Raw genomic sequence first — 56765 nt, forward strand, 5'->3', positions numbered from 1 at the left:
AATTTCTGTCGGAAGACCCGGTCAAGGCCTTTGAGCTGTTCGAAAAGTCTGCGAACCAGGGCCATGAGGCCGCCCAGCTCCACGCGGCAAGGATGAAAATCTTCGGGATAGGAACCCCGTCGCAGCCCGTTTCGGGCTTGCTGAAGGCAGGTGCACTCGCGGCTTCCGGTTCGATGGACGCATTGTTGCTGATCGCCGAGACCTATGCGCGCGGGGTGCCTGGCTCTCTGGAACCCAACCCTAAAGGCGCGCTTGAAGCATTTCGGGCGGCAGCCGAGCAGGGGTCAGCAACCGGTCAGGTCCGGGCAGGAGAAATGTTGATTCTGGGCCTGGGGGTCGAGCGCAATGTTGAACAGGGTCTTGACCTATTGAGGCAGGCGGCAAATGCCGGGAACACTGAAGCGTTGTACAAGCTTGGCGCCCACTACGACCCCGAAAGCAAGGATTCGCCGCAGCAGGATCTTGCGACGGCCTATCATTATTACCGTCAGGCTGCCGAAGGTGGCGACGTCTGGGCCAAATTGAAGGCAGCATGGATGCTGTTGGAAGGCAGGGGAGTCCCGGCTGATATTACAGCCGCAACGCGTGAGCTCGACGAATTGACCAATTCAGGGAATGCGTTTGCGGCTGAAATTCTGGCGGCACACTACGAGACCCAATCCGACGCGGTTGCCGCAAAGACGTATCTGGAAAAGGCCGCGCGCGCGGGAAGCCTTGATGCGCAGGTGCAGATCGGTGAATTGAGCATTCAGACCGAGAGTACCGAAAGCAATGTCCTCGCGGCGCTGGAACACTGGCAGGAAGCCGCGCGGTTGGGTAGTACCGACGCGATGTATGCATTGGGTGAATTTCATGCCGCCCCGACGCATCCGGCTGTTTCGTCGAGCACCCAGGCGGCCTACCAACATTTTCAAAGTGCGGCAGACGCGGGACATGTTTGGGCAAGTCTAAAGGCCGCAACCATGCTTTTGGAAGGTCAGGGCACTGATCCGGATGAAGAGGCAGGGCTGCGCCAGTTAAAAGGTCTTGCGATGGGCGGACTTCCGGATGCCTCAGTGGTTCTTGCCGACTATTATTCGGGACGAATTGGTCGCATCGACGGCACCGATTTGGCCCGAGCCTTTGGATATCTGGATCATGCGGCGAAGTTGGGACACGCGCGCGCGCAAATCCGGGTGGGTGAAATGCTGGTTCATGGCAGCGGCGTTATGCGGGATGTTTCTGAAGGGTTGCGCATTCTGGAGACCTCTGCGGGTGCGGGCAACGCGGAAGCCATGCTCAAGCTGGCCGACATGCTTGCGCGCGGTCACGCCGATAAGCTCGATATTGAGGCCGCCTTGGCATTTTACAACGCTGCCGGGGACGCGGGAAATATCGATGCACTGGTCCGGCTGGCAGAGGTTTATCGTTGGGGATTGTTTGGCACGACGGATCGCAGGCGTGCGCACGAATATCTGGAAAGAGCTGCTGCGCTGGGCAGCAAATATGCGGGGTTCATGATCGGGCAGGGGCTCGCAGAGCGCAATTTCGGCAAGCCTGAGTCTGTGGAAGAAGGCATTGAATTGTTGCAGCATGCGGCGCAAAGCGGGGTTTCTGAAGCCACAGCTGTGTTGGCGTCACTGGTTGACGGAAAGCAACCGGCAAAATGTCGACCAAAGATCATGCTGGACCAACTGTCAGACGTTGCTGCGGCCGGAAGTATTGAGGCCAGTTTACGTTTGGTGGCGGCATACCGCGACGGCCAGGATGACAGGGGATGTGAAATTGCGCGGAAGGATCTGAACAAAGCGAGAGAAGCGCTTGCAGATGTTGCAGATGATCTCACGCCCGAAACTCTCGAAATTCAGAATATCCTGATCTCATTGAAGACGGCGCAACGCAGTTCCTTCCCCGAGTTCCATTCCCGAATAAAGGCCCTTGCGCCCGATACCCGCCCTCGCGTGATGCAACAGGTTATCCGGGCAAACCCGAATGCTTTCGTGTACTTGCTTCAGTTGGAATTACAGGAGCGAGGATTTTACAACGGCAATCCTAATGGCCTGCTGACTTCGAGTACGATCCGGTCCGTGAATGCCCTTTGTCGGTCGCTTGGCGCGGCGCGTTTTTGTCGTAATGGACCGTTTTCGACCGAAGTCACCACAATTCTGTTCTATTTGTTTTAATGGCCGTCAGACGAAACTGCGTGGCGGCAGGCTGTGCAATTTTTGGTGTACGGCATGGCCAAAGGAGAGTCTTCTTAGTCAAAATTGCAAAGCGCAATTCCCTCAGAATGCTGTGGCATTCAATGAAAAGTTCGAAAACGACGCGCCTTTGGTCGGAATTCCCTATCCTCAGCCCGCCCTTTTCTGGCAGGCTTTGCCGAAGTCATCAGCCATCAAAGGACGCGCCATGCCGCACTGCATAATTAACCCTTTTCGCGGGCAGGGCTTGGCCGGAGCAGAGCAGTTCCCCAGTCAGAACGCCGATGCCGTGGCCAAACTGTTGGCTTTTTGCCCCGCGCATGGCGAAACCCCGCTGATCTGTGTGCCGGATCTGGCGCAACAGGCCGGTGTCGCGGGGCTGTGGATCAAGGATGAGCGCGCGCGCATGGGGCTGGGCAGTTTCAAGGCGCTGGGCGCGGCCTATTGCATCGCCCATGATGCGGCCGAAACAGTGCCCGAAGACTGGTCCAAAGCGCTCATAGGGCGCACGTACGCGACCGCCAGCGCAGGCAATCATGGTATGTCAGTGGCCGCTGGCGCGCGCGTGTTTGGCGCCAGAGCTGTGATTTATCTGGCTCAAACCGTGCCCGAAGCCTTCGCTGAACGGTTGCGGGTTCAGGGGGCCGAAGTGGTGCGCGCCGGGGACGACTACGAAGCCAGTATGGACGCGGCGCGTCAGGACGCCGATACCAACGATTGGAACCTGTTGTCCGACAGCACATGGCTCGGAACCACCGGACCCGGCTATCGGGTAATGGAGGGCTACTTGCAAATGGTCGCAGAAGCGGCGGCACAGATCCCGGAACCTCCGACCCACATTCTGTTGCAGGCCGGTGTCGGCGGGCTGGCCGCCGCCGTTGCCACCTATGCACGCAAAGTCTGGGGGGATGCGCCGCAAATCATTGTCGTTGAACCTGAATTTGCCCCCGCCCTGATCGAGAGCATTCGCGCAGGTGCGCTGGTCGATACAACCGGACCAGTGTCTGAGATGGGGCGTCTGGATTGCAAAACCGCGTCTCTTGTGGCGCTGAATGGGCTGGCGCGCGACGCCGACTTGTTTGTCACGATCTCCGAAGAAGAGGCCGGCCAGGCCGTCTCGACGCTGGCTGATGTCGGGCTGCACAGCACACCGTCAGGCGCGGCGGGGGTTGCTGCTCTTTTGGCCGGGATCGACGGTATTGGCTCGGATGCACGCGTGTTGTGTTTCCTAAGCGAAGGCCCCGAAGATGGCTGAAACAGGGCGTGGCTTTCCGACGGCAGAATACCGGACCCGCCTGACGCGGTTGCAAACTGCGATGCATGCCGTTGGTCAGGACGCGTTGTTGCTAACCACGGCGGCGGATATATTTTACGTAACCGGCTTTTTGACCCGGTTCTGGGAAAGCCCGGCGCGCCCATGGTTTGTCATCGTTCCGGCCAATGGCGATCCGGTCGCCGTGATCCCGGCCATCGGCGCCGATCTGATGGGGCAAAGCTGGATTTCAGACATCCGTACATGGGACGCACCGTTTCCGGGTGACGACGGCGTCAGCCTGTTGATCGACACGCTGACCGGATTGGTCCCCGCGACAGGCAGCATTGGCCTGCCGATGGGGCTGGAAACTCAGCTGCGCATGCCGGTTGGGGATTACATCCGTGTCTGCGACGGGCTTGCGCCACGCCGCTTCGCAGATGCCACCGTCGTTGTACAGCGCGTGCGCGAGGTCAAGTCCGAGGCAGAGATCACCAAAATTCGCGCCGCCTGTGCAGTGGCAGATACAGCCTTTGCACAGGTTCCTGATTTTGCCGGACCGGGGCACGCGCTGGACCAGGTTTTTCGCCAGTTTCAGATTGCGTTGCTGGCCGGCGGGGCCGATTGGGTCAGCTACACAGCCGGGGGCGCAGGGCAGGGGGGATATGGCGATGTCATCTCACCCGCAGGCCCGGTGCCTTTGGCCGATGGGGACGTTCTGATGCTGGACACTGGCGCGGTTCTGGACGGCTATTTTTGCGATTTCGACCGCAATTTTGCCATTGGCCATGCAAATGATGCGGTGTCACGCGCGCATGAGGCCCTTTTTGCGGCCACGGATGCGGCAATGGCTGCGATGCGTCCGGGCATGTTGGCCAGCGATGTGCATCACTTGTTGGTCCAGAGTTTACGCGGCCACGGTCAGACCCCCGGCGGCGGGCGTCTGGGGCATGGGTTGGGCATCACGCTGACCGAATGGCCGTCTTTCACACCCCATGATCAAACCGAACTGCGCGCCGGTATGGTGCTGACGCTCGAACCGGGGGTCGAGATCGCACCCGGAAAAATCATGGTTCACGAAGAAAACATCGTCTTGCGCGACAAAGGCGTCGAACTACTCTCGACGCGCGCGCCCCGCGACCTGCCGATCCTGAGGTGATACATGACGCATTTCCCGTTTGAACTAACCGACCCGATTGGCACCGCGGCCACGCTTGGTCTGATCGTGTTGAAATTTGACGAAACGTTGGAACAGGATTTTCGTCGCCTGTTCCCCGCACGCGATGTCGCACTTTACGTCAGCCGCCTGCCCAGCGACCCGGATGTCACCCCCGACACGCTCAGAGCGATGGAAACAGATTTGCCCGCCGCGGCGGCGCTATTTCCACCCGCTGCGCCGTTTGACGCTGTTGGGTATGGCTGCACCTCGGGCACCACAATGATCGGTGCGGGGCAAGTGGCCGATCTGGTGCGCAAGGGCGCTGGCGACACAGCTGTGACTGACCCGCTGACGGCCTCTCTGGCCGCGTGCAAGGCGTTGGATCTCAGCACTTTGGGCATGGTCACACCCTATATCGACAGCGTCTCAGAACCTGTGCGCAACGCCTTTCAATCAGCGGGCATCGCGGTGCCCTATATCGTATCTTTCGGTGAGGCCGGAGAGGAGCGGGTCGCCCGGATCGACGCCGCCTCGATCCGCGCCGCGGCTCTCGACGTGGGTCGCTCGGATCAGGTGCAGGGCGTATTTTTGTCCTGTACAAACCTGCGCACATTGGACGTGATTGACGACATCGAACAAACCCTCGGAAAACCTGTGCTCAGCAGCAATCTCTCACTGGTGTGGCACATGGCACAGCTTTCCGGCGCACCCATGGCACCCGACGCGCCCGGTGCGATCAATCGGCCCTGATCCGGCCTCGAAAATTGTGATCCCCATGTCGCGGATGAACATGACAGGACGCTTTTATGTCCTGCACCCTCTCTGAAAACAACAGAGAGAATTGACCATGAAAATCGGGTTCATCGGGCTTGGAAATGTCGGCAGTAAACTCAGCGGTAGCCTGCTGCGCAATGGCACGGACCTGAGCGTCTATGATCTGAACGCTGATCTGGTCGCAGCCAAAGTCGCCCAGGGCGCCAAGGCGGCAGACAACCCGGCCCATCTGATGCGCGATTGCGACGCCGTGATCACCTGCCTGCCGTCGCCTGCAGCCTCAGACACGGTGATGCAACAGATGTTGCCTAAGGTCACGCCGGGCAAAATCTGGATGGAAATGTCCACCACAGATGAGGCCGAGGTCAAACGGCTGGGTGCTCTTTTGATCGACCGTGGCGGCGCGGCCGTCGATTGTCCGGTTTCGGGCGGTTGTCACCGGGCTGATACCGGCAATATCTCGATTTTCGCTGGCTGTGATCGGGCAACGTTTGATGCCATCCTGCCGCTTCTGACAAAAATGGGCCGCCGTATCTTGCATACCGGCGAATTGGGCACGGCGTCTGTCTTGAAGGTGATCACCAATTACCTCGCCACCGCCAACCTGATCACCTGCGCCGAAGCGCTGGTCACCGCCAGGGCCGCAGGCATGGACCTCAACACCACGTATGAGGCGATCAAAATAAGCTCGGGCACGTCATTTGTGCATGAAACTGAAAGCCAGGTGATCCTGAACGGCTCGCGCGACATCAGCTTCACCATGGATCTGGTCAAAAAGGACATCGGCCTGTTTCAGGACGTGGCGGATCGCGCGGGCGTGCCGCTGGAAATGAACCCGCTGATGATCAAAATTTTCGACGACGCCATCGCACGGTTTGGCGAACGCGAGCTCAGCCCCAACATCATCCGCCGCCTTGAAGAGGCCACAGACCTCAACATCACGGCTCCCGGGTTTCCGGCTGAAATGACCGATGATGAACCCGAAGAACCGGGATACGAAGTGATCCCACAGGGACAAGCCCGCTTTTAAACACAAAGAGCCAGTTTTTCATCTTCCCAAAATACTCCGGGGGAGTCGCGCAGCGCGCGAGCGGGGGCAGCGCCCCCCAGGCTCAGCTCTGCTGAGCCATGCCCAATGATATGTGGTGCAGCTTGCTGCGCCTCAAATTGGCGGGAGCTTTGGTTCAGGCTTTGGGATGTGTGCGGTTGTAAACTTCCATCAGGCGCGCTGCATCCACCTCGGTATAGGTCTGGGTGGTCGATAATGAGGCATGCCCAAGCAACTCCTGGATCGCGCGCAGATCACCGCCCGCCGCCAACAGATGCGTGGCAAAGCTGTGGCGCATGGCGTGCGGCGTGGCCGTCGCGGGCAGACCCAACTGCATGCGGGTTCTTTCCATCGTCTTTTGAATCTGGCGCGCACTCAGCGCACCTCCACGCGCACCACGAAACAACGGGCTGTCCGGGTCCGCAGCATAGGGGCATAGCCGCAAATAGCTCTGCACAGCGTCGCGGGCCGCATCGATCACCGGGATCAGCCGCTCTTTGCCGCCTTTCCCGACAATCCTCAGTGACACAGGCAACGGCGCGTCTTTGACCTTCAGCCCAAGCGCTTCGGAAATCCGCAAGCCACATCCATAAAGCAATGTCATCACCGCCGTGTCGCGCGCGCCGATCCAGCTCTTGTCAGATTGCAGCTCGACAGTTTCCAACACCGCCCGCGCGGCATCTTCGGGCAAGGGGCGCGGCAGCTTGCGTTGATACTTCGGGGCGCGCGCAGACAAAACGGCCGTTGGATCGAAATCTTCACGTTCCGCGAGCCAGCGATAAAAGCTTTTGACCGCTGACAGCTTGCGTGACAATGACCGTGCACCTAATCCCCCGGCGCGCGCATGCGCCATCCATGATCGCATGTCTGACACCGACAGATCGGTCAACGGTGCTATGCCCTGCGGTCCACCTTTGTGGCCGGTCATGAATACCAGAAATTCCACCACGTCCCCGCGATAGGCTGTCAGCGTGTTTTCGGATGCTTCGGCCAAAGCGGCGCGTTGGGCCAGAAATGTTTCTAGAGCATCGCTGGCCGCCGGGCTGATCACGATAGCCAGCGGCGCATGGCGCGTTCAAACACACCGGCGAAAAACGCCAGCAAATCCGTGCCTTGCTGTGGGGTGAACTGATGTGGGTCTTCGGCCCCCATCACCAGAAGACCGGGCAAACGGCCGGGGCCGAAATCCAGCTTCAGGCAGGCCTCAGAGCGAATCCAATCCGCCTCTTCACCGTAAATATTCTCAGCGCCGGTCTGAAGCTGGCGCAACGTTACCTGTCGCAGCGGTACATTACGACCGCCAGTCAGATAGGCCTCGATATACCCCGGGTCTGCCACACACAGAACGTCCCCGAGACTTTGCAATGCGCGGTCCTGAGTTGTGTCCTGTTCCGTTTCCAGAACCAGCCGCACCGCGTCGACCCGCAGAATGCCGGCAACATCGCCGCCCAGATCCTTGAGAAACGAGTCAAATTCAACAGGGTCCAGCATACGCAGGATGGCGCGATGCACCTGATTGGTGCCTGCCAGATTTTCATAAGCCGCAGCGATCACTGACCGGTGGGTGTCCTCCAACCGGTCAAGCCGGGCTTCCAGCCGCTCCATAGCGATGCCACGCAGGTCGACAATATTGCCGCCCATGGTTTTTTCATTGGCTGCGATCAGGGCCCGCATCAGGTCGCGGTCTTCCAGAATCACATCCGGCTGCGAGATAATTTTTTCCCGCAAACTGTCGTCGATCTTGAGATTACTGCTCATTTTTGTGCCAAGTTATTGGTCGTTTCCGAGACAATAGCAGAGCCGGGCCGCGAATGCCGCAACTTTTTTGCAACGATTTTAAAATGCAGCGCAGGCGGTCAGGTCTTGGCGGCAGGGGCGTCCATAATAATACAGGTGGTCGAGCCGATGGCATAGAGCCGATCATCCTCGACACCGCGTACTTCTCCGTCTGCAATCCCGGTTGATCGTCCGGCGTGATGCACCACCCCGGTGGCGCGTACCGTGACCCCAACGGGGATCGCGCGGATCAGGTTGATCTTGTATTCCAGCGTTGTGTAAATCTGCCCGGATTTCAGCTTGCTGTGCACCGCGCAGCCCATGCAGCTGTCCAGAATGGCACCATACCAACCGCCATGCACTGTGTTAGATGGATTGATCACCGAAGAGTCCGGTGTGCCCTCAAAGATCACTTTGCCGTCCTCGGCATGTACCATGTAAAACCCAAGCGTTTTTCCCATGGCTGGCGGCGCGACGCGCCCGGAAATGATGTCTTGCATCATCGCCAGCCCAGATCCGTTCGGTGCAGGATCAACTGCGTGTTGGGTGGGATTATTGGGCATAGCGCGACCTCCTGAACTCCTCCCGTTCAGGAGGCCGCAATTTGCATCCGGGCGCAAGCAAGAGCGCTCATCAGACGCGAAGTGTTACGCAACGTTTTCCAGACGCAGGTCCGGAACAACCCCCAGCGCGTGACAGACATCACGTGTCAGCTCGGGGCGGTTGAGCGTGTAGAAATGCAATGCATCAACGCCTTCGTCAAGCAATTCCGAACACAGCTCAGTGCACACCGCTGTGGCCAGCAGATCTTCACGCCCGTCGCGCACAGCTTTTGTAAAGGCATCGTCCAGCCATGCGGGCACATCCGTGCCACAACGGCGGGCGAAATTGCGCGTGCCCTTCCAGTTTTCAATCGGCAGAATTCCCGGCACGATTGGCGCGTCGATACCGGCCCTGGCACAGGCATCGCGGAACCGCAGGAACGTGTCCGCCTCAAAAAAGAACTGCGTGATCGCCTCAGCTGCGCCTGCGTCGATCTTGCGTTTCAGCCATTCAACATCCGCATCAAGCGACGCCGCCTCGGGGTGTTTTTCCGGGTAGGCACCGACGCGAATGGTGAATTTATCCGTCGCGGCCAGCGCTTCGATCAGTTCGATGGAATTGGCAAACCCGTCCGGGTGCGCTTCGAACGTGTCGCTGCCTTTGGGGGGATCGCCGCGCAGGGCAACAATTTCGTTTACACCCGCCGCCGCAAAATCATCGGCAATTTTCAAGGTCTCTTCGCGTGTGGCATTCACGCATGTCAGATGCGCCGCCACGTTCAACCCGCTGGATTTGTGCAATGTTGCCACCGCGTCGCGGGTCAGATCGCGGGTGGTGCCGCCGGCACCATATGTGACAGATACAAATTTTGGATTAAGCGGCGCCAGGGCTTGAACCGTATCCCACAGCCGAAAAGACGCCTCCAGATTCTGAGGCGGAAAGAATTCGAAAGAAATATGAGGTACAGTCATTTTATCACGTCCATAACTTGCGGTTGCCCTCATGTCTCACACATGGCATCTTTACGCAAATTCATAATTCTCAAGAACGTCATGAGTTTCACATGAAGATGCATATCGAATTCCGTCATCTGCGCACTGTGCGGGCCGTTCATGAATTTGGCGGGCTAGCCCGGGCAGCGGAACAGTTGAACATCACTCAGTCTGCGCTCAGCCATCAGATCAAAGGGCTTGAAGAACAGGCCGGGGTTGAGCTGTTTGTACGCCGCTCCAAACCGATGAAACTGTCGGCAGCGGGCCTGCGTCTGTTGCGACTGGCCAATCAGGTTTTGCCCGAAGTCGAGGCACTGGAAGCCGAGTTTAATGGCCTGCGCGATGGCAGCTCTGGGCGTTTGCATATCGCAATCGAATGCCATGCTTGTTTTGAATGGCTGTTCCCGGTTCTCGAAGCGTTTCGCAAGAAATGGCCTGATGTCGATGTCGACATTCGCCCCGGACTGGCCTTTGACGCCATGCCCGCATTGCAAAAAGAAGAGGTGGACCTCGTTGTGTCCTCTGATCCGGAAAAACTGCCGGGCATCTCTTTCTCGCATCTGTTTGATTATGATGCCGTTTTTGTCGCCTCATCCCATCATCCTCTGGCCCAGAAAGACTGGATCGACGCGGCTGATTTTCGCGGGCAAACATTGATCACGTATCCGGTGGATCGGGCGCGGCTGGACATATTCTCTCAGCTTTTGACCCCGGCCAAGGTGGAACCGGCGGCGATCCGGCAGGCCGAACTGACGGCTGTGATCCTGTTGTTGGTGGCGTCCAATCGTGGTGTGTCGGTTTTACCGGACTGGGTTGTGCGCGAGGTCAAATACAGCAGCGATTATATAACCCGACCTCTGACCGAAAACGGGGTCACCCGTCAGCTATATGCCGCCACCCGCGACGGCGATCTGAAAAAACCGTTTATGCAGGACCTGATCGCGCTGGCTGGCAAAGAAGCGCGTCGTTTGCAAGCCGCCTGATCGGGGCAGGTTGACTTAAGGTCAGTGACGATTTCGCTCATTTTCTCCCCCTGACGTACGGGTCCTGCACCCGGCATGTTGCCCCCATCTGCTGATTAGGGGGAGGGCCATCGCGGCCCTATGACGAATATGCCAACAACGTTCAACGCGATCTCGCTTGGTGTGCTTGCCGATATTGATACGACCGAAGGGAACAACTTTGCCGAAAATGCCAGCGCTCTGGTCGGGCAGAGCTTCGGATCGTCCGGTGACGCGCTGGTCAATGACTTTGTCGAACTGACGGCTGTTGGCAGTCCCGGCGGTACCTATGACATGGACAACAACCCGGCAGACCAGTTTTCCATCGATGGCGGGGCCGCGCAAACCTTTGACGGGACATCCATCTACAACGCGACAATCACTTTTACTGACGGCACAACCGCAACCATCACAGCCGTGTTGTTTCAGGACACAGACGGCAACGCCTACATAGCACCGGAATTTTCGGACAACGGCGATCAGGCCGCGCTTGAGGCGGGGGCAATCCGGTCCTTGTCGCTGGACAGCCTTGTGGGCAATCGCTTCACCGGAATGACGTCAAGCCGACAGGAATGGGATTTTGTTGTCTGCTTTACAACGGGCACCCAGATCATCACCCAACAGGGGCAGCGCCCGGTCGAAGAGTTGCAGCCCGGTGACATGGTTCTAACGATGGATCACGGGTTTCAGCCTTTGCGCTGGACCGGGCGGCGCACTGTGCCTGCGCGCGGAAATATGGCCCCGGTGCTGTTTCAAAAGGGTGCATTGGGCAATGAAGAGACGCTGACGGTGTCTCCGCAGCATCGTATGTTGGTGGCCGGGTGGCGTGTGCAGATGCATTTCGGTGAACGCGAGGTTCTGGTGCCTGCCATCAGTCTGGTGAATGGCGGCTCGGTCCGGCAGGTCGAAAGCGCCGAGGTCACCTATGTGCACATCATGTTTGACTGTCACGAGATCGTCTATGCCGAAGGCATCCCCAGCGAAAGCTTTTTGCCCGGCGAACACGGGCTTTCGGCGATGGGCAAGGCCAGCCGAGACGAGATTTATTCCCTGTTCCCGGAACTCCGCAATGTTGGGCTCACCGCCTACGGCGCCGATGCGCGCCCCAGCATAAGACCGCGAGAAGCGCAGCTGCTGGTGCATTGACGGAGCCCGCAGGGGGGGGAGGGGCGGCGCATAGGGGGCTGCACGCAACCGTGTTGCGTAACGCAGCGCCGCCCCGGTCCCTGTGTATGAATCGCTACGGGACTATGACGCAAATCCTGTCGATGTTCGCGATCAGATATTCACTTGAATGCGCACCTGATGTTCGCACCGCCTACCGCTCGCAAACACAAGGCATCTTTCGGAAGGTGCATAAGTTAAGAGTTGCGCTCCATACCGAATGTCGGGTCGGCGGACGAAGCCGCCACTCGCTTGTTAGGGATGGATGACCGCAGGCAGTCCAAAGCGGACGTAACCAATTTGTACGTCGGGCGGGAAGTGTGAATTCTCTGCGGATTGCGTTAAGATCGGATATGCGCTGGTTGAGGCTATTCGAAAGGGGCGCAGCCAATGTCCTCAGGCAGTCAGGGGTAACTCTTTTGCTGACGATGTGCTGGGAAAATGAGTGGCTCTACAGACCCAGAAAACGCTGAAAGTGTTGGGAAACGCCTTAGTCCGTCGCCTTCGTCGCCAGTACCAATTCACTTGAACCAATCTTAGGTAGCTAGGTCACAGATACGCTCCTAGCATCTTCAGATAGAACAACACCGTTGCAAGGATACCTATCGCTCCGGCATCAGGTCCGATCGCGGTCGCCGAACCAACCGATCCGGCAGCAATAGCGGACGTATTGATTTCGTCGGGCCAGGACAGCAGAACAAGCACTTCAGAGGAAGAACCGATATCAATCGCGCTCAGCAGTGCAGACCCTCCCTCGACTTGGCCTGATGCCGTTCCTGCGGAAATGCTCTTGACCGTGGCCGTGAAGATTTTCCCGGGTTTTCGATCGAAGGTAATCTTTACAGGCGTTCCCTCGGGCATTGCGTCAACGCCATTCTGAGAAAACACACCGCTAAGCAGGACACTGTCCGTGCGAATGAACGGCATTACGGGGTCCATCGCGCGCGCCAGATCTCCGGCCGATATTCGGATTGAACCTACAATTCCGTCTGCCGGCGCAATGACACGTGTTTGATCCAGATTGTATTGCGCCAGATCCTTACGCGCCTGTGCGCCATCCAGATTTGCTCGGGCTTCATCGACATCCTGTTGGGACGTGGCGCCACTGTTACGGTCAAACAGAGCCTTTCGCCTGTCGTAACTGAGACCTGCCAGCTTCAGGTCTGCTTCGGCCTGATCGAGTTTTGCCCGGTATGGGGTTGGATCGACCTCAAAAAGAACTGTGCCCGCAGTGATCTTTTCATTTGCTGACACCGTGACCGATTGAATTGTTCCCGCCACGGGCGAAGCAATCTCAACGACATGCGCGATGACCGAGATACGACCAGAGGGCGTTTTTGTGTTCAACAAGCCGACTACAACGAGGACGATTATCAAGCCGACAAGGCTGACGAGGATCTTGGTGAGGCGATTCCACGGAAGAAGGTTGAACTTGAAGAAGATCAGCCAGACGGGAATGGCATAAAGCGCAATAATCAGTGCCATCGGTACTACCTCTCTCAGTATGTCGTTGTGGCGAGGAAGCATCCATCCATGCAAATACTTCCCGTGTTGTTAGAACCTGTCGCCGCGCGACCGGCGACAGGACAGAAAAGGCTGGAAAGCCTGCTAGTGACCGTCTTGTGACATGAGGTCGAGAACACCGTTTTCGGTGCTGTACTGCTCCCACAGGTCGACAAGCTCGGCGAGCATCTCAGGGTACTTTTTGCCCAGATCATTCAATTCGCCTGGGTCGCTCTCAATGTTGTAGAGTTCCCATTCGCCGGTTCCAAAGGGTTCAGGCATCCAAAGGGCTTTCCACGGGGCTTTGAAATAGGCTTTCTGGTCGAACAGCTCGTACCCCACTTCTGTGGTTTCCGGACCGGTTTGCGCAATCTCTCCCTTCAGGAGAGGCAACACCGAATTTCCCTGAACCGGCAAAATTGCACGCCCCTCAAATTCTTCGTTTGGAACCTCAATGCCAGCGGCTTCCAGAATGGTCGGCATGATATCTCGGATGTGCAGAAATGATCCGTTGATCCCGGTTCCTGTGGGCATGTTCGCAGGCATTTTCACAACCAACGGCGAGCGGATACCACCCTCGGCCTTGGACCCCTTGAACAAGCGGCTCGGGATCATGCTGACCTGCGCCCAACCTGGCCCCTGATCGATCAACGAGTTTTTCAGACCACGGTTTTCCAAACTGTTGTCAAATGCAGCCATGTATTCCGGGGTCTGCCCCGGATAGTCGTCCAGATGCGCGCCATTGGCACCGTTGTCAGACATGAACAGGATCATCGTGTTTTCATATTGTCCTGTCTCTTTCAGCGAAGTGATGACACGGGCAATCTGCTCATCCATGTAATCGATCATGGCGGCATAGACCTCCATGTCGCGGGCGGCCATCGCTCGCTCCTCATCTGAAAGGTTTTCCCAAGCCGCTACAGATCCAAGACGTGGGAAAGGGGTAACATCGGGCGAGACCATTCCCAGATCTTTCAATCTTTGCAGACGAGTTTTGCGCAGATTATCCCAGCCGCGATCGTACTTGCCCCTGTACTTGTCGATGTATTCAGCAGGCGCGTGCAAGGGATCGTGCGGTGCGGTGTAGGCGAGATAGGCAAAGAACGGTTTGCCGTTGGCCTGATCACGTTCGATCCACGCGATCAACTCGTCGGTGTAGTTTTTGGTGGAATAGAAATCATCCGGTAGTGTGGCCACCTCCTGACCATTCCGGGCGTAGTGCATGGGCACGGTCGGCGTGACCCACTTCTGATCCGCCCAATGGCTGCCCCCGCCGTCGACAAGGACAAACGTGTCCTGAAAACCGCGTGCGCTTGGAAAATCCTCTGTTTCTTCCCCAAGGTGCCATTTGCCGACCATGTAAGTATCGTAGCCACCGGCTTTCATGACCTCGGGCAGCGCGGCGACCCGGTGGCTCAAGTGGCCCTCGTAGCCCGGCAATCCCTTGATCTTATCCGACATCATTTCACTCATTGTGCCGAGACCAGCACGGTGGTTGTCCATGCCAGACAACAAAACCGAACGAGACGGTGAGCAACTGGCCAAGACGTGGAAGTTCGTCAGGAGCTGCCCCTCGTCAGCAAGTGCATCAAGAGTTGGTGTCGCAATCTCGCTGCCAAATGGACCGATATCGGTGTACCCCATGTCATCTGCTACGATTAGCAACACGTTTGGCGGCGTTTGCTGGGCCATCCCCGGAGATGCCAGCGCCAACAGAATAGGGAGAATGTACCGCTTAGAGAGCATGTTTTTGTACCTCAACTTGCCGTGGCGATTTGAATGACGGTGCCTGGCTACATTCCAGACACCGCAATGGTTCAGGGAGAAGCGCGCGCTTAGTCGTGTGAGCTAAAGCTCTTGGCCAGAGCCGCATTCTCGAGAAGCTGCAGGGTTTCCGGGCGCAGGTTGTCGATCCCGGCGTAAGACTCCCCAAGCGTTTCTTCACGATTCGGGTAGGCCTTTTTTAAAGCCAGGTGGCGATGAAGCATGTCTTCAAAGAAGGCCACGGTCCACATGCCTTGGGTCTTCAAGGGGTGTTCTTCACGGGGATCGTGAAGCAAGTTGTAAATAGGTAGTTTGAACCCTGCGGTACCCGGAGCAGGCCAATGGACTTTGAACTGTTCCTTGATCGTCGCGCTTAGAGTTTTGCCAGCATAGACATGCAGGTAGTCACGGCGACCATTGCCATCACCCTCGAGAATCAAATGGGTCTGGTCGATGCCATCGATCACGCGATCTGTCGGGATGCTCCCCTTGGCACCTGCGACATTTGCCAGAGTCGTGTACAGATCCGATACATGGATCATATCGCCAACAGTGCTGCCAGCCTTGATCGCTGCGGGCCATCGCATAAACGCGTTAACGCGAATACCACCCTCGGTGGTCTCGCCCTTAAAGCCGCGATAGACCATGTCGGAGAACCCGGTGTAGGGCATCCCTTGACCCATTGCGCCATTGTCGCCCATGGCAATGACAATCGTGTTGTCCGCAATACCCAGACGATCAACGTCGGTCAGAATATCTCCGATCCAGCCGTCCAGCACCTGCATGCTTTCGACCCAGCTGCCCCGATTTTCCGTTTTCAGTTCCAGCCCGGCACGATTGAAATCAACCGGCTTCATCGGCCAGTAATTCAGGAAGAACGGTTCATGCTTTTCGGCGAGCACGCGAAGTTGTTCCATAGCCTGTTCTTGAAACCGATCATTCATGGCATCGTAGTGAGCGTATCCAGCCGTTTCGCCAGCTTCGATGCCCCATTCAGAGGCCGTGCCACCTTTTTCAGCCTCGACAGCCATGATCCAGCCATTTGGGCGGAAGGTTTTATCCAGAACGTATCCTGCGTCGTTGACATCCGGCGTCACACCAAAGGCCCATTTTTGTGCTTCTGCGTCGCTGGTCATCAACCCGTAGGCGGCCTGATTGTGCATCGCAAAGCTTGCATAGTCGAACCCCTGATTGTGGGGATACCCTTGCTCAATATCACCTTGATGCCATTTGCCGATATGCGAGGTGTTGTACCCGACCTCAGAGAGAACTTCCGCGATTGTCACCTCATCGGCATTCAGCCCGCTGCCCTCTGGCGGCACGATTTTGGGTTCCAGCATATGGCTGCGAACAGGCAAGCGACCCGTCAGAAAGGCCGCTCGGGTTGGCGTGCAAGAGGGCTCAGAATACATACGCGCGAAGGACATGCTTTCTTCGGACAGTTGGTTTAGCGATGGAGTTTGATAGCCACGCACAAAATTGAGCTCGGGGACACCAAATTCACCAAATCCGACGTCGTCGATCAGGATGTAGATGATGTTGGGGGGCATGTCGCCATTTTGGGCGCGAATATCTGCCAACTTAGCCGCGACCTCGGAATCTTGAGCCTGCCAGACATCAGCATGTTGGGCCTTTAGATAGGAAAACTCCGCATCATACACGATTTCCCCCTCCCCGGCCGATGTCAGTGACGGAAGAGTTGCTGCCGCGATGGCTGCGACGCATGCCCAGCTACGCAATTGTGACTTTGCAGTCTTCATCTTAAACCTCCTCAGGTTCGCTGAATGCCAAAGAGTCCGGATGTCGGCTCTCTTCGGATTGACTTTGAGTTGGGTGGGGCCTGTCGTGAGCCCGATGCACCGCCGGTTCGACTCCGAAAGGTCGGCAGCTTGCATCTTGGGTTCGTGGGTGGTTTCGTCGACATATCGGCTCGGAAAATCCACAAACCCGATGGGCTTTCCAAGCTTTGAGCTGGCAGTAAAAGGAAAACGGGGACTTGAGTTTACTCCAACAAGATCACTCATTTTTCATCCCCGCCTGAGATGTGCCGACCCGCGCCTCTGCAAGCCACTCGAGGATTTCTTTCTTCAGATCGTGAATGCTGCTCAAGTAGTCTTCACGTAACCCATTGGACATCTGCTTGGCTCCAGACTCGGCTGACTTCAAATCGCTTGAAAGCCGTTCAAAGTCGGCGCACATTTCTTCCAGCGTGGCATGGAGGGGTCTAAGGCCCTCGATCAATGAACTCGCCTGTGGGAAAGCGCGATGAATGTACTCGGATTGTCGACCTGACATAACTCGGTCCTCGAAATCGGATGATCGTTCAAGGATGCGTCTAAACATGGCCGCTGCGTAGGTGTTACACGGTAGTATCCAACGTGACACGGCCTTCAATCGCGCTAGGTTTTCAACTAGCCTAAATCTACAGACGCCAAGGAAAACCAAGACTTATGCCAAATCCGAACCAATCCATCGAGGCGCTGACTGATACGGACCTTGAGGCCAGCATGGCGCGTATTTTGCAGTCGCCCGAGTTCGTCGGATCGGCTCGAATGCAGGATTTCTTGTCTTATGTAGTGCACGAAGCAATTGAGGGGCGTGGCGATCAGATCCGCGCCAAGACGATTGCACAGGATATCTATCGTCGCTCTGTCGCATCGGACGGAGATTCGGAAAACGTGGTGCGCGTCGATGCCAGGCGGTTACGGCGCAAGCTCGACAAATACTACGCTACCGATGGCCTGAACGATGCAATCCGGATCCATATCGACAGTGGTGGCTACGCTCCGCGTTTTGAGATTCTTAACGTTAACGAGGCAGAACTCGAAGCTTCGGGTTTTAACGAGGCGCGAAATGACGGCGTTCCGAGAACAATCTTGGCAGCCCTCGTCATAGTTTTTGGCGTGATCGCCGTTCTCACCGCAGTGTTCTGGATGACCTCAGAGCCAACGGAAACATCCAAAGTCCAGAACCAGCAAGAAGCTCAGAGACTGGCGCTACGGGAAAAATCGTACAAAGCCCTGCAGGCGGCAAACTATGCGGAAGAAGCAAGAGACCTTCTGTTTCCGCTTTTTGACTTCAACCGTCAGAAGCAATCGCTGACGATGTTCCGGCAAGTGATCAAACTGGATCCGGAAAGCTTTGCGGGCTATGCTGGTGCCGCCCAGTCTCTTGCCACTCTTGCGCTCTTATCGCCCCAAAACCCTGACAAAGAAGCGTTCCTTCAGGACGCCAGATTAATGGCAGATATTGCGGTGTCCAAGGACCCTACCAAAGCTTGGTCGCTGTCCAGTGCTGCGTGGGTTGCCTTTGCCGAAGGTAACGAAGACAAAGCGATTAGATTATCGCAAAAGTCGATCGCCCTGGCCCCACGAGACGGGCACGTCCATGACTATTTTGGGTTGATTGCCTTATTCACGGGCGATTTCCCTTCAGCATTGGATGCCTTGCGTCCAGAGAGGGAATTCGACCAGCCCAGCGATAGGCTTGGCCGTAAGAACGTTTATGCCGCCGCGAGTTTCCATTCGGGCCTCTATCAACAAACCCTGAATCTTTTCGATGAAGTCGCAATGAGTGGCGGTCCCATCAGCCCGCCCAGACTGGCCTATAAAGCTGCCGCATTGGATGCATTGGGCAAGACCGAGGCCGCTCGGGAACAGGTGCTCGATCTGCTGGAAACCTGGCCAAACGCAAGGGTCGACCAAGTATTGTTGAACTTCTTTCGTGATCCATTGCATGCAAATGATGTGAATGATCGCCTCCGTAAGCTGGGTTGGACTGCCGAAAATTAGCCATACAGATTTACATGCCGCGCAAGATTTCTATTGGAAGGTTTGGGCTCGAACTCGTCATTAACCTCTATGGCTCCCAATCATCTCTATGGGCCGTTTGTTGTGTTTTGCAAAGTCCGCTTTCTGCGCTTTACGGTCACTCGCACCTGATGAAGCATTCAGCACTCTGGGCTCCAACCAGTCATTGGTTGATGGGGCGCCGCATCGCGGCAAAAGACGCAAAAGCCCTTTTCTGTGGCATCCCGGAAATTCTGGTTGCCGAGACGAAGCAGCCCTTCGTCGCGGCCAGACCTTTATTAGCTTTAGGCTCGACCGAACTTTCGCTGTATATCATTTGAATGACTGCTGTGTTCGGGCTATGGATGACGAAGCGGCCAAAGGAGGACCGCCTCAAAACGGGTGCTTAGCATCAGATTGGACACCGCGCTATCCGTCCGGAATTTGAGCTTACCTGTGCGCAACGTCCGGCGTCTTAACAGCCCGACAGCGGGCATCGATACCGACGCAATACCGACGTGATACCGACGCGCTGCCGATCGGGGTTTTGCAGCGTTAACCGGGGTTTGTGGGGCGAATCGGGGTCAGATCACTTTGACCAGCAATTTCCCCATGTTTTTGCCGGTCAACAATCCGCGAAACGCTGCCGGGGCGTTTTCAAGACCTTCGACGATATCCTCGGTGTGTTTGACCTGACCTGCCGCAATTGCTGGTCCAACTTCGCGCAAAAACTCGGGATACCGGTCAAAATGATTTGAGATGATAAAACCGTTTACGGACAGGTGCTTCACAAGAATAGACTGCCACAGGCGTGGGGCTGTCAGGCTTTCCATCGCGGCATTTGCGCCAAGGTTACCCGCATTATACCACGCGATCATACCGCATAAAGGAATGCGCCCATGCGCGTTCATTAGGGGCAAAACGGCCTCTAACACTTTGCCGCCGACATTTTCAAAGTAGATGTCTATGCCGTCCGGACAATGTTGTTTCAACGCCTCACGCAGGTCGCGCGCGCCCTCAAAAGCACGATGATCGATACAGGCATCAAACCCGTAAACCTCTGTTGCCATTGAGCATTTCGCTTCTCCGCCGGCAATTCCGACAACACGCAATCCGCGCATCCTGGCAACCTGTCCAACCATTGATCCAACCGGTCCGGTGGCGGCACCCACCACCACGGTCTCGCCCTTTTGGGGGTGGCCCAGTTCGGTCAGTCCGTACCAGCCAGTAAACCCGGGCATACCCAAAACACCCAGCGCCGTGGTGATCGGAGCAAGAGCAGGATCAAGTTTGCGCATTTCAACCGGTTTGGCGATGCCATGCGTGGCCCATCCGGTCATCGTCAGAGCAAAGTCGCCGGGCACAAATTCCGGGGCGTTCGATGCGATCACTTCCCCCACAGCGCCGCCAGCCATCAGGTCGTCAATCCCAATCCCGGCGGCATAGGATTTTGCATCATCCATGCGGCCGCGCATATAGGGATCAAGCGAGAAATAGTGTGCCTTTATAAGAACTTCACCGTCACCTAGGGCAGGAATCTCCACGGTTTCAAGGCGGAAATTGTCGTTCCGGGGGGCGCCGTCCGGGCGGCTGGCCAGCACGATGCGCTGCATTTGATCTGTCATGGCGCGTCTCCTTTTGGGTTTGCCGCACAGCCTGAGCGCGAAAGCTTTGATTGGCAAGGGCAGGCAGGCTTTGGTAACGCAGCGTTTTCCCGGGGTTGGCAAACGGGACCGGGCGGCGTATACGCGCGCTCTGAGCCAAAAGGAGCCGTGCCATGACGGGCAGCGCAAATCTCAACATCATGATGAAGGCCGCCCGCAAAGCGGGCCGTTCGCTGGTCAAAGACTTTCGCGAGGTCGAAAACCTTCAGGTGTCGATGAAAGGCGCAGGCGATTTCGTCAGCCGCGCCGATGTCGCGGCAGAAGAAATTCTGAAAGAAGAATTGCTGGGCGCACGCCCAACCTATGGCTGGCTTGCCGAGGAAAGCGACGAGATCCCGGGCAAAGACCCGACCCGCCGCTGGATCGTTGACCCATTGGATGGGACCACCAACTATCTTCACGGTTTGCCACATTGGGCGATCTCAATCGCGCTTGAGCACAAGGGTGAAATCGTGGCTGGCGTGGTGTTTGATGCCGCCAAAGACGAGATGTTCTATGCCGAAAAAGGGCAGGGCGCCTGGTTGAACGATAACCTGCGTTTGCGGGTCTCAGGCCGCTCACGCATGATCGAGTCGATCTTTGCCACCGGATTGCCCTTTGGTGCACGCACCGATTTGCCCGCCACGTTGCAGGATCTGGCGCGGTTGTCGCCTGCAACTGCTGGTGTGCGTCGCTGGGGCGCTGCGGCGCTGGACATGGCGTATGTGGCGGCTGGTCGATACGAGGGTTTCTGGGAACGCACCTTGCAGCCATGGGATATTGCTGCCGGCATTATCATCGTGAAAGAAGCGGGTGGATTTGTTCAACCGCTGAACCCCGCAGGTGACATCTTTGAGGATGGCGATCTGATCTGTGGCAACGAACCGATTTTTGATCAATTTGCCAAGGTCATCCGCAACATCTGAGACAATTGTTGTCGCTGACGTCAGGGTTTGCGGTCTGATGGATGGTTCACGCCATCTGCCCAGCCAATGTCGCCTAAATCCCGGGGGTTGACCCCGTCGAGCGCCCCAAGATTGACGCCATATTCGTTTGGATTTGAGCGGCGCTGATGGTGCGTGTATATCCCGCAGGTTTTGCAGAAATAATGTTTCGCGGTGCCTGTATTCCATTGATAAAGCGTCAGATTGTCGGCCCCTTTGACGATCTCGATGCCATCCAGCGGCGCAGTGACGGCCGCAGCCCCGCGACGGCGGCAAAACGAACAATCACATCGACGCGCCGTATTCAATCCATCGCTCAGGTCGACACGCAATTCTACGGCGCCGCAATGGCAGGTTAATTTGGTACTCATCGACGTCTCCTGACAGATGGAATTGTGCTTTGGGACAGGCGGTATTTGGTTTCAGGGTGCGGTGGTGCGCCATGTGTCGAACGCCAGAAATTCGGACCACCAAGGCGCAGCCAGACCGGAAGGGTCAGCAAAACGCCAGCCACAAATCCACCGGCATGGGCCCAATAAGCGACGCCGCCTGCGTTGCCGTTTCCTGTCACTCCGCTGAACACTTGCAGACCAAACCAGACGCCCAGCACGATCCATGCGCGGATGGTGAATATTTTGAAGAAGATGATAATGATCAGGATCACGTCCACGCGTGCCCTGGGGAACATCAACAGATATCCGCCCATCACCCCGGCAATGGCACCGGATGCGCCGATCATCGGGATATTGCTATAGGGGTCAGGCGCCATCTGGGCCAAAGCAGCACCCACCCCGCTGAGAAGATAAAACACCAGAAAGCCGATATGGCCCATCTCGTCTTCCATGTTGTCGCCAAATATCCACAGAAACAGCATGTTCCCCGCCAGATGCATCCAGCCCGCATGCAGGAACATAGACGTGACTGGGGTATGCAGGTTGTAGCCGTGATACACCTCACCCGGGATCAGCGCCCAATTTTGGTAGTAGAGTGCCAGACGGTAGTCATCGCCCATAATCGGCAATTGCAGCAGGAAGATCCCGACATTCAGCAGGATCAGGGCGTAGACAACATAGGGCGTGCGCCCCGACGGGTTGTGATCGCGTATTGGAAACATGCGGCCAAGCTGGGGGGAATTGGCCGGGGCGTCAAGCCGATCCCCCCAAAAGCGCTGCGTTTCCGCCGGCTGCTGTTGTGTCGGCACAAACGTGACGTTCACCGCGCACCCGTGTCGTATCGGGCAAGCCGGTGATCAGCGGCAGGATGGGCCCTGGACGGTTCGCCAGTGCCTGCGCATAGGTGCGCGCGTTTTCGATGTCGCCCCACCAAAGCACACCGGAAAAACCTTGCAGTGTTTCCAGAGCTTTGGGCGGCAAGTCACCATGTCCGGCAATTGCGCGCCCACCAAGTGCCGTGACGCTTTCGACCTGCGTCTGAGCGGCCTGTGCCCCTGGGCCAAGGCACAACACGGGCGGGCGCGCAAAGGTGCTGAGGCGATTGGATTCACCCGTCGGGCCGGGCAGGGACGTTGTTTGGGTTGGTGCGCCCTCGGGGCAGTTTAAGATCAGGCCCTGCAGAATGTCTTGCGGCATTGGAGCGGCCCAGTTTGCACCGATTTGGGGCGCGACAGCAGAAAACCGCGACAGATAATGCGGCCCGCCTGCCTTGGGTCCCGTCCCGGACAAGCCTTCGCCACCAAAGGGCTGGCTGCCGACAATTGCACCGATCTGGTTGCGGTTTATGTAAATATTGCCCGCCTGCACCCGGTCGGACACGTGCTGAACCCGGTCGTCGATGCGGGTTTGCAGGCCAAAGGTCAGACCGTACCCTGTGGCGTTGATGGCATCGATGACGTCGTCCAATTCGTTGGATTTGAACGTTGCAACGTGCAGAACCGGGCCAAAGATTTCCCGCTTCAGTTCGGCAATTCCGTTCACCTGAATCAGGGTCGGCGCAATAAAGGTGCCGGTTTGCGGAGTGGCGATTTGAAACAGGACGCGCCCCTCGTGTTGTGCCTGCGCGATATGATCCGCGATGCCGGAGCGCGCGGCGTCGTCAATGACCGGGCCGCTGTCTGTGCTAATTGCCCATGGATCACCAAGAGACAGCTCCTTCATCGCCCCTTTCAGCATTTCTAACAGGCTGGTTGCGATGTCTTCCTGAACGTACAGACATCTGAGCGCCGAGCACCGCTGGCCGGCAGATTGGAAGGCGCTTTCAACAATGGCTGTCACCGCCTGTTCCGGAAGGGCCGTTGAATCGACGATCATCGCGTTTAGCCCGCCAGTTTCGGCAATCAAGGGCGCGCCCGGTGATAGATGATTGGCCATCGTTGCGCGAATGTGTTTGGCCGTCGCTGTTGAGCCGGTGAACGCCACGCCGTTGACGCGCGGATCTGAAGTGAGGGCGGCGCCTACTGTGGCTCCGGCCCCCGGCAATAGTTGCAAGGCGGTTTGCGGTACGCCGGCCTCGTGCATCAAAGTGACGGCCAGGTGGGCGATCAATGGCGTCTGATCTGCAGGTTTAGCAAGAACGGCATTGCCCGCGGCCAAAGCGGCAGACACCTGTCCGCTGAATATCGCCAGTGGGAAGTTCCATGGGCTGATGCACGTGAACACCCCCGCTGGTGTCGCACTGGGGGCATTGGCCGCATAATACCGTAAGAAGTCGACAGCTTCACGCAATTCCGCCACCGCATCCAGAGGCGTTTTACCGGCCTCGCGTGCGAGTAACGCAAAAAGCTCGCCGTAGTGGCTTTCGAACAAATCAGCGGCGCGGTTCAATATGATGCCGCGTTGTTCCGCGGATGCGTCCCAGATGGCGGCCCCGGCAAGCGCAGTTTCGATGTCTGCGGCGCTGGCATTCGCTACGCTACCTGGCGAATCTGACGGCAGGAACGGGTTGCCGACTGGTTCTGCTGCCAGGGGAGCAGGCGTACCGGTAACGAGCGGCGCGGCATGCCAAATCTTGTCCTTGAATGGCGCGCGGACAATATCCAGCTGGTCCAGCGTGGGTACATCCGTCAGGTCAAATCCAAGCGAATTTACGCGCTCTGGCTCAAACAGTTCCGGCCCGCGAGGGAGTGCCTTTGGCGTGTCGATCAAGTTAAACGGATCGGTTGCGACGACCTCGGCGGGCACGTCTTCATCTACGATTTGATTTACAAACGAGCTGTTGGCGCCGTTCTCCAACAGGCGCCGCACGAGATAGGCCAGAAGGTCGCGATGCGCGCCGACCGGGGCATAGATGCGGCAACGAGTGCTTTGGGTTGTGTGAACAATGTCATGCAAAGCTTCACCCATGCCGTGTAAGCGCTGGAATTCAAAGGCTGTATTGTCATTCGCCATATCCAGAATTGCCGCCACTGTGTGCGCGTTGTGAGTGGCAAATTGCGGATAAATCCGGTCGGTCATATTCAGGAGCGCGCGCGCGTTGGCGATATAGGAAACATCGGTCGCGGCTTTGTTAGTAAACACTGGAAAGCCGTCAATCCCAAGCACCTGAGCCCGCTTGATTTCCGTATCCCAATAAGCGCCTTTCACAAGGCGAACCATGATCTTACGGTCATATCTTTGCGCAAGCTCATAAAGGTATGCAAGCGTCGCACCGGCGCGTTTGCCATATGCTTGCACAACCACACCAAACCCATCCCATCCGGCAAGCGCCGGTTCCGCCAGAACGTCTTCGATCACATCCATAGAGATCGAAAGGCGGTCGGCCTCTTCTGCGTCGATATTAAGCCCCATACCGGCGGACTTGGCGAGCAACGCCAAAGACCGCAATCGTGGAACAAGTTCTTCCATCACACGGTCTTTTTGCGCGATTTCATAGCGTGGGTGCAGAGCTGAAAGTTTGACAGAGATGCCGGGATTTTGACGGATGTCATCATGCTTGCAGGCCGAAGCGATTGCAGAAATCGCACGGCTATAGGCCAGATGATAACGCATTGCGTCAGCATCCGTTTTGGCAGCCTCGCCCAACATGTCGTAGGAGTAGGTATATCCCTTTTTCTCCATATTCGCAGCGCGTTCCATCGCAGAGGTAATGTCTTCTCCCAGCACAAACTGGCGCCCCATTTCCTTCATCGCGCGCGCCACTGCCGTGCGAATGACCGGTTCACCTAACCGTTTGACGGCGCCGCGCAATGTACCGATCAGACCCGGTTCATGATCGTCCAGAACCTTGCCGGTCAACATCAGCGCCCATGTAGAGGCGTTGACCAGAGACGACGCCGATCCGCCCAAATGCTTGCCCCAGTCGGACGGCGCAATTTTGTCCTCGATAAGCGCATCAATGGTTTCCGCATCTGGCACGCGCAGCAACGCTTCGGCCAGACACATCAGCGCAATGCCCTCATCCGTAGACAGCCCGTATTCGGCCAGAAAGACCTCCATCATTCCCGGGTCGGAGCGGTCACGAATGGCGCGCACCAGATCAGCCGCCTGCGCGCAAATGCGTGTCCTGTCCTGTTGCGTCAATTCCGCCTGATTGCACAGGTTCGACAGCAATACAGCCTCATCACAATAGGTCGAGGTGTCGATCAGAGAACGGGCAGGTGACATTGACATAGCGGGCTCCATTGGTTTCCGATAGTGTATGGTCTAATTCGCAGGAAGAACGCCCGAATTTGACGGATATGTCGGCCAAAGCGTCTGAATTTTGGAGAAATGATGTGCAAAACGATAAGTTGGAGATGGACCGGTTTGACCTATCGATTCTGGAAGTTCTGGCGTCAAACGGGCGCATCTCTATCACTGATTTGGCACAGCATATCGGGTTGTCCAAAAGTCCGACACAGGCGCGTTTGCGACGCCTGGAAAAGGAAGGTGTGATCACCGGTTATCGAGCCTTGCTGGACCCGGTGCGGTTGGGCCTTGATCATGTGGCGTTTGTTGAGGTGAAGCTGACTGATACCCGCGAGGCCGCGTTAAGGGCGTTTAACAATGCGGTTTTGCAAGTGCCCGAGATTGAACAAGCCCATATGATCGCCAGTAATTTCGACTATTTGCTCAAAGTGCGCACCAGCGATATGGCCGCGTATCGTGCTGTTTTAGGAGAGAAATTGTCGACCTTACCACATGTGGCCAGCACATCGACCTATGTGGCAATGCAGGCGGTCAAGGACACAGGCCTCGCAGAGATGTGACTTGGTCGATTTGTGAATCTTGTGCCAGAGTTTCGGCATGAAACGCATCGCGACAGTATTGTTCTTTTTTATGCCGGGTGTGTCGCTGGCATGTCCGGCAGCGCCCGATCACAGTGTTGAATTGGATCAGCTGATCGAGCAAGTCCAGAAGGCACCTGATGCGAGCACAGCTCAGGTTTTTGCCAACGATATGTGGACCTATTGGGCTGACGCGCCGGATGAGACAGCTCAGGAAATTCTGGACCGGGGCATGCGCAAACGTGCTGCCTGGGATTTGTTAGGGGCTCGGCAGGATTTTAATGCGTTGGTGAAGTATTGTCCGGAGTATGCCGAAGGCTATAACCAGCGCGCCTTTGTCAATTTTCTGCGCGAGGATTATGAAGTGGCATTGCCCGACCTGGAACGCGCCGTTGCTCTTTCACCCCGCCATATCGGGGCGCTTTCCGGCCGCGCGTTGTCTTTGGTAGGTTTGGGCCGGGATGCAGAAGCTCAGGATGCTTTGGCAGAGGTTTTGGAATTGAACCCGTGGTTGCCGGAACGGGTGCTTTTGAAACCCCCGAAAAGCCCAAACACGCTTGATCAGGAATTGTAGCATTTCAACGCTTTACATACCTGCATTTAGAGCTAAAGTCGCGCAACCGTTTTGACGGTGTGTGTACGAGTAGCCTGCGCGGTGAGATGTTTATTGCCAGGACCCTGTTACCCTTGCGTCATTTTGGGAAAATACATATGAAGCAAGGTGTTGAAGCAAGGCTTGGTATCAGGATCGAAAGTTAGTCCTGACTCAAGAATTGGAAGCAACGCCAGATGCGGGCGTGATGGAATGGTAGACATACCAGACTTAAAATCCTTGAGTCTGTGCGGTAAAACGCATACGGAACAATGCGTTGCGACTAAGAGACTGTTTTCAGGCCCGATATAGGCCCGAAACTGAAAATTGAAGAACAACGCCAGATGCGGGCGTGATGGAATGGTAGACATACCAGACTTAAAATCTGTTGGGCGTATGCCCGTGTGGGTTCGACTCCCACCGCCCGCACCAAATACCTATTTGGGAATTGAAATTCGACCTGAAGATCGAGACGGCGTAATAAAAACACCGACGTCAAAAAACTAATCTTGACGTTCCCAATGCAAGGAAATAGTAGGTTGTCCAGTTGAGCGGGCGTTGTGTAGTGGTAAGACCTTAGCCTTCCAAGCTAATGACGCGGGTTCGATTCCCGCCGCCCGCTCCAAATCTTCTTTTCCACATTATTCTATGTTTTCAATATGATCGTTCGCAAACGCTTGCTTTGCGTCAACTGGTCGCTTGACGCCTGTGCGCTTGAACGCCACTAACGCGGTGACATGTAGCCAGGGACACTAAAATGGCCAGACAACCTCAACCTCAAAGTGGTGAACAGGACCGCGAGAAGTCTAAACGTGTAGGTGCGTTGCGTAGGCTTGGGCCGTTTATGTATCCTTATCGGGTATTGGTTGCTTTATCATTGATGGCGCTGACGCTGACGGCGACGGTTTCGTTGTTGTTGCCGATGGCGGTGCGCCGTGTGGTGGACAATTTCGGCACCGAAAGCGAAGCGCTTTTGGACAAGTATTTTCTGGCTGCACTTGGTTTTGCCGCGCTGCTCGCTGTGGGTACGGCGCTGCGCTATATGCTGGTAACGCGGCTTGGCGAAGTTGTTGTCGCTGACATTCGCAAAGCGGTGTTTGATCGTGTCATTGGGATGAGCCCGTCGTTTTTCGAAAATGTCATGACTGGCGAAGTGCTGAGCCGGATCACCACGGATACAACTGTTATTCAGTCGGTTATCGGATCATCCGTATCCATTGCTTTGCGCAATACACTGCTGTTCCTTGGCGGGTTGGTGTTGATGTTGTTCACATCTACCAAGCTGACACTGATGGTGTTGTTGATAGTGCCGATGGTCATTGTTCCGATCCTTGTGCTGGGGCGTCGGTTGCGCAAACTCAGCCGGGAAAATCAGGACTGGATTGCCGAAAGCTCCGGAAACGCGTCCGAAGCCTTGTTGTCAGTTCAGACGGTGCAGGCTTTTACAAACGAAACGCAGGTCAAATCCGGGTTTTCGCGGGTCACAGATCTGTCATTGAGCGCCGCACTGCGTCGGGTCAATACCCGCGCGCTGATGACGATGATCGTGATTTTCCTGATCTTTACCGGGGTTGTTGTTGTGCTTTGGATCGGCGCCCGCGACGTGCGCGCCGGGGGTATGAGCGTCGGGGTTCTGGTGCAGTTCGTGATCTATTCGGTCATGGTCGCCGGCGCGGTTGGCGCGCTTTCGGAAATCTGGAGCGAGCTGCAGCGGGCAGCGGGGGCCACCGAACGGTTGGTCGAACTGCTGCAGACAGATGATTCCGTTGTTGAGCCTGATCAGCCTGTGACCCTTGCCCAGCCGGTGCGAGGCGAGATTGCGTTTGAAGGGGTTACGTTCAATTACCCCTCGCGCCCCAGCGTGTCCGCTTTGGACGCCGTTGACCTGACCATCAAACCCGGTGAGACAGTGGCCCTGGTCGGGCCATCCGGCGCCGGGAAGACCACCATTATTCAGATGATCCTGCGGTTTTATGATCCGTCCAGCGGGCGCGTAAAGCTGGATGGCGTGGCTTTGCCGGACATGGTCAGCGAAGACTTTCGGCGGCATCTGGCTTTGGTGCCTCAAGACCCGGTGATTTTTGCCGACAGCGCGCGTGAAAACATTCGCTTTGGGCGGCCTGACGCAACCGATGCCGAGGTTGAGACGGCTGCAAAAGCCGCCGCAGCCCACGAGTTTATCGTTGCATTGCCCGAAGGATATGACAGCCCGCTGGGTGAGCGGGGCGTCATGCTGTCGGGTGGACAGAAACAGCGCATCGCGATTGCGCGCGCAATTCTGCGGGATGCCCCGGTGTTGCTGTTGGACGAAGCTACGTCGGCGCTGGACGCTGAAAGCGAACGTTTGGTTCAGCAGGCCGTCGAAGAGCTGGCCGAGAACCGGACGACCATTATTGTGGCGCACCGGTTGGCAACTGTTAAGAAAGCCGACCGGATCATCGTGATGGAACAGGGGCGAATTGTGGCCGAAGGTCAACATGATGCGTTGGTTGCTGCCGGTGGGCTTTACGCAAAACTGGCGCGGCTGCAGTTCACGGAAGGCGCAGCATAGGCTGAATTTTCAGCATTTTGCAGCTATTTCCACATGGGAAACCGTCCAAATTGACTTATCTTAACGGTGTTACGCAGCGTTGCCAGCACAAGTGACCCGGCGTCTCCTCTCGTCAAAAGCTTGCGACATCGTGTTTTTGGTCGCATCTTGACGCAAGAGGGACGCCGCAAATTGCGGTCACAAATGGGGGGAGCACCTAATGAGTTTCGAGTCGCCAGATGATCTGAAATCCATCGAACAGGAAATGCCGTGGGCGGATCGGGGGTTGCCTGCCACGATTTATGGCTTTCTGAGTGCGACACGTGACAAGTTTCCAGACCGCCCGGCGGTCAGCTATCAGCTTTTGTCTGGCCCTACCGACAAGGCCGAGACGCTGACATGGGCACAGTTGCATGCCAAATCGGTGCAGGCGGCCAATCTGTTTCGCGATATGGGGGTCGGAGAAAAAGACGCCGTGGCCTATGTTCTGCCGAATTGTAACGAGACATTGTTTGCGCTGTTAGGTGGCATGATCGCGGGTATTTCAAACCCGATCAACCCGTTGCTGGAGCCGGAACAGATCGGCTCGATCCTGCGCGAAACCGGGGCCAAAGTTGTAGTCACGCTAAAGGCGTTTCCAAAAACGGATGTCGCACAAAAGGTGGCAGAAGCTGTGCGCCACGCACCCGGTGTGCACACCGTACTTGAGATTGACCTTAACCGCTATCTGACACCGCCAAAGAGCTGGATCGTTCCGCTGATCCGCCCCAAGAACCCGGGCAATCATCATGCGGACGTTAAAGATTTCAACAAGGAGCTGGCCAGGTACAATACGACGCTGGATTTTGACGATGGCGGCAAAGACCGTGTCGGCGCGTATTTCCACACCGGTGGGACAACTGGTATGCCCAAGGTCGCGCAGCATCTTTATTCAGGAATGATCTATAACGGCTGGATCGGTCAGCGCCTGTTGTTCACCGAAAAAGACAACATCATGTGCCCGCTGCCGTTGTTCCATGTGTTTGCGGTGCACGTGATCATGCAAGCGGCGATCGCGTCAGGCGCACATGTCGTTTTCCCAACCCCAGCAGGATATCGCGGCGAGGGCGTTTTCGACAATTTCTGGAAGCTTTGCGAGCGCTGGAAAATCAGCTTTGTGATCACTGTTCCGACGGCAGTATCTGCATTGATGCAACGCCCGGTGGACGCGGATCTGTCGACGATCAAAACGGCGTTTTCCGGCTCTGCCCCCATGCCGATGGAATTGTTCAAACGGTTTGAAAGCACCTGTGGTGTTGATATTGTCGAAGGATACGGGCTGACAGAGGCGACGTGCCTTGTGTCGTGCAACCCGCCCACCGGAGCCAAGAAAGTGGGCTCTGTCGGTTTGCCTTTCCCATATACTGACGTGCGTATTTTTAAGGGAACCGCAGATGGTCCGGTTGAATGCGCGGCGGATGTAGTCGGCGAGATCTGTATCGACAACCCGGGGGTTTTCGCCGGCAACACCTATACCGAAGCTGATAAAAACGCGGACCTGTATTATCACGACAAATACCTGCGGACCGGCGATCTGGGACGCATTGATGAGGACGGTTATCTCTGGATCACCGGGCGTGCCAAAGACCTGATCATTCGCGGTGGACACAATATAGACCCGGCTGAAATCGAAGAGGCGTTGCTGGCACATCATGATGTGGCGTTTGCTGGCGCCATCGGCCAGCCTGATGCGCATTCCGGCGAGTTGCCTTGTGTCTATGTCGAACTGGTCGACGGGGCTTCGGTGACGACCGATGAGTTGCTGAAGCATGCCAAAGTGCATGTGCACGAACGCGCGGCCCATCCCAAACACGTTGATATTCTGCCAGAATTGCCAAAGACGGCTGTGGGCAAAGTATTCAAGCCGGACTTGCGCAAGATGGCGATCACCCGCGTCTACAACGGCGCGCTGGAAAATGAGGGTGTGCCTGCACGTGTGACTGCCGTGTTGGACGACAAAAAGCGTGGTCTTGTGGCGCAGGTGACAAACTCTGGCGATGCGAGTGACGAAGAAGTCTCAAAAGTTCTGGGCGATTTTGTGCGTCCGTGGGAATGGGCCGACGTCGAAAGCTAAATCCTTCCCATCAATCAACAGAGGTCTCTATTTTCCAGGGCGCGGGCAAAATCCGCGCTCTTGTGCATTGCAGAGAATTAGTAGCTCTCTATAGTCTGCCGCGAGACTTAGAGGGAGGGCAAGCATGACCCATATATTGGCGATCGATCAGGGCACAACATCCAGCCGCGCGATCTTGTTTGATGGCGATATTCGCCCTGTCGCAGCCGAGCAGCAGGAGTTCACCCAGCATTTCCCACAATCGGGCTGGGTGGAACACGAACCGGCCGATCTTTGGCGCACAACAATCGAAACCTGTCGGGATGTAATGACCAAAAGCGGTGTCGGTGCTGCGCAGATTGCGGGCATCGGTATTACCAATCAGCGTGAGACCACGTTGATCTGGGACAAGGTCAGCGGCGAAACGGTTTACAATGCCATCGTCTGGCAGGACCGGCGTACGGCTGACATTTGCAAGACGCTCAAGGATCAGGGTCACGAAGAACGGGTCACAGCGGTAACAGGCTTGCTGCTTGATCCTTATTTTTCGGGCACCAAGGTTAAATGGATCCTGGACAATGTGGACGGCGTTCGCGCGCGTGCAGAGGCCGGAGAGCTGTTGTTTGGCACGGTAGACAGCTATTTGATATGGCGGCTGACCGGCGGAAAAGTGCACGCGACAGACGCCACAAATGCGGCGCGTTCGCTGATGTATGACATCCATGCCGGTGAGTGGTCAAAAGAGGTGTGTGAATTGTTGGGCGTCCCGATGCACATGTTGCCCGATGTGCGCGACTGTGCCGCCGATTTTGGCGAGACCGATGCAGAGTTGTTTGGTGCCGCGATCCCGATCCTCGGGGTGGCCGGGGACCAGCAGGCGGCGACCATCGGGCAGGCCTGTTTTGAGGCCGGAATGTTGAAGTCGACCTATGGCACCGGGTGCTTTGCGTTGCTCAACACGGGCGCAACGCCCGTGACGTCCAAAAACCGTATGTTGACGACAATTGCTTATCAACTGGACGGCAAACCGGTTTACGCGCTGGAAGGCGCGATTTTTATCGCCGGGGCGGTTGTGCAATGGTTGCGCGATGGTCTGAGGATCATCGACGATGCCAAAGAAACACAAGAGCTGGCTGAGGGCGCTGACACTGGTCATGAGCTGATTATGGTGCCCGCGTTTACAGGCCTAGGCGCGCCGTATTGGGAACCAGAAGCGCGCGGCGCTGTGTTTGGTCTGACACGCGCGTCAGGTCCGGCAGAATTTGCCCGCGCCGCGCTGGAAAGTGTGGGATTTCAGACAAGAGACCTTTTGGAAGCCATGCAAGCTGATTTCGAAGCGCGCGGTGAAACGGTTTTACGCGTGGATGGTGGCATGACGGCCAGCGATTGGACCATGCAGTTTCTGGCGGACATAATCGATGCGCCAGTTGACCGGCCAGAAGTATTGGAAAGCACCGCCAAGGGCGTTGCGTGGTTGGCGGGAATGCAGGCGGGGGTCTACCCGGGCATGCAGGATTTTGCCGCCACCTGGGCAATGGAGCGGCAATTTCAACCCGCGCGCGATGATGCATGGCGTGACAGGCGTTATGGCGATTGGAAACGGGCCGTGGCTGCGACCTTGTCGATGTCTGATTAGGAAAAGGCTGTCAGACCGGGCGCGGTCTTGTGGTCTTGATCGGCGGACAGAAGGAGATGGACCCCAACCCTGAAGCCGGGCATATCGGGTGAAAGCTCAAAGGAGAAGACCATGCCCGAATCCTGTGCCATTTGCGGTGCGCCAGACGCAAACAATGTTTACGTCGTTGCCCCACGTGACGATGACGCGACGGTGTGTGCAACCTGTCTGGCAGGGATTGAGGCGGGGCCATCCGACCAACCACACTGGCAATGTTTGCATGACGGTATCTGGAGCACTGAGCCAGCGGTGCAGGTGGTTTCCTGGCGTCTTCTCAATGGGTTGACCGAAGCGCTCTGGGCGCGTGATCTGCTGGACATCGCTTATCTGGAGCCAGATGTTCTGACCTGGGCCGAGGCTGGATTGCCGGACCCTGATGCGGTCGAACATCGCGACAGCAACGGTACGGTTCTGACCACAGGTGACACAGTCTCATTGATCAAGGACCTGCCGGTCAAAGGTGCCGGGTTCACGGCTAAAAGGGGCACAGCAGTGCGCAATATTTCGTTGGTTGCCGACAACGCGGAACACATAGAAGGCCGCGTCGATGGGCAACGCATCGTGATCCTGACAAAGTTTGTCAAAAAAGGCTGACGCGCACGCCGTTTCAGATGTCCAACCAGATTGTCACCGGCCCGTCATTGAGTAGCCGCACTTTCATGTCGGCCCCAAATCGACCCCGCGCGACGCTTAGCCCCAGCTTTTGCAGCGCGTCCGAAAAGAATTCATAAAGCCGTTCCCCCTCATCCGGGGCGGCGGCGGTTGAGAAACCGGGCCGGTTGCCGCTGCGCGTATCCGCAGCAAGCGTGAATTGCGACACAACAAGCACTTCGCCGCCCTGATCCACAACGCTGCGGTTCATCTTGCCGTTTTCGCCCTGAAAAATGCGCAGTTTGGAAATCTTGGTCGCGAGTTTCGTTGCCTGCTCCTGAGTGTCACCTTGCATTGCACAGACCAACACCAGAAGCCCGGGACCAATTTCCGAGATCACCTCGCCATCTACGGTGACGGAGGCATCAGATACTCTTTGCAGTAATGCTCTCATGACAGATCCTGTTTAATATCATGCAGTTGCGATCCCATGTCGGGAAATGTCTGCGCGGCTTTGATGCCGAACTCAGCAGCGGTTGATAGCGTTTTAGAGTGCGTCATCGCCAACGCGCGCGGGATGAGGCCATCGTTTTGCGACAGTGCGGCCAGAAAACCAGCGACAAATACGTTACCCAATCGGGACGGGCTGATTTCAGGTTTTGACGGGGTATTTACTGAAAAAGTGCCGTTGCGCGAAGACACTGAAACGCGCCCCTTGGAGTGGAGCTGAATGACAATTGAAGCCCGCCCGCATAGCAGCGTTTCGTGAGAACGATGAGGAAACGGTGTCCCATCGATGGGTGGTTGGATGATGATATCCGCCATTTCGGTCATGCGGCTCAGGCGCTTTTGGTAATCAGATTGGTGTTCGTTTGGCACATCCTGAGGGGGCGTGAGGTTCAGTACGGTTGTTTTGTCCACCCCGGCAAGATGCATCAGTGCCTCATAAACGCCCGCGGATTCGCGCCTGACCAAAGACGGACCGCCAAAGGTCAAAGCAGTGATGCCGTTCAGATCAGGGAGGTGCAGGGGGCTGAGTTTATGCGGCGGGCTGTCGATTGAGGAGCCGGATGCTTTGGGTGCGCGGGACAAATCCACGCCTGCGTGAACCAATGACTGTTCGATCTGGCGGCTGACCGCATCCTGCGACAGGGCCCCAAATAGACCGACGGGCTGATCCAGATGGGCAAGCGCGAGTGCCATTTCTACGGCATCCCCGACTGTAAAATCGCCGGAGGCAAGTTGCCCGTCCGATGTTTTTGCCAATACATCTGCGCAAGTCAGGATCATAAAATGCTCCTGTGACCGCCGTTTTCGAACCGTCGCCGTGCCAGGCTGAAACCTGACCAAGCAGCCGGGCAGGGATCAGAGATTGTCAGGCTGTGGCATGCCAAGGACATGATATCCACCGTCGACGCGAATGATCTCGCCCGTGGTGCAAATACCGGCATCTGAAGCCAGATAAACCGCCGTACCGCCAATCGCGCCAAGCGTTGCGTTGGCACGCATGGGGGAATTCTGATCGGTATGTTTGAATGTCGCGCGCGCCCCGCCAATGACCGCTCCGGCCAGTGTTTTCATAGGGCCGGGAGAGATCGCATTGACCCGAATTCCGTCTGGCCCAAGATCGTTGGCCAGATACCGGGTCGCGCTTTCAAGGGCTGCTTTGGCCACGCCCATAACGTTATAGAACGGGGTGACACGGTTCGCGCCCTGATAGGTCAGCGTCAGGATTGTTCCGCCGTTATCCTTCATCATCGGATGCGCGCGACGCGCGACTTCGATCAGGGAGTAGCAGGAGATATCCAGCGAATTCTTAAAGTTAGACCGCGTGGTATCGACAAAACGCCCCGCCAGTTCGTTCTTGTCAGAGAAAGCGATGGCATGCACCACAAAGTCGATGGTGGGCCATTTTGAGCTAAGCTCTTCGAAGGCCCGATCCAGCGACGCGTCATCCGTGACATCAACGTCCACAAGGAAATCGCTGTCCAGACTGGCGACCAGCGGCGCAACGCGTTTTCCAAAGGCCGCGCCCTGATACGTAAAGGCCAGTTCAGCGCCCGCTTCGTGCATGGCCTTGGCAATGCCCCATGCGATGGAGCGTTCATTGGCGACGCCCATGATCAGGCCGCGTTTGCCTTTGAGTGTGTCCGACATGGTTCAGTTATCCCTTGAATTTCGACAGCAGCATGGAGCCGTTGGTGCCCCCAAAGCCAAAGCTGTTCGTCATCACCGTGTCCAGACCGGCGTTTTCAATTGTTTTGGTTGCGATCTCGTCCGGGTTGATCGCCGGGTCGAGCGTTTCGACGTTGATCGAAGGCGTGATGAAGTCGCCATCAAGCATCAAAAGGCAGAAGATCGCCTCAAGTGCTCCGGCCGCGCCCTGAGCATGGCCGGTCATGGATTTCGTCGAAGAAATCGGTGGTGTGCTACCTTCGCCAAAGACGCGGCGCACGGCTTCAACTTCGCCGGCATCACCGACCGGGGTCGATGTGCCGTGGGCATTGATGTAGCTGACAGAGCGGTCTTCGGGCAGCGTCGAGATTGCGAGGCGCATCGCGCGCTCCCCGCCTTCACCGGAGGGCGCAACCATATCGTGCCCGTCGGAAGTTGCGGCAAATCCGGTGACTTCGGCATAAATTTTCGCGCCGCGTGCCAATGCATGGTCGAGGTCTTCCAGCACAACAATGCCGCCGCCACCCGAGATGACGAACCCATCGCGATTGGCGTCAAATGCCCGCGATGCCTGATCCGGAGTGTCGTTGAACTTGGACGACATCGCACCCATTGCGTCGAACAGGCAGGACAGCGTCCAGTCAAGCTCTTCTCCACCGCCGGCAAACATAATGTCCTGTTTGCCCATCATGATCTGTTCAGCCGCGTTGCCAATGCAATGCAGCGATGTCGAGCAGGCCGACGTGATCGAATAATTGATGCCCTTGATTTTAAACGCAGTGGCCAGATTGGCCGAAATTGTCGAAGACATGCATTTTGGAACTGCAAACGGGCCGATGCGTTTGGTGGCACCGGTTTTAAGAACTGTTTGATGCGCAGTCAGCATCGCTGAGGTCGACGGGCCACCGGACCCGGCAACAAGGCCGGTGCGTTCGTTCACAACATGGTCGTCGGACAGGCCTGCATCGGCAATTGCCTGTTGCATGGCGATATGCGCGTAAGCAGCACCGGGGCCCATGAAACGCAGAGTGCGTTTGTCGACAAGTTCCTTAACGTCGATCTCAAGCGTACCTGCGATCTGACTGCGGAAACCATGCTCGGCCATTTCCGGGCTGGCCTTGATGCCGGATTTTCCGGCTTTAAGAGAGGCGATCACCTCTTCGGCATTGTTGCCGATGGACGAGACGATCCCCAATCCGGTTACTACAACGCGACGCATCTGCGTTCTCCTTAAACTTGGGAGTGTCGATTATTCGGGCGCGAGTCCGACTCTCATGTCCTTGACTTGGTAAATCTCTTCACCATCTGCAAGAACCCGTCCGTTTGCCACGCCAAGCTTGAGCTTGCGGTCAATGATGCGGGTAAAGTCAACGTAATACGTCAGCATTTTTCGATCTGGACGCACCATTCCCTTAAGCTTTACCTCGCCAACACCCATGGCCATGCCTTTGCCGGGCATACCGCGCCAGCCAAGGTTAAAGCCCGTTAGCTGCCACAAACCATCCAGACCAAGACAGCCCGGCATAATCGGGTTGCCGGGGAAATGGCATTCAAAGAACCAAAGATCAGGCGTGATGTCGAATTCCGCGACCACGTGGCCTTTGCCAAATTCGCCCTGATCAGCGGAAATATCCGTAATCCTGTCCATCATCAACATAGGAGGCTCAGGCAGCTGCGCATTTCCCGGACCAAAAAGCTCGCCACGCGCGCATTTCAGAAGGTCCTCTTTGTCAAAGCTGGTCGGATAGTTGGACATGCGGGTGGGTCCCTTTGATTAACTGATCGTACATGCCCCCTCTAACATCGTGCAAAGTGGTCCTGCAAGGCGGCAATGAAGCACGTGGTTGGTCCTGCAACTCATTTTCATTTGAAAAAGGGGGGCAGGACGGGTTATATGATGTGTTAAGAAATGAGGCATTGCCGATGACGACGCAAGCTATTGAAAACGGAACCAACTGGCTGGCCAATGCCGGATTGCGCCCAACCCGACAGCGGGTGGCGCTTGCCTCGTTGCTTGTCGGTGATGGGAATGACCGTCACGTGACCGCAGAAAGCCTGTTCGCATCTGTGCGCCAAGCTGGCGAAAGTGTGTCTCTTGCAACCGTCTACAATACATTGCGGGCGTTTTGCGATGCGGGCCTGATGCAGGAAATTACGGTTGATGGTGCCAAAAGCTATTTCGATACCAACACCGGCGATCATCCGCATTTCTATTGGGAAGACGATCGAATGTTGACCGATGCTCCGGCAGATCAACTTCAAATCACGCGTTTTCCTGTGGCCCCGGAAGGTGCAGAAATTTCCAAGATTGATGTTGTGATCCGGCTGCGCCGAACGTAGGCGGATCAGATTGCGTTGTATGGCGTGACATCTTGTTCCAGCATTTCTCCAAACCAATAAGTGAGTTCTGATATGAAAGCCGTTATATGGCGCGCCTTTGGGGCAGCGCGTGATGTCCTTGTGTTCGAAGAAATTGAAACGCCTGTTCCTGCCGCCGGAGAAGTGCGTGTGCGAGTGGCCTGGTCAGGCGCGAACCCTTCGGATGTCAAAGCACGCTCTGGAAGTCGCCCGGGTGTGACCAAACCCGCGTACGAGGCAATTATCCCACACAGCGACGGATCGGGTGAAATCGAAGCTGTCGGTTCCGGTGTAGATCCATCGCGTATTGGTCAGAGGGTTTGGTTGTGGAATGGCCAATGGCAACGCCCGTTTGGCACATGTGCAGAATATATCTGTCTGCCCGCCGCACAGGCAGTGCCTCTACCTGCGCAGACGCCTTTGGAAGACGGCGCTGTTTTGGGAATTCCGGGACTAACGGCGTGCCACTGTGTTTTTTGCGGCGGCGAGATCGCCGGAAAAACAGTTTTGATCAGCGGCGGTGGCGGGGCAGTGGGCTATCTGGCAGTGCAACTTGCGAAATGGGGCGGCGCGCGCGTGATTGCGACATGTGGTGCGCGTGATATGGATCGCGTCGCGGCGGCAGGTGCCGATGCGGTTTTCGCATATGCTTCTGAGAGTTTGTCGCAAGATATCCTCGGCGCCACCGATGGCGCCGGTGTGGATATTGCGGTTGAAGTGGAATTTGGCGTGAATGCGGGACTTCTGGCCGAAGTTATGGCGCCCAACGGGCGCATCTCGATCTACGGATCCGGCAAAGACATGGCACCTGTGATGCCGTTTGGTCCAATGCTGTTCAAAGCCCTGACGCTGGACATTTCTCTGATCTACATCCTGCGCGACGGCGACCGTATTGCGGCGATAGACCGGCTGAACAGCGCGTTGTCGGAAGGCGCACTATCGATGCCCGCGCCCAATGTGTTTACCGCCGAGCAAGCGGCCGAGGCCCATGAAATGGTCGAGGCGGGGGGCAGGACCGGTGCGGTATTGGTGCGGTTTTAGTCGCTTAGACGTCCATCAGTCGCGGGTTTGAGACGCATCCAGTTACGTATGGCTGATCTTGCGCCCGTGGACTTTCCTGACAGGGACGCCTGAGGGATCAAAACCGTGCAGACATCGGGCGTTGATGGCCCAGCCGTCAAATGGCTTGACGCCCTGCGCAAGCTCTTGCGGCGTGGGGGCGGATGGGCGGCGAAATGGCAGTATTCCGCATCGCGGGCAAAAATAATCTTTGGCGGTGCGACTGCCCCATTCATAAAGTGAAAGCTGCGACAAAGATGTCTTCAGCCGCAATGCGTCGTCAGGAACCCGGAAAATCAACGCGCCGCGCTGATGACAGATTGAGAAATCGCAGACGCGAACATGATCAATGTCGGTAGAGACCTCGAACTGCACGAACCCACAATGGCAGGTGCCGCTATTTTGCATGGCTCAGAACCACTGGCCCGGTTCCATCAATCCAAGATCAAGCAACTGGCGCGAATGCCAGTCAAAACCGACCGAGTTGTGCCATTTGAATTGTTGAATTTGAAAAGTGCTGCCCGGATTAAACTTAAGCGCCTTGGCGGTGCGAAAGGAACAGACAGCCGCAGTCAGGTTGTTGTGCCAGGGCGAAGCGTAGGTGTTGTATTCTTCATCCGAGAAGGTGAAATCCGGACGTAACTTCAACCCTTCTTTTGCGCGAAATATCGAAATACGGTCGATCTTGCGCTTGTCGGCAGGAATGTGTTCCTCAAACCGCCATCTCAGACCGCCATAGAAATTAAGCTGACGTTCTTTTGGGTGATTGTGGTTGTCAGGGTCATTGCGGGCCAGCGCGTAATAGCCGGTTCTGTCCATAAGCGCGCTGTCAAGTGATACTGCATTCGGGTTGGTCTCTAGATCGGTCGCGTAAAGGTCGATAACATAAGTCAGCATCGCATCGCGGCGTTCTTCGGTGTGGAAGGTCAGCATTTCGCCAACGGTGCGCGATTCACAAAATGGATAAAGCAGATATTCGGAGTTGAAGCAGTAATAAAGCCAAACACCAATGGCCGCATCGTTGATGGCGTTCACAGCATCAAACATGGGCTCGCCGCGTGGGCTCTCCAGTGTCACGCGAGGGCACTTCTCGGCAAGTTCAGGGGCAATATTAAACGCAGCAGGGCTGAACAGAACAACCTTGCTGAACCCAAGATCGAGATGGTGTCGAAGCGTTGTGTTAATCTCAACATCATCTTCGGCAAAGATCAGCGCCACAGGGCCTTTTGCAAGGTGCTCTTGTCCCGTGCGCAAAAAATGTGAAATGGAATCGTACTGCATGCCCGGCCTCGCCGTTGTTTTGAGCCAGATTCGGTCAAAACGGGGTGCATTGCAAGCCGCCCCGGTTTTGATGTAGGGAAGCGCCCTGAGACCGCGAGGAAAAACACCCATGGCCGATACAAAAAAGCTGTTTATCAAGACCTACGGCTGTCAGATGAATGTCTATGACAGCGAACGGATGGCCGAAGCCATGGGCGGGGCCGGATATGAGACCACCGATACGGTGGACGACGCTGATATGATCTTGCTCAATACCTGCCATATTCGCGAAAAAGCGGCCGAAAAAGTGTATTCCGAGCTGGGGCGTTTCAAAGGGTTGAAGGCGGAAAAGCCGGACTTGAAAATCGGTGTTGCTGGTTGTGTTGCGCAGGCTGAAGGCGAAGAAATCATGCGCCGTCAGCCGATGGTCGATCTGGTGGTCGGGCCGCAGGCATATCATCGCCTGCCCGAAATGGAAGCCAAAGCGCAGGCCGGCGAAAAAGCGCTGGATACGGATTTCCCGGAAGAAGACAAATTCGAAAAGCTGAAACGCCGCCCCAGGGCAAAGCGAGGCCCGACGGCATTTTTGACCGTGCAGGAAGGGTGCGATAAATTCTGCGCGTTTTGCGTGGTGCCCTATACGCGGGGCGCCGAAGTGAGCCGTCCTGTGGATCGCATTCTGACCGAAGCACGCGATCTCGTCGAGCGCGGTGTGCGCGAAATCACTCTGTTGGGGCAAAACGTAAATGCCTATCATGGAGCCGGGGCAGATGGTGACTGGAGCCTTGCGCGCCTGATTTGGGAACTCGACAAAGTGGATGGGCTGGAACGTATCCGGTTCACGACAAGTCACCCTAACGACATGATGGATGACCTGATCGAAGCGCATGGTACCTGTCAGAAGCTGATGCCGTATCTGCATTTACCTGTGCAGTCGGGGAGTGACAAAATTCTCAAACGCATGAATCGCAATCACGACCGTGACAGCTATCTTAAACTGATCGAGCGCATCCGCGAGGCCCGGCCCGACATTCTGTTATCGGGTGATTTTATCGTCGGATTTCCCGAGGAAACCGAAGCCGATTTTCAGGACACGATGGATTTAATCGAAGACGTTAAGTACGGGCAGGCATTTAGCTTTAAATATTCGACCCGCCCGGGAACCCCCGCAGCAGAACGCGCATTGGTGGACGATGCCGAAGCAACGGACCGGCTTTATCGATTGCAGGGTCTGATCACTCAGCAACAACGCGAGATTCAAGACAGTATGGTTGGGCGCGAAGTGAGCGTCTTGTTCGAGCGGGCTGGCCGTTTTGAGGGGCAGATGATGGGCAAGTCCGAGTATCTGCACGCGGTGCATGTCGCCGATTGCAAGGCCGAAATTGGCGAGCTTGCAAAGGTAAGAATCGTGGAAAGCAGAACCAATTCACTTGCAGGAAAACTGATCTGAGATTGGCTCCGAATTGGAGACAGTTCGCCCGGTTTTGTCGAATTGAACAGCAACTGAAAACACACGTGTCTAAATTTAGCCTCATTTTTGCCTTTTTTTTGTGACCCGCCGGTCGGATGCCGTGATTAATCCTTCACAAGAGCGCTCAATCCGCTAAGCTATTAGGATTAGTGGAAGTCTTGATTTCGAATACGATTCACGAGATCGACTTTCGGGGGATTTTGAGAGGATCAAGTTGTGGCGGAAAACTTAAGGAAGTCAGTCCGAGGCGCTTTGGGAGGGGTCGCCGCGGTCTGCATCGCAATTGCGGCAATCGCCCAGCCTGTGGTCGCACAAACTCAGCGCACTGTTCTGGGGCAAGAATACATTCCCACTGTTTGGGTTGACCCGGACGGGTGCGAACACTGGGTAATGGATGATGGCGCTGAAGGGTATATGACCCCACATGTCAACCGTAAGGGCATTCCAGTCTGTCGGCGCGGGAACGTGTGTGGTGTGATGAATTCAGACCAGTTCTTTGCAACAGATAAATACTACATCAATTCGGCGAACCGACAGAAGCTGGCACAGTTTTTCCAAAGCGCGTCTGCTTCGGCGTTCATCATTGCTGGTCACACCGATAGCCGGGCATCGGACTCGTATAACATGCGTCTGAGCCACAACCGTGCCAACGCGGTTGCTCAGGTGGCCCGTTCGACAGGCGCCCGGGTTGTAGATATCCGTGGGTACGGTGAACGGATGCCACGTGCGACCAACCGGACTGCCGCCGGAATGTCGCAAAACCGTCGCGTCGAAATCATTTGTTTGCGCTGAGGAGGAACAACATGAAACTGATCAAGGGTGTTCTTGTGCTTGCGCTGGGTGTCGGAGTTTCGGCCTGTGACAACAAGGTCGACAAGACTGTGGATCGTGGCTTTGACAGCGACCACATCAGCACGATGACTGCTGGTATCTGGGTGGACCCGGTTGGGTGTGACCACTGGATTATCGATGATGGCGTTGAGGGATATTTGTCTCAGCGGCTTGATCCGTATGGCAAGCCTGTGTGTTCCGGTGCGGCGCCTCCCGGCGTGGCGACAGGCCCATTCAAGCAAGGTTCGGCGTTCAAAGACCAGATCTGAGTTTGAGCGTTACAATTTTAGACCGCGTACACCTTGTACGCGGTCTTTTTTGTCTGGTCGTGTAAAATTCATCGACCAGCGCTTGCGTGTCCCTGCGCATATTGGCACCATCACATAAACGACGACTCTCAACGTGCAGGAGACATGATTGACCATAGGTGCGATGACCCCACCGCCCACATCCGAAGTGACAACCGAGTCTTTGGTTGAGTTCCCGGATAATCGTTTGTTGATAGACCTTTGTGGTGAATACGACCGCAACTTGGCAGATATCGAGCAGAAGGTTGGGGTGCAGATTCTGCGGCGTGGTAATCAATTGGCGATTCACGGCGAAGAAGCGGCCCGGGCCGAAGCGACAGAGGTGCTGTCAGCGCTTTATGAGCGGCTGGAGACTGGCAAGTCGGTTGAAACCGGCGACATTGACCGCGAAATTCGTATGGGCCAGTCAGAACAAGACACGGGCGCACGTGACGGGGACCAACTGGAAATGTTCCGTGGTGGTTCGGTCGAAATCAAGACCCGCAAAAAACTGGTTGAACCGCGCACCGACGCACAGCGCGACTATGTGCTGTCGCTGTTTAACAACGAACTGGCATTTGGCATTGGCCCGGCCGGAACCGGTAAGACGTATCTGGCAGTAGCTGTCGGTGTCAGCATGTTCATTCAGGGGCAGGTTGACCGCATTATCCTGAGCCGCCCGGCGGTTGAGGCTGGAGAGAAGCTCGGCTATTTGCCCGGCGACATGAAGGACAAGGTCGATCCTTATATGCAGCCGCTTTATGATGCGCTGAACGATTTTCTGCCGGGCAAGCAATTGGCCAAGCTGATTGAGGACAAGCGCATCGAAATTGCCCCGCTTGCTTTCATGAGAGGGCGGACGCTGAGCAATGCCTTTGTGGTGTTGGACGAAGCGCAAAACGCGACAACCATGCAAATGAAGATGTTCCTGACCCGATTGGGTGAGGGCAGCCGGATGGTGATCACCGGCGACAGAAGCCAGATTGACCTGCCGCGCGGGGTGCCATCGGGTCTGCGGGATGCGGAAGGCCTGTTGAAAAATATTGGCGGTATCAGTTTTAATTACTTTACGGCAGCAGATGTGGTGCGGCATCCGTTGGTTGCGGCCATCATCATGGCATATGACAAGGCCGACGCATCCAAACAAAGATGACCGGTCTGGTGGCGCGGACCAGTTGCGTGGTGATGAAGCTAAAATGACAATTGATATCGTATTTGAAGATGATCGTTGGGTTTCTTTAGAGTTGGAGGTTCTGGCCGCGCGCGCTTCGGGCGTTGCGCTGACGCATTTCGCGCTGGACCCGGACGGATTTGAAATTGCTTTGCTGGCTTGCGATGATACGCGGATTGCCGACCTCAACAGCGACTTTCGGGGCAAACCTGCACCGACAAATGTTCTGAGTTGGCCGTCCGAAGAACGTGGTGCATCAGAGCCGGGCGCGGTTCCCGATCTGCCGGGACCTGATTTTCCCGATATGCCGGTCGAACTGGGGGATATTGCTATTGCCTGGGAAACCTGTCAACGCGAGGCAGAAGCCGCGTCAAAGCCAATGAGCGACCATGTCACACATTTGCTTGTTCACGGGGTGTTGCACCTGATGGGGTATGATCACGTCCGTGACAAAGATGCCACTTTGATGGAACAGCTCGAGGTGGTGATACTTGGCAAAATGGGCATAGCTAACCCATATACGTAGGATAGGGGCGTTTCCCCGAGTGGAAAGGAAAGATGGGCGACAGTATAGACGGGTCTTCTAACGCAGCGCTTCGCGCGCAGCCAGAAGGCCAGACAGCAAACAAAGGTGGCTTATTGCGCCGCCTGTTTGGGTCCAAGAATGTTCACACAGATGCAGTTCCCGGAACATTAAAACCGGCGACCGCGGTGACAACGCAAACACATGGCATGATCAATCTGCGGCGCATGCGGGTTGAAGACGTCGCCATACCCAAGGCCGACATCGTCTCGGTTCCTTCGACCATCACCAAAGCCGACCTTGTTCAGCTGTTCCGTGAAAGCGGGCTGACGCGGGTTCCGGTATATGAAGGCACATTGGACACGCCGGTCGGGTTTGTGCATCTCAAAGACTTTGCCTTGAAACACGGGTTCAATGGGGCTAGCGGGCGGTTTTCGATCAAGCAAGAGCTGCGGCCCTTGTTGTTTGTACCCCCGTCCATGTCCATTGGTGTGCTTCTGACCCGTATGCAAGCCGAGCGGCGGCATATGGCATTGGTGATCGATGAATATGGTGGCGTTGACGGTCTGGTCACGATTGAGGATTTAATTGAACAGGTGATCGGCGAGATCGAAGACGAGCATGACATCGACGAAGCCGACTTGTGGACCGAAGAAAAGCCCGGATGCTATCTGGTGCTTGCCAAAACGCCTGTGGATGAATTTGAAGCTGTCATTGGACGGTCGCTGACACATTCCGAAGATGTCGACCCTGAAGAGATTGATACGCTGGGGGGGCTGGTGTCCATGCTGTGCGGGCATGTTCCCGCACGTGGCGAAGTGGTCGAATTGCCTGATGGTATCGAATTTGAAGTTGTCGATGCTGACCCGCGCAGGATCAAACGATTGCGTGTGATTTTGCCGGATGGCGCGCGGGATGGCTGAAACTGAGGGGCGTCGCCGGGCTGTTGCTGGCCATTGGCGTGTGCGCCTTTTGATGTTGCTTAGTGGTGTGTTGGCAGCCTTGGGACACCCTCCACTTGATCTTAGCGTCCTGACCTTTTTCGGGTTTGGCGTCGCGTTCTGGTGCCTGCATAAATGCGCGACGCCCCGCCACGCCTTGTGGTTGGGCCTGGCGTTTGGAACTGGTTATTTTGCGGTTGCGATACACTGGATTGTAGAACCCTTTCTGGTGGATCCGGTGCGCCACGGTTGGATGGCGCCATTTGCCTTGGTCTTTATGGCGGTTGGGCTTTCATTGTTTTGGGCAAGCGCGTTTTGGGCAACGCGAAAAATCGGCCCTAAAACGTGGCCGGTGGTGTTGTTCCTGACCCTTGCCGAACTGGCGCGCGCCTATGTGTTTGGCGGGTTTCCGTGGGGCATGCCGTCTTATGTTCTGGCGAACAGCTTTGGCGGGCAATTGGCTGCCTGGGTCGGGCCGCATGGAGTCAACCTGTTGTTGTTCGCGGGTGCTATTGGGGCTGCTGCCGTGATACAGTCTTCCGGTAGACAGCGTTATCTGAGCGCCACGGCGTCGGCTCTTGTGCTTGGTGTCGGCATTTTCCCGATGACGGACGCGCCTGAAGGTGACGCTGACAGACCTGTTGTGCGTCTGGTTCAGCCCAACGTTCCACAGCATCTGAAGTGGGACCCGGAGCATATGGGGCGTTTCTTTAAGCGCTCTGTCATGTTCACAGCGTTAGGCGAGGAGCGTCCGGACCTGATCATTTGGCCGGAAACTTCGGTCCCTGTGTTGTTAGATCGTGGCGCGCCGACGCTCGCTGTGATTGCCGAAGCCGCCGCTGGAGTGCCGGTCGTTCTGGGCATCAATCGTGCGCAAGGTGAGCGGGTCTATAACTCGGCCGTTTTGCTGGATGGATCGGGCTCAGTTTCTCAGACTTATGATAAGCATCACCTTGTCCCTTTTGGCGAGTACATCCCGCTTGGCAATTTGATGAGCCAGTTTGGACTGCGTGGTTTTGCAAGCCGACATGGTGACGGCTATTCAGCAGGGCCGGGCCCACGGTTGATGGATTTGGGGCCTTTGGGCAAAGCATTGCCGTTGATCTGTTATGAGGCGGTGTTCCCACAGGATTTGCGCGGTTCTTTCGAGCGACCGGCATTTCTGCTTCAAATCACGAATGACGCATGGTTTGGCAACTTTTCCGGTCCCTACCAGCATCTGGCGCAGGCCAGAATGCGGGCCATAGAACAGGGCCTGCCAATGGTGCGGGCGGCCAACACGGGTGTGTCGGCTGTGATCGATGCGCATGGGCGTGTGCTTGCGCAATTGGGTCTCAACGAAGATGGGTTTCTGGATGTCAAACTGCCCACCGCAGCAGAGAGAACGCTCTATACGCGCACGGGTGATCTGCCTTTGACCGTGTTGCTTGTAATCCTAACCACAGGGTTACTGATGCGCGCGCGCCGTGAAAGCGATTGACCTTATCGCGCCACAGGCGTAAGGCGCTTTGGACTTAGATCGGCACAACGGCTTCCTGGCGTGGCGACTTCAGAAAAAATGGAGCACTTCATGAGCAGACAGAACTATATTTTCACTTCCGAAAGCGTTTCGGAAGGTCATCCGGATAAAGTATGCGACCGTATTTCCGACGCGGTTCTGGATGCGTTTCTGGCGGAAGAACCAGAAGCACGAGTTGCAGCAGAAACATTTGCCACCACCAACCGCGTTGTGATTGGCGGCGAGGTGGGATTGTCCGATCAGGACAAACTGCACGAATACATGGACCGCATCGAAGACATCACCCGGGCCTGTATCAAAGACATCGGGTATGAACAGGACAAGTTCCACCACGAAACTGTGGAAGTGACCAACCTGTTGCACGAACAGTCGGCCCATATCGCGCAAGGTGTGGATGCGGCTGCGAACAAGGACGAAGGCGCGGGCGATCAAGGCATTATGTTTGGCTATGCCACAACTGAAACCTCAGCCTTGATGCCAGCACCAATTCAATACAGCCACGCCATTCTTCGACGTCTGGCCGAAGTGCGGAAATCCGGGGTAGAGCCTTCGCTGGGACCGGATGCAAAATCGCAGTTGTCAGTGCATTATGAAAACGGCGTTCCCGTTGGAGTGAAGTCGATTGTGTTGTCGACCCAGCATCTTGATGTCTCGATGACCAGTGAAGATGTGCGCGCCGTTGTTGAGCCATATATTCGTGAAACTCTGCCCGATGGCTGGATTTCGGATACAACCGAATGGCACGTTAACCCAACCGGGAAATTTGTCATTGGCGGCCCTGATGGGGATGCCGGTCTGACCGGGCGCAAGATTATTGTCGACACCTATGGTGGCGCAGCACCCCATGGTGGCGGTGCATTTTCCGGTAAAGACCCAACAAAAGTTGACCGGTCTGCCGCCTATGCCGCGCGCTATCTTGCCAAGAACGTTGTCGCTGCGGGCATGGCTGAGCGGTGCACCATTCAGCTCAGCTATGCGATTGGTGTCAGCCAGCCATTGTCGATCTATGCCGACACGCATGGTTCGGGCGACGTCGCGCCTGCGGATATTGAAAAAGCCATCGGTCAGGTCATGGATCTGAGCCCGCGGGGCATCCGCCAACATCTGGGGCTGAACAAACCGATCTATCAGCGCACGGCGGCTTATGGCCATTTTGGCCGTGAACCTGATGCGGATGGTGGTTTTAGCTGGGAAAAGACTGATTTGGTCGAAACCCTGAAAAAAGCTGTTTGATCACATTCTAGCCGATTGATGACCAAAGCCCGCGTTACGCGGGCTTTGGTGTATTTGGTGCAACCGCATGCCCCGGATACTCAGCTTTGCAAAATCAACACGACGGGTTGGACAAATCCAGCCCAAGAATTTATGTCCGCGTTATGACTGATACCAAACACCCTTCCGGCGCCCCCTGGCGCAATTTCTATGGCCGTTTCAAAGGAAAGGGCTTGCGTAAAAATCAGGAAGCCGTTCTGGACGAAGATCTGGTGGCGCTGAGCCCGGGAGCTGTGGGTTGGGAAGAAAACCCCGACCGCGAAAACATTGACCTGAACGCGTTGTTTGGCAGCCGCGATGTCTGGCTTGAAATTGGGTTTGGCGGCGGCGAGCATATGGTGCATCAGGCCGTGGAAAATCCAGACGTGGGCATTATTGGCTGCGAACCTTATATCAACGGCGTTGCCATGTTGTTAGGCAAAATCAGAGAAGCCGGAGCGGACAATATTCGCGTCCATCCCGGTGACGCACGCGACATGTTTGATGTGCTGCCAGATGCGAGCATTTCCCGCGCATTTTTGCTGTATCCCGATCCATGGCCAAAGAAACGCCATCACCGCCGCAGATTTGTCACCCCCGACCATATCGCGCCTTTGGCTCGCGTGCTGAAACCCGGCGCCATTTTTCGGGTGGCAACAGACATTCCCGATTACGTGCGCCAAACGCTTGAGCAGGTCCCGGGACAAGGGTTCGAATGGCTGGCGCAGTCTCCTTCGGATTGGCGCGACGCATGGCCTGACTGGATTTCAACACGCTATGAGCAGAAAGCCTTTCGGGAAGGGCGCACGCCGCACTATCTTACGTTCCGGCGTCGTTAAGCGCGCTGAACTTGCGCCCTTTTGCCACCCAGGCTACGCCAAACGCCCAGAGCGCGAGAGTTTCTACGATGAACGTCAGGTTGGCAGCGTTCCAGGCGTCTTGAGTGCTGGTACTTGCGATTTGGCCATACCAACCCAACAGCGCGACGCAGGATAAAATGACGAGACCACACACCGTATAAAGCGTGTTGCGTCGCCGTTTGGTCGCGACCAGTTCATTGGCCTGCAAGTGTCGTGTGGGCACGATGCGTTTCAGCACCAACAGGCAATAAAGCCCAAGATAGATAAACAACAGCGCCGCCCCCCAGACATGAAGGTCTTCGACTTTTTCAAAGAGCTGGAAATAGCCGCGCCCCTTTATTGTGACAAGCACAGGATCTGCCGCATGTGTGTAGTCCACAAACAGCCGGGTCGCAAACGCGTCCGCTTTTTCACATCCACGCCCGGATGTTGGGAAAACGGCCACTGCAAACGCGCCAAACCCGGCCACAGTGGCGCCCAGGTCTTCCAACCAGTGTTCACCGGTATAGGCGATCAGAAAGCCGCCAATGAACGCCACCATGCCGACGAATACCGGGCCAAGAAACGGCGCATAGTAGAAATGGCTGATGCTATCGCGAAAGCAGTCAGTGCCGATCAATGCGCCAAGCGCCATTATAATCGGAAGCCCAAAGGCAACGACGCCGACCAGCGTGGCCAGACGTTTTTGAAGCGGAGACTCGGGCGTCGGCGGTCCGTCTTCCGGCTGAAATAATGTTGTCGTGCCTTGTGCTGCAAAATCCGCAATGGCTTTCATTGTATACGCTCGCGTATAGTTGCTTCTCTATAATCGGGAATTGTAACGCAGGCTGGCAACCCAAGATAGATTGATTTGCGTTTAGGCGAGGCAAATCGCGGCATGGACCCTAGGCGGATGTTGCGCTAACAGAAAAGCAACAAAGTTCGAAGGAAATCTGAAAATATGTCCGGCCACGACACCTTGATTCCAATGACCTCGCACCCGTGCGGCCCGCTGAAAGGCCAAGCGCATGTACCGGGGGACAAGTCCATTTCGCACAGGTCTTTGATCCTGGGGGCACTCTCCGTTGGAGAAACCTCAATTTCAGGACTGCTGGAAGGCGAAGACGTGCTGGCAACAGCCGACGCGATGCGCGCTTTTGGGGCCACGGTGACGGATCACGGGAACGGAAACTGGACCGTTCAGGGCGTTGGCGTTGGTGGTTTTGCCGAACCGGTGAATGTAATTGATTGCGGAAACTCGGGCACCGGTGTGCGCTTGATCATGGGCGCCATGGCGACGTCCGGGATCACCGCCACATTCACTGGTGACGCCAGCCTGAATGGCCGTCCGATGGCGCGTGTGACAGACCCGATTGCTTTGTTTGGTGCGCAAACCGTTGGCCGTTCTCAGGGCCGGTTGCCGATGACGATTGTCGGCGCAGCTGATCCGGTTCCGGTCCGCTATGTGGTGCCTATGCCGTCTGCGCAGGTAAAGTCTGCCGTGCTGTTGGCGGGTTTGAATGCGCCGGGACAGACAGTCGTGATCGAAAAAGAGGCAACACGCGATCACACCGAACGCATGCTGACCGGATTTGGCGCTGAAATTTCGGTGGAAGAAACCGAAGAGGGCCGGGTAATCACCCTGACCGGGCAGCCCGAGCTTAAACCGCAAACCATCGACGTTCCGCGCGACCCAAGTTCCGCAGCATTCCCTGTGTGTGCAGCAATTATCACGCCGGGGTCAGATGTTCTGGTGCCCAATATCGGGTTGAACCCAACGCGCGCAGGTTTGTTTACGACGCTGCGCGAAATGGGCGCGGACCTGACCTATGAAAACGAACGCGAAGAGGGCGGAGAGCCAGTGGCAGATTTGCGCGCCCGGTTCTCTCCTGACCTGAAAGGCGTCGACGTGGACCCGGCCCGCGCGGCTTCGATGATTGACGAATACCCGGTCTTGTCCGTTGTGGCTGCCTTTGCCAAAGGCGACACCGTGATGAAAGGGGTCAAGGAACTGAGGGTCAAAGAAAGCGACCGCATTGATGCCATGGCCACCGGATTGCGTCTGAACGGTGTAACGGTGGACGAGGGGCCTGATTGGTGGGTTGTGCATGGGCTGGGGCATGGCAACGTTCCCGGCGGCGCCACGTGCGAAAGCCATCTGGATCACCGTATTGCGATGAGCTTCATGGTCATGGGCATGGCTGCCAACAATGCTGTCAGCCTTGATGACGGCGCTCCGATTGCCACGTCCTTTCCGGTGTTTGAACCGCTGGTCAAGGGTCTTGGTGCCAATGTCACGAGGTCTCATCGGTGACCCGATACGCCAAGTCGCTTCTGTTTCTGAGCATTGTCACCCTGGTGACCTATCTCGTTCTGATCGTACTTGGCATTCGATACCTGATTGTAGGTGATGCTGGCTTGATGCCGTTCGACCTGAGATTTTTCGGGTACACATATTTCGAGGCGACGGCGTATCTGGCGGCGTTGCCAGAGGCGTCGGCGCGGTTTTACACAGGCCCCATGCGCGTAATCGATACGGTATTCCCCGCGCTACTGGGCCTGTGGCTGGGTTGGGCCTTGTGGGGGGCTACCCGCAAAATTCACGCATGGAGCCGGGTCATACTGATGATTGTGCCGGCCAGCTTTATCCTTATGGACCTGGCCGAAAACGCGTTGGTTGGCGAGATGGTTGACCTTGGCCCTACGAGGATCGACGACAAACTGGTTGCGCTTGCGTCAAGCTACACCATTTCTAAATATGTCGTTCTGGTGGTTGCATTTGCTCTTTTGGCGGTCATGATCGGCGCCACAGTGAACAGGAACAGGCGTTCTGGGCGGTCGTGAACCGTAAGGCGCGGTGAGGTCGGTATGACGAAGGTCTTTTGGGGCAGCTTTGGCGCTGCACTTTTGGTGTACCTGGTGATGGTGCTGTGGTCTTTGCCGTTTATCGCGGAGCAGGCCGATGGGTTGGTGCCGTTTGATATGCGACCTCTTGGATATACGCCCGAAGAAGCCCGCACATTTATCACAGCACTAAGCGAGGAAGGGCGGGTGTTTTATCTCGATGTTCAACACATGTTGGATTTCATTTATCCTGCGTTGCTTGCAGCAATGTTGATCATCGGATTACAGCTGGTTTTTCCGCGCCGTTGGGCCATGGGGCTGGGGTTTATTGCCTTATTGGGCGCTGCGTCAGATTACCTTGAGAACTATATGGTCTCGGTCATGCTGACCACGCCTGTAGACGCGCTGAGCGACAATCTTGTCGGGCTTGCCCAATTCTGGACGTTGAGCAAATCCGCGGCGGCGACGATTTGTTCTGTAGCTTTGCTGTTTGGCGGCGCGCGCCTGGCTGTGCGGCGCTGGTTTCTTTAGGGCGCGATATTTTTTAATACGGTTGGAATTGACCCCGCATGAACAGGCAACGGATGACATGAATTTCACGATCGCAATTGACGGACCTGCAGCGGCAGGCAAAGGCACAATTTCCAAAGCTGTGGCCAAACATTTTGGATTTTCCCATCTGGACACCGGATTGCTGTACCGCGCAGTTGGAGCAAAAACATTGTCTGGTGTGGACGCAACCGAGGCCGCGCGCAGCTTGCAGGCCGAAGACTTGGACGCGCCGGATCTGAGAACACCGCAAGTTGCACAAGCGGCCAGCAAGGTTGCCGTCCTGGCAGATGTCCGGCAGGCGCTGGTCGATTTCCAGCGCGCATTTGCGCGCCGGGCCGGGGGCGCAGTTCTGGACGGGCGCGACATCGGGACTGTGATTTGCCCGGAGGCCGAAACCAAATTGTTTGTCACCGCAAGTGCCGAAGTGCGGGCAGAGCGGCGCTATCTTGAGTTAGAGGCCAATGGCTTGGATATCAGTCGATCACAAGTTCTGGAAGACGTGATCGAACGGGACAAGCGCGACCGCGAACGGTCCGAGGCGCCATTGCGACCCGCGCAGGACGCCGTTCAGATCGACACGTCCGTGATGAGCATTGAACAGGCCATCGCCGCTGCGTTGCGGGCGGTGGATGCGAAAAGAAAAGGATGATCCATTGAAGCTGCGAAAGTTTGGGAAGTCGGGCAAAGACGTGTCGGCAGTGGGCGTTGGCGCGATGTCGTTTGCGAACTTTTATGGCCCGACAAATGAAGAGAATTCATTGGCCATTCTGGACGCTGCCGTGGCTGCTGGCGTGACCCATATCGACACGGCAAATGTCTATGGCATGGGCCGTTCAGAAGACACGATCGGCATGTTTCTAAATTTGCGGGGTGCCGCCACCCGGGACGGATTGTTTATCGCCACCAAGGCTTCGATAACACGCGGCGACGACGGAAAACGTATTTTTCGCAATGACCTGGAGCATCTTGAAACTGAGTTGGACAAAAGCCTGTCGCGCATGGGTACGGACCATGTGGACCTGTTTTATGTGCATCGCCGTGATCCCGGTGTGGACATCGAAGAAGTCGCGGGCACGTTGGGGGAATTGGTGAAAAAGGGTAAGATCCGGGGTATCGGATTTAGTGAAATTGCCCCGTCGTCTTTGCGACGCGCCGCAACCGAGCATCCCGTTGATGCGGTTCAGTCTGAGTATTCACTTGGCGTGCGCGCACCCGAACTGGGGTTGGTGCAAGCCTGCAAAGAGCTGGGCACGGCCCTGGTGGCGTTTGGTCCGGTGGGACGGTCATTTCTGACAGACACGCCGATTTCTCCAGATCGCATTCCTGACCTTGATTTTCTACGTGTGAATCCGCGCTTTATGGAGCCAAATTATTCCAACAATATCAAAGCGACAGACGGTTTTCGCGCGCTGGCCTCGGATATGGGGCTGCCCGCAGCATCCCTGGCGGTAGCCTGGGTTCTGGCGCAGGGCGCGCATGTATTTGCCATCCCCGGAACCCGGTCAGTTGCGCATTTTGAGGAGCTTGTGAAGGGTGGCAACGTTACTTTGGACGCATCCCAACTGGCAGAGATCGAGCGTGTTTTACCCGTTGGCTGGGCCTATGGTGATCGCTACAGCGCAGGGCAATGGGTCGGGCCGGAACGGTTCAGCTAAACCCATAAATCCGGCTTCGGTATGCCGTCGGTATTGCGTCAGTATTCCGTCAGCACCGTCACCTATGTGGCTCAGTCTCTCAACGGGCAGGCCAAATGCAGAAGACTGCGGCGGGAAATGCAGTTGGGCAATTCCGGCAGAAGACTTTTGAAAAGTAATCTGCCGGACGGAAAATCAGACCCCCATTTCATCGCGCAGCAGGCGGCGCAGGATTTTGCCGGAGGGGGATTTGGGCACGGCGTCGACCACGCGCAGCTGGCGGACCTGTTTATAATGCGCCAGTTTGCCGTCGAGATACGCTTGCACGTCTTCCAGAGAGGGGGCTGATTTCGGCGCCACGATAAAGGCCATTGGAACTTCTCCGGCATCGCCATCCGGAATGCCGATCACGGCGACGTCGGATATATCGGGGTGGGTGAGCAATGTGGATTCAAGCTCGGCGGGGGCGACCTGGAACCCTTTGTATTTGATCAGCTCTTTGACCCGGTCGGTCAGATAGAGATACCCGTCCTCATCAAAATGGGCGACGTCGCCAGTGTGAAGCCAACCGTCGGCGTCGATGGTGTTTTGAGTTGCTTCTGGGTTGTTCAGATAGCCCTTCATCACTTGTGGGCCACGCACCAGCAATTCGCCGGTCTGGTGCGGCTCAAGCGACGCGCCTGTGTCGGGATCTATGATGCGGCTTTGCGTGTTGGGGATCGTCACGCCCGATGCTCCGGGTTTGCCAAGGCCGCTGGGGGACACATGGCTGACCGGGCTGAGTTCGGTCATGCCATAGCCCTGAGCCACTGTGGCGTCGAGCCGTTTGGCCAGCGCTTCGGCAACGTCGCCGCCCAGCGGCGCGGCCGCAGAAAACACCTGTTCCACAAAGGAAAGGTCGTATTTATCCACCAACGGATGCATGGCCAGCGCCAGCGCGACGGGGGGCACAACCCAAAGCCGTCGGGTCTGATGTTTGGTGATCAGTTCAAGGTACAATTCCAGATCGAACCGCGGGATCGTGATCAATCCGCCACCGGCTGTCAGGTAAATATTCATCAGCACCTGAAGGCCGTAGATGTGGAAGAACGGCAGAAAGGCCAGCGTTAATTCGCCGGCTTCCAGGTCGGTTGAGGCCAGTGTCTGGTCGATGTTCACAACCAGATTTTGGTGGGTCAGCATCACGCCTTTGGGCAGGCCGGTTGTGCCTGAGGAATAGGGCAGGGCGACGACGTGGCTGGTGGCGTCAATCGGGCTTTGCGTTTCTTGCGGCGCGCCCATGAAATCCGACAGGGGCAGGGTGCCGTCCGGGGCCTCGCCTATGATCACGATGTGCTGGACATTTGTGTCCTTTACGGCGGCTTTTGCAGTCTCTGCAAAGGGTTCTATGGTGATCAGAATTTCAGCGTTTGCGTCCTTGAGCTGATAGGCAACTTCGGGCGCGGTGTAGGTCGGATTGATGGTTGTCACAGTGCCACCCGCCCACGCCATACCGTGGAAAACAATACAATATTCCGGGATGTTAGGAGCCATCAACGCAATGCATTTGCCTGCGCCAAAGCCCGCGGCATTCAACCCGCCCGCCAGCGATTTGACAGCGTTCATAAATTCGCGCCCCGTCATGGACCGGCCCGAAGGGCCATCGGTCAGAATGGTCATATCCGGATCAATGCCTTCAAAAACGCGCTGTGTGATCGATTTTTTGGTCAGGTCGACGTCCGGAAACGTGCTCTTGATAATTGACATTCACTGTCCTCCCTCACGCGACCTTAGCCGGGGTGGGGGAAAATCCAAAATGGTAGAATCATTGCGGATTGCGGGGAGTTTTGGCTTTGGTGAAAGGATTCAAAGTTAACGCGTTGATTTATCAGATTTATC

General features: G+C 56.3%; 53 protein-coding genes, 2 tRNA genes and 1 riboswitch (1 of these 56 only partly in view). Of the genes, 34 read left to right on the forward strand and 21 right to left on the reverse strand.

Features of this window, described 5'->3' with window-relative positions; translation table 11 throughout:
* The 5 genes from ABJI08_RS10480 to ABJI08_RS10500 form a co-directional block, all read left to right on the forward strand.
* Window positions 1–2162 carry the 3' portion of a tetratricopeptide repeat protein gene (locus ABJI08_RS10480; protein ID WP_348401781.1) on the forward strand. The gene continues 643 nt to the left of window position 1, outside the view, so only the last 2162 of its 2805 coding nucleotides appear in the window; its start codon lies beyond the left edge, outside the window; it ends in the stop codon at window positions 2160–2162.
* Window positions 2163–2388: 226 nt separating this feature from the next.
* On the forward strand, window positions 2389–3435 hold the full coding sequence (locus ABJI08_RS10485) for a pyridoxal-phosphate dependent enzyme (RefSeq protein ID WP_348401847.1): 1047 nt from the start codon (window positions 2389–2391) through the stop codon (window positions 3433–3435).
* Entirely contained in the window at window positions 3428–4591 is a 1164-nt protein-coding gene (locus tag ABJI08_RS10490; protein ID WP_348401782.1) for a Xaa-Pro peptidase family protein, read from the forward strand. The genes ABJI08_RS10485 and ABJI08_RS10490 overlap by 8 nt, the downstream gene beginning before the upstream one ends.
* Before the next feature lie 3 nt (window positions 4592–4594).
* Window positions 4595–5341 carry an Asp/Glu racemase gene (locus tag ABJI08_RS10495; RefSeq protein WP_348401783.1) on the forward strand — a complete coding sequence of 249 codons (747 nt, stop codon included), beginning with the start codon at window positions 4595–4597 and terminating at the stop codon, window positions 5339–5341.
* A 97-nt stretch (window positions 5342–5438) separates the two neighbouring features.
* Entirely contained in the window at window positions 5439–6395 is a 957-nt protein-coding gene (locus ABJI08_RS10500) for an NAD(P)-dependent oxidoreductase (RefSeq protein ID WP_348401784.1), read from the forward strand.
* A 154-nt stretch (window positions 6396–6549) separates the two neighbouring features.
* Here ABJI08_RS10500 and ABJI08_RS10505 read toward each other — a convergent pair whose 3' ends face one another.
* The 4 genes from ABJI08_RS10505 to metF form a co-directional block, all read right to left on the reverse strand.
* Window positions 6550–7473, reverse strand: a complete 924-nt coding sequence (locus ABJI08_RS10505; RefSeq protein ID WP_348401848.1) for a tyrosine recombinase XerC — start codon at window positions 7471–7473, stop codon at window positions 6550–6552.
* Window positions 7461–8171, reverse strand: coding sequence for a DUF484 family protein (locus tag ABJI08_RS10510; protein WP_348401785.1), 711 nt, complete (start codon window positions 8169–8171; stop codon window positions 7461–7463). The genes ABJI08_RS10505 and ABJI08_RS10510 overlap by 13 nt, the downstream gene beginning before the upstream one ends.
* A 98-nt stretch (window positions 8172–8269) precedes the next feature.
* Complete coding sequence (locus ABJI08_RS10515) at window positions 8270–8752, reverse strand: PaaI family thioesterase (RefSeq protein ID WP_348401786.1); 483 nt, start codon at window positions 8750–8752, stop codon at window positions 8270–8272.
* Between the two features lie 84 nt (window positions 8753–8836).
* Complete coding sequence (metF, locus tag ABJI08_RS10520) at window positions 8837–9703, reverse strand: methylenetetrahydrofolate reductase [NAD(P)H] (RefSeq protein WP_348401787.1); 867 nt, start codon at window positions 9701–9703, stop codon at window positions 8837–8839.
* Between the two features lie 98 nt (window positions 9704–9801).
* Here metF and ABJI08_RS10525 point away from each other — a divergent pair, with 98 nt between their 5' ends.
* Both ABJI08_RS10525 and ABJI08_RS10530 read left to right on the forward strand, forming a co-directional pair.
* The gene (locus tag ABJI08_RS10525) at window positions 9802–10707 is read left to right on the forward strand and encodes a LysR family transcriptional regulator (protein ID WP_348401849.1); all 906 of its coding nucleotides are present in this window, start codon (window positions 9802–9804) and stop codon (window positions 10705–10707) included.
* Window positions 10708–10827: 120 nt separating this feature from the next.
* Complete coding sequence (locus ABJI08_RS10530) at window positions 10828–11871, forward strand: Hint domain-containing protein (RefSeq protein WP_348401788.1); 1044 nt, start codon at window positions 10828–10830, stop codon at window positions 11869–11871.
* Between the two features lie 567 nt (window positions 11872–12438).
* Here the strand turns inward: ABJI08_RS10530 and ABJI08_RS10535 are convergent.
* From ABJI08_RS10535 to ABJI08_RS10550, 4 genes are all read right to left on the reverse strand, one after another.
* A complete protein-coding gene (locus tag ABJI08_RS10535) occupies window positions 12439–13374 on the reverse strand; it encodes an efflux RND transporter periplasmic adaptor subunit (RefSeq protein WP_348401789.1) in 936 nt (311 codons plus the stop codon).
* 123 nt (window positions 13375–13497) lie between these two features.
* Window positions 13498–15138 carry an arylsulfatase gene (locus tag ABJI08_RS10540; RefSeq protein WP_348401790.1) on the reverse strand — a complete coding sequence of 547 codons (1641 nt, stop codon included), beginning with the start codon at window positions 15136–15138 and terminating at the stop codon, window positions 13498–13500.
* Window positions 15139–15227: 89 nt separating this feature from the next.
* Window positions 15228–16916, reverse strand: coding sequence for a sulfatase-like hydrolase/transferase (locus tag ABJI08_RS10545; protein WP_348401791.1), 1689 nt, complete (start codon window positions 16914–16916; stop codon window positions 15228–15230).
* Window positions 16917–17172: 256 nt separating this feature from the next.
* Window positions 17173–17397, reverse strand: coding sequence for a hypothetical protein (locus tag ABJI08_RS10550; RefSeq protein WP_348401792.1), 225 nt, complete (start codon window positions 17395–17397; stop codon window positions 17173–17175).
* Window positions 17398–17663: 266 nt separating this feature from the next.
* Between ABJI08_RS10550 and ABJI08_RS10555 the strand changes: the two genes are divergently transcribed.
* Window positions 17664–18947: a hypothetical protein gene (locus tag ABJI08_RS10555; RefSeq protein ID WP_348401793.1), complete on the forward strand. Its 1284-nt coding sequence runs from the start codon at window positions 17664–17666 to the stop codon at window positions 18945–18947.
* A 14-nt stretch (window positions 18948–18961) separates the two neighbouring features.
* Window positions 18962–19285, forward strand: a complete 324-nt coding sequence (locus ABJI08_RS10560; RefSeq protein ID WP_348401794.1) for a hypothetical protein — start codon at window positions 18962–18964, stop codon at window positions 19283–19285.
* Between the two features lie 243 nt (window positions 19286–19528).
* On the opposite strand, the gene ABJI08_RS10565 is transcribed toward ABJI08_RS10560, so the two are convergent.
* Window positions 19529–20569 carry an NADP-dependent oxidoreductase gene (locus tag ABJI08_RS10565; protein ID WP_348401795.1) on the reverse strand — a complete coding sequence of 347 codons (1041 nt, stop codon included), beginning with the start codon at window positions 20567–20569 and terminating at the stop codon, window positions 19529–19531.
* Between the two features lie 152 nt (window positions 20570–20721).
* Here ABJI08_RS10565 and ABJI08_RS10570 point away from each other — a divergent pair, with 152 nt between their 5' ends.
* Window positions 20722–21513 (forward strand): inositol monophosphatase family protein, encoded by a 792-nt coding sequence (locus ABJI08_RS10570; protein ID WP_348401796.1) that lies wholly within the window; start codon window positions 20722–20724, stop codon window positions 21511–21513.
* Between the two features lie 20 nt (window positions 21514–21533).
* On the opposite strand, the gene ABJI08_RS10575 is transcribed toward ABJI08_RS10570, so the two are convergent.
* From ABJI08_RS10575 to putA, 3 genes are read right to left on the reverse strand one after another with little or no spacing between them, the layout of a single operon-like run.
* A complete protein-coding gene (locus ABJI08_RS10575; protein WP_348401797.1) occupies window positions 21534–21902 on the reverse strand; it encodes a GFA family protein in 369 nt (122 codons plus the stop codon).
* Entirely contained in the window at window positions 21899–22645 is a 747-nt protein-coding gene (locus ABJI08_RS10580; RefSeq protein WP_348401798.1) for a rhomboid family intramembrane serine protease, read from the reverse strand. Before ABJI08_RS10580 ends, ABJI08_RS10575 begins: the two co-directional genes overlap by 4 nt.
* Window positions 22646–22676: 31 nt before the next feature.
* Complete coding sequence (putA, locus tag ABJI08_RS10585; RefSeq protein WP_348401799.1) at window positions 22677–26096, reverse strand: bifunctional proline dehydrogenase/L-glutamate gamma-semialdehyde dehydrogenase PutA; 3420 nt, start codon at window positions 26094–26096, stop codon at window positions 22677–22679.
* 125 nt (window positions 26097–26221) lie between these two features.
* On the opposite strand from putA, the gene ABJI08_RS10590 reads away from it, so the two are divergent.
* From ABJI08_RS10590 to ABJI08_RS10625, 8 genes are all read left to right on the forward strand, one after another.
* A complete protein-coding gene (locus ABJI08_RS10590) occupies window positions 26222–26674 on the forward strand; it encodes an Lrp/AsnC ligand binding domain-containing protein (RefSeq protein WP_348401850.1) in 453 nt (150 codons plus the stop codon).
* A 37-nt stretch (window positions 26675–26711) separates the two neighbouring features.
* Window positions 26712–27266, forward strand: coding sequence for a hypothetical protein (locus ABJI08_RS10595; protein WP_348401800.1), 555 nt, complete (start codon window positions 26712–26714; stop codon window positions 27264–27266).
* 364 nt (window positions 27267–27630) lie between these two features.
* Window positions 27631–27716, forward strand: a tRNA-Leu gene (locus ABJI08_RS10600).
* A 119-nt stretch (window positions 27717–27835) separates the two neighbouring features.
* Window positions 27836–27909, forward strand: a tRNA-Gly gene (locus ABJI08_RS10605).
* A gap of 132 nt (window positions 27910–28041) precedes the next feature.
* A complete protein-coding gene (locus ABJI08_RS10610; RefSeq protein ID WP_348401801.1) occupies window positions 28042–29835 on the forward strand; it encodes an ABC transporter transmembrane domain-containing protein in 1794 nt (597 codons plus the stop codon).
* A gap of 199 nt (window positions 29836–30034) precedes the next feature.
* The gene (locus tag ABJI08_RS10615) at window positions 30035–31927 is read left to right on the forward strand and encodes an acyl-CoA synthetase (RefSeq protein ID WP_348401802.1); all 1893 of its coding nucleotides are present in this window, start codon (window positions 30035–30037) and stop codon (window positions 31925–31927) included.
* A 124-nt stretch (window positions 31928–32051) separates the two neighbouring features.
* Window positions 32052–33542, forward strand: coding sequence for a glycerol kinase GlpK (gene glpK / locus ABJI08_RS10620; protein WP_348401803.1), 1491 nt, complete (start codon window positions 32052–32054; stop codon window positions 33540–33542).
* Window positions 33543–33653: 111 nt separating this feature from the next.
* The gene (locus tag ABJI08_RS10625; protein WP_348401804.1) at window positions 33654–34175 is read left to right on the forward strand and encodes an alkylphosphonate utilization protein; all 522 of its coding nucleotides are present in this window, start codon (window positions 33654–33656) and stop codon (window positions 34173–34175) included.
* Window positions 34176–34188: 13 nt separating this feature from the next.
* Here ABJI08_RS10625 and dtd read toward each other — a convergent pair whose 3' ends face one another.
* From dtd to fabA, 5 genes are all read right to left on the reverse strand, one after another.
* The gene (dtd, locus tag ABJI08_RS10630; RefSeq protein WP_348401805.1) at window positions 34189–34626 is read right to left on the reverse strand and encodes a D-aminoacyl-tRNA deacylase; all 438 of its coding nucleotides are present in this window, start codon (window positions 34624–34626) and stop codon (window positions 34189–34191) included.
* Complete coding sequence (locus ABJI08_RS10635) at window positions 34623–35462, reverse strand: hypothetical protein (RefSeq protein ID WP_348401806.1); 840 nt, start codon at window positions 35460–35462, stop codon at window positions 34623–34625. Before ABJI08_RS10635 ends, dtd begins: the two co-directional genes overlap by 4 nt.
* Before the next feature lie 75 nt (window positions 35463–35537).
* Window positions 35538–36329 (reverse strand): enoyl-ACP reductase, encoded by a 792-nt coding sequence (locus tag ABJI08_RS10640; RefSeq protein ID WP_348401807.1) that lies wholly within the window; start codon window positions 36327–36329, stop codon window positions 35538–35540.
* Window positions 36330–36336: 7 nt separating this feature from the next.
* Window positions 36337–37566 carry a beta-ketoacyl-ACP synthase I gene (gene fabB, locus ABJI08_RS10645; RefSeq protein ID WP_348401808.1) on the reverse strand — a complete coding sequence of 410 codons (1230 nt, stop codon included), beginning with the start codon at window positions 37564–37566 and terminating at the stop codon, window positions 36337–36339.
* A 30-nt stretch (window positions 37567–37596) separates the two neighbouring features.
* Window positions 37597–38103, reverse strand: coding sequence for a bifunctional 3-hydroxydecanoyl-ACP dehydratase/trans-2-decenoyl-ACP isomerase (gene fabA / locus ABJI08_RS10650; protein ID WP_348401809.1), 507 nt, complete (start codon window positions 38101–38103; stop codon window positions 37597–37599).
* Window positions 38104–38270: 167 nt separating this feature from the next.
* On the opposite strand from fabA, the gene irrA reads away from it, so the two are divergent.
* Together irrA and ABJI08_RS10660 are read left to right on the forward strand one after the other, a co-directional pair.
* Window positions 38271–38687, forward strand: a complete 417-nt coding sequence (gene irrA / locus ABJI08_RS10655; protein ID WP_348401810.1) for an iron response transcriptional regulator IrrA — start codon at window positions 38271–38273, stop codon at window positions 38685–38687.
* A 72-nt stretch (window positions 38688–38759) separates the two neighbouring features.
* Entirely contained in the window at window positions 38760–39746 is a 987-nt protein-coding gene (locus ABJI08_RS10660; RefSeq protein WP_348401811.1) for an NADPH:quinone reductase, read from the forward strand.
* A 42-nt stretch (window positions 39747–39788) separates the two neighbouring features.
* Here the strand turns inward: ABJI08_RS10660 and ABJI08_RS10665 are convergent, their stop codons facing one another.
* Both ABJI08_RS10665 and ABJI08_RS10670 read right to left on the reverse strand, forming a co-directional pair.
* Window positions 39789–40172 carry a GFA family protein gene (locus ABJI08_RS10665; RefSeq protein ID WP_348401812.1) on the reverse strand — a complete coding sequence of 128 codons (384 nt, stop codon included), beginning with the start codon at window positions 40170–40172 and terminating at the stop codon, window positions 39789–39791.
* A 3-nt stretch (window positions 40173–40175) separates the two neighbouring features.
* Window positions 40176–41045: a hypothetical protein gene (locus ABJI08_RS10670; RefSeq protein ID WP_348401813.1), complete on the reverse strand. Its 870-nt coding sequence runs from the start codon at window positions 41043–41045 to the stop codon at window positions 40176–40178.
* 109 nt (window positions 41046–41154) lie between these two features.
* Between ABJI08_RS10670 and miaB the strand changes: the two genes are divergently transcribed.
* From miaB to ABJI08_RS10715, 9 genes are all read left to right on the forward strand, one after another.
* Window positions 41155–42474, forward strand: coding sequence for a tRNA (N6-isopentenyl adenosine(37)-C2)-methylthiotransferase MiaB (gene miaB, locus ABJI08_RS10675; protein ID WP_348401814.1), 1320 nt, complete (start codon window positions 41155–41157; stop codon window positions 42472–42474).
* Between the two features lie 273 nt (window positions 42475–42747).
* Window positions 42748–43287, forward strand: coding sequence for an OmpA family protein (locus ABJI08_RS10680; RefSeq protein ID WP_348401815.1), 540 nt, complete (start codon window positions 42748–42750; stop codon window positions 43285–43287).
* Between the two features lie 11 nt (window positions 43288–43298).
* Window positions 43299–43595, forward strand: coding sequence for a hypothetical protein (locus ABJI08_RS10685; protein ID WP_348401816.1), 297 nt, complete (start codon window positions 43299–43301; stop codon window positions 43593–43595).
* A gap of 163 nt (window positions 43596–43758) precedes the next feature.
* Window positions 43759–44766, forward strand: a complete 1008-nt coding sequence (locus ABJI08_RS10690) for a PhoH family protein (protein ID WP_348401851.1) — start codon at window positions 43759–43761, stop codon at window positions 44764–44766.
* A 43-nt stretch (window positions 44767–44809) separates the two neighbouring features.
* A complete protein-coding gene (gene ybeY / locus ABJI08_RS10695; RefSeq protein ID WP_348401817.1) occupies window positions 44810–45310 on the forward strand; it encodes an rRNA maturation RNase YbeY in 501 nt (166 codons plus the stop codon).
* Between the two features lie 32 nt (window positions 45311–45342).
* The gene (locus ABJI08_RS10700; protein ID WP_348401818.1) at window positions 45343–46230 is read left to right on the forward strand and encodes a hemolysin family protein; all 888 of its coding nucleotides are present in this window, start codon (window positions 45343–45345) and stop codon (window positions 46228–46230) included.
* Window positions 46223–47728 (forward strand): apolipoprotein N-acyltransferase, encoded by a 1506-nt coding sequence (gene lnt / locus ABJI08_RS10705; protein WP_348401819.1) that lies wholly within the window; start codon window positions 46223–46225, stop codon window positions 47726–47728. Before ABJI08_RS10700 ends, lnt begins: the two co-directional genes overlap by 8 nt.
* 36 nt (window positions 47729–47764) lie before the next feature.
* A riboswitch (SAM-SAH riboswitch) is annotated at window positions 47765–47814 on the forward strand.
* Window positions 47815–47818: 4 nt separating this feature from the next.
* Window positions 47819–49000, forward strand: a complete 1182-nt coding sequence (gene metK, locus ABJI08_RS10710; RefSeq protein ID WP_348401820.1) for a methionine adenosyltransferase — start codon at window positions 47819–47821, stop codon at window positions 48998–49000.
* 143 nt (window positions 49001–49143) lie between these two features.
* Window positions 49144–49857, forward strand: a complete 714-nt coding sequence (locus ABJI08_RS10715) for a tRNA (guanine(46)-N(7))-methyltransferase TrmB (protein ID WP_348401821.1) — start codon at window positions 49144–49146, stop codon at window positions 49855–49857.
* Here the strand turns inward: ABJI08_RS10715 and ABJI08_RS10720 are convergent.
* Entirely contained in the window at window positions 49838–50653 is an 816-nt protein-coding gene (locus tag ABJI08_RS10720) for a hypothetical protein (protein WP_348401822.1), read from the reverse strand. The two genes, ABJI08_RS10715 and ABJI08_RS10720, sit on opposite strands and share 20 nt — an antisense overlap.
* A 165-nt stretch (window positions 50654–50818) precedes the next feature.
* Here ABJI08_RS10720 and aroA point away from each other — a divergent pair, with 165 nt between their 5' ends.
* Genes aroA through ABJI08_RS10745 form a run of 5 tightly spaced genes read left to right on the forward strand, consistent with a single transcriptional unit; the run spans window position 50819 to window position 54908 of the window.
* Window positions 50819–52171, forward strand: coding sequence for a 3-phosphoshikimate 1-carboxyvinyltransferase (aroA, locus tag ABJI08_RS10725; protein WP_348401823.1), 1353 nt, complete (start codon window positions 50819–50821; stop codon window positions 52169–52171).
* Window positions 52168–52701 carry a hypothetical protein gene (locus ABJI08_RS10730; protein ID WP_348401824.1) on the forward strand — a complete coding sequence of 178 codons (534 nt, stop codon included), beginning with the start codon at window positions 52168–52170 and terminating at the stop codon, window positions 52699–52701. The genes aroA and ABJI08_RS10730 overlap by 4 nt, the downstream gene beginning before the upstream one ends.
* 24 nt (window positions 52702–52725) lie before the next feature.
* On the forward strand, window positions 52726–53232 hold the full coding sequence (locus ABJI08_RS10735; protein WP_348401825.1) for a hypothetical protein: 507 nt from the start codon (window positions 52726–52728) through the stop codon (window positions 53230–53232).
* Between the two features lie 58 nt (window positions 53233–53290).
* The gene (locus tag ABJI08_RS10740) at window positions 53291–53902 is read left to right on the forward strand and encodes a d(CMP) kinase (RefSeq protein WP_348401826.1); all 612 of its coding nucleotides are present in this window, start codon (window positions 53291–53293) and stop codon (window positions 53900–53902) included.
* Window positions 53883–54908, forward strand: coding sequence for an aldo/keto reductase (locus ABJI08_RS10745; RefSeq protein ID WP_348401827.1), 1026 nt, complete (start codon window positions 53883–53885; stop codon window positions 54906–54908). The genes ABJI08_RS10740 and ABJI08_RS10745 overlap by 20 nt, the downstream gene beginning before the upstream one ends.
* A 174-nt stretch (window positions 54909–55082) precedes the next feature.
* Here ABJI08_RS10745 and ABJI08_RS10750 read toward each other — a convergent pair whose 3' ends face one another.
* Complete coding sequence (locus ABJI08_RS10750) at window positions 55083–56633, reverse strand: AMP-binding protein (RefSeq protein ID WP_348401828.1); 1551 nt, start codon at window positions 56631–56633, stop codon at window positions 55083–55085.
* Between the last annotated feature and the right edge of the window lie 132 nt (window positions 56634–56765).

The sequence above is a fragment of the Shimia sp. genome (assembly GCF_039969785.1).
Lineage (GTDB): Bacteria > Pseudomonadota > Alphaproteobacteria > Rhodobacterales > Rhodobacteraceae > Shimia.

What these genes read in the sequence shown, in the direction of transcription:
- ABJI08_RS10485 (WP_348401847.1), top strand. Translation starts at nt 2,389, where the DNA reads ATGCCGCACTGCATAATTAACCCTTTTCGCGGGCAGGGCTTGGCCGGA.
- ABJI08_RS10490 (WP_348401782.1), top strand. Translation starts at nt 3,428, where the DNA reads ATGGCTGAAACAGGGCGTGGCTTTCCGACGGCAGAATACCGGACCCGC.
- ABJI08_RS10495 (WP_348401783.1), top strand. Translation starts at nt 4,595, where the DNA reads ATGACGCATTTCCCGTTTGAACTAACCGACCCGATTGGCACCGCGGCC.
- ABJI08_RS10500 (WP_348401784.1), top strand. Translation starts at nt 5,439, where the DNA reads ATGAAAATCGGGTTCATCGGGCTTGGAAATGTCGGCAGTAAACTCAGC.
- ABJI08_RS10510 (WP_348401785.1), bottom strand. Translation starts at nt 8,171, where the DNA reads ATGAGCAGTAATCTCAAGATCGACGACAGTTTGCGGGAAAAAATTATC.
- ABJI08_RS10515 (WP_348401786.1), bottom strand. Translation starts at nt 8,752, where the DNA reads ATGCCCAATAATCCCACCCAACACGCAGTTGATCCTGCACCGAACGGA.
- metF (WP_348401787.1), bottom strand. Translation starts at nt 9,703, where the DNA reads ATGACTGTACCTCATATTTCTTTCGAATTCTTTCCGCCTCAGAATCTG.
- ABJI08_RS10525 (WP_348401849.1), top strand. Translation starts at nt 9,802, where the DNA reads ATGCATATCGAATTCCGTCATCTGCGCACTGTGCGGGCCGTTCATGAA.
- ABJI08_RS10530 (WP_348401788.1), top strand. Translation starts at nt 10,828, where the DNA reads ATGACGAATATGCCAACAACGTTCAACGCGATCTCGCTTGGTGTGCTT.
- ABJI08_RS10535 (WP_348401789.1), bottom strand. Translation starts at nt 13,374, where the DNA reads ATGGCACTGATTATTGCGCTTTATGCCATTCCCGTCTGGCTGATCTTC.
- ABJI08_RS10540 (WP_348401790.1), bottom strand. Translation starts at nt 15,138, where the DNA reads ATGCTCTCTAAGCGGTACATTCTCCCTATTCTGTTGGCGCTGGCATCT.
- ABJI08_RS10545 (WP_348401791.1), bottom strand. Translation starts at nt 16,916, where the DNA reads ATGAAGACTGCAAAGTCACAATTGCGTAGCTGGGCATGCGTCGCAGCC.
- ABJI08_RS10555 (WP_348401793.1), top strand. Translation starts at nt 17,664, where the DNA reads ATGGCGCGTATTTTGCAGTCGCCCGAGTTCGTCGGATCGGCTCGAATG.
- ABJI08_RS10560 (WP_348401794.1), top strand. Translation starts at nt 18,962, where the DNA reads ATGCCGCGCAAGATTTCTATTGGAAGGTTTGGGCTCGAACTCGTCATT.
- ABJI08_RS10565 (WP_348401795.1), bottom strand. Translation starts at nt 20,569, where the DNA reads ATGACAGATCAAATGCAGCGCATCGTGCTGGCCAGCCGCCCGGACGGC.
- ABJI08_RS10570 (WP_348401796.1), top strand. Translation starts at nt 20,722, where the DNA reads ATGACGGGCAGCGCAAATCTCAACATCATGATGAAGGCCGCCCGCAAA.
- ABJI08_RS10575 (WP_348401797.1), bottom strand. Translation starts at nt 21,902, where the DNA reads ATGAGTACCAAATTAACCTGCCATTGCGGCGCCGTAGAATTGCGTGTC.
- ABJI08_RS10580 (WP_348401798.1), bottom strand. Translation starts at nt 22,645, where the DNA reads ATGTTTCCAATACGCGATCACAACCCGTCGGGGCGCACGCCCTATGTT.
- putA (WP_348401799.1), bottom strand. Translation starts at nt 26,096, where the DNA reads ATGTCAATGTCACCTGCCCGTTCTCTGATCGACACCTCGACCTATTGT.
- ABJI08_RS10590 (WP_348401850.1), top strand. Translation starts at nt 26,222, where the DNA reads ATGGACCGGTTTGACCTATCGATTCTGGAAGTTCTGGCGTCAAACGGG.
- ABJI08_RS10595 (WP_348401800.1), top strand. Translation starts at nt 26,712, where the DNA reads ATGAAACGCATCGCGACAGTATTGTTCTTTTTTATGCCGGGTGTGTCG.
- ABJI08_RS10610 (WP_348401801.1), top strand. Translation starts at nt 28,042, where the DNA reads ATGGCCAGACAACCTCAACCTCAAAGTGGTGAACAGGACCGCGAGAAG.
- ABJI08_RS10615 (WP_348401802.1), top strand. Translation starts at nt 30,035, where the DNA reads ATGAGTTTCGAGTCGCCAGATGATCTGAAATCCATCGAACAGGAAATG.
- glpK (WP_348401803.1), top strand. Translation starts at nt 32,052, where the DNA reads ATGACCCATATATTGGCGATCGATCAGGGCACAACATCCAGCCGCGCG.
- ABJI08_RS10625 (WP_348401804.1), top strand. Translation starts at nt 33,654, where the DNA reads ATGCCCGAATCCTGTGCCATTTGCGGTGCGCCAGACGCAAACAATGTT.
- dtd (WP_348401805.1), bottom strand. Translation starts at nt 34,626, where the DNA reads ATGAGAGCATTACTGCAAAGAGTATCTGATGCCTCCGTCACCGTAGAT.
- ABJI08_RS10635 (WP_348401806.1), bottom strand. Translation starts at nt 35,462, where the DNA reads ATGATCCTGACTTGCGCAGATGTATTGGCAAAAACATCGGACGGGCAA.
- ABJI08_RS10640 (WP_348401807.1), bottom strand. Translation starts at nt 36,329, where the DNA reads ATGTCGGACACACTCAAAGGCAAACGCGGCCTGATCATGGGCGTCGCC.
- fabB (WP_348401808.1), bottom strand. Translation starts at nt 37,566, where the DNA reads ATGCGTCGCGTTGTAGTAACCGGATTGGGGATCGTCTCGTCCATCGGC.
- fabA (WP_348401809.1), bottom strand. Translation starts at nt 38,103, where the DNA reads ATGTCCAACTATCCGACCAGCTTTGACAAAGAGGACCTTCTGAAATGC.
- irrA (WP_348401810.1), top strand. Translation starts at nt 38,271, where the DNA reads ATGACGACGCAAGCTATTGAAAACGGAACCAACTGGCTGGCCAATGCC.
- ABJI08_RS10660 (WP_348401811.1), top strand. Translation starts at nt 38,760, where the DNA reads ATGAAAGCCGTTATATGGCGCGCCTTTGGGGCAGCGCGTGATGTCCTT.
- ABJI08_RS10665 (WP_348401812.1), bottom strand. Translation starts at nt 40,172, where the DNA reads ATGCAAAATAGCGGCACCTGCCATTGTGGGTTCGTGCAGTTCGAGGTC.
- ABJI08_RS10670 (WP_348401813.1), bottom strand. Translation starts at nt 41,045, where the DNA reads ATGCAGTACGATTCCATTTCACATTTTTTGCGCACGGGACAAGAGCAC.
- miaB (WP_348401814.1), top strand. Translation starts at nt 41,155, where the DNA reads ATGGCCGATACAAAAAAGCTGTTTATCAAGACCTACGGCTGTCAGATG.
- ABJI08_RS10685 (WP_348401816.1), top strand. Translation starts at nt 43,299, where the DNA reads ATGAAACTGATCAAGGGTGTTCTTGTGCTTGCGCTGGGTGTCGGAGTT.
- ABJI08_RS10690 (WP_348401851.1), top strand. Translation starts at nt 43,759, where the DNA reads ATGACCCCACCGCCCACATCCGAAGTGACAACCGAGTCTTTGGTTGAG.
- ybeY (WP_348401817.1), top strand. Translation starts at nt 44,810, where the DNA reads ATGACAATTGATATCGTATTTGAAGATGATCGTTGGGTTTCTTTAGAG.
- ABJI08_RS10700 (WP_348401818.1), top strand. Translation starts at nt 45,343, where the DNA reads ATGGGCGACAGTATAGACGGGTCTTCTAACGCAGCGCTTCGCGCGCAG.
- lnt (WP_348401819.1), top strand. Translation starts at nt 46,223, where the DNA reads ATGGCTGAAACTGAGGGGCGTCGCCGGGCTGTTGCTGGCCATTGGCGT.
- metK (WP_348401820.1), top strand. Translation starts at nt 47,819, where the DNA reads ATGAGCAGACAGAACTATATTTTCACTTCCGAAAGCGTTTCGGAAGGT.
- ABJI08_RS10715 (WP_348401821.1), top strand. Translation starts at nt 49,144, where the DNA reads ATGACTGATACCAAACACCCTTCCGGCGCCCCCTGGCGCAATTTCTAT.
- ABJI08_RS10720 (WP_348401822.1), bottom strand. Translation starts at nt 50,653, where the DNA reads ATGAAAGCCATTGCGGATTTTGCAGCACAAGGCACGACAACATTATTT.
- aroA (WP_348401823.1), top strand. Translation starts at nt 50,819, where the DNA reads ATGTCCGGCCACGACACCTTGATTCCAATGACCTCGCACCCGTGCGGC.
- ABJI08_RS10735 (WP_348401825.1), top strand. Translation starts at nt 52,726, where the DNA reads ATGACGAAGGTCTTTTGGGGCAGCTTTGGCGCTGCACTTTTGGTGTAC.
- ABJI08_RS10740 (WP_348401826.1), top strand. Translation starts at nt 53,291, where the DNA reads ATGAATTTCACGATCGCAATTGACGGACCTGCAGCGGCAGGCAAAGGC.
- ABJI08_RS10745 (WP_348401827.1), top strand. Translation starts at nt 53,883, where the DNA reads ATGCGAAAAGAAAAGGATGATCCATTGAAGCTGCGAAAGTTTGGGAAG.
- ABJI08_RS10750 (WP_348401828.1), bottom strand. Translation starts at nt 56,633, where the DNA reads ATGTCAATTATCAAGAGCACGTTTCCGGACGTCGACCTGACCAAAAAA.